55 protein-coding genes and 1 tRNA gene (2 of these 56 only partly in view) are annotated in these 57,671 nt (G+C 37.2%); 34 read left to right on the top strand and 22 right to left on the bottom strand.

What is annotated here, in order from left to right:
* Window positions 1-1,375: the 3' portion of a translocation and assembly module lipoprotein TamL gene (tamL, locus tag ACST14_RS01570; protein WP_459459880.1), read on the top strand. Its footprint begins 893 nt before the window's first position; only the last 1,375 of its 2,268 coding nucleotides appear in the window; its start codon lies off the left edge, out of view; it ends in the stop codon at window positions 1,373-1,375.
* Between the two features lie 3 nt (window positions 1,376-1,378).
* Here the strand turns inward: tamL and ACST14_RS01565 are convergent, their stop codons facing one another.
* From ACST14_RS01565 to sucC, 5 genes are read right to left on the bottom strand one after another with little or no spacing between them, the layout of a single operon-like run.
* Window positions 1,379-2,332, bottom strand: coding sequence for a transketolase family protein (locus ACST14_RS01565; protein ID WP_459459878.1), 954 nt, complete (start codon window positions 2,330-2,332; stop codon window positions 1,379-1,381).
* A 10-nt stretch (window positions 2,333-2,342) separates the two neighbouring features.
* On the bottom strand, window positions 2,343-3,200 hold the full coding sequence (locus tag ACST14_RS01560) for a transketolase (protein ID WP_459459876.1): 858 nt from the start codon (window positions 3,198-3,200) through the stop codon (window positions 2,343-2,345).
* A 9-nt stretch (window positions 3,201-3,209) separates the two neighbouring features.
* Entirely contained in the window at window positions 3,210-3,650 is a 441-nt protein-coding gene (gene bcp / locus ACST14_RS01555; RefSeq protein WP_459459874.1) for a thioredoxin-dependent thiol peroxidase, read from the bottom strand.
* A gap of 1 nt (window position 3,651) precedes the next feature.
* Window positions 3,652-4,263: a fumarylacetoacetate hydrolase family protein gene (locus ACST14_RS01550; protein WP_459459872.1), complete on the bottom strand. Its 612-nt coding sequence runs from the start codon at window positions 4,261-4,263 to the stop codon at window positions 3,652-3,654.
* Between the two features lie 3 nt (window positions 4,264-4,266).
* Window positions 4,267-5,457 (bottom strand): ADP-forming succinate--CoA ligase subunit beta, encoded by a 1,191-nt coding sequence (gene sucC, locus ACST14_RS01545; RefSeq protein ID WP_459459870.1) that lies wholly within the window; start codon window positions 5,455-5,457, stop codon window positions 4,267-4,269.
* A gap of 95 nt (window positions 5,458-5,552) precedes the next feature.
* Here sucC and ACST14_RS01540 point away from each other — a divergent pair, with 95 nt between their 5' ends.
* From ACST14_RS01540 to ACST14_RS01480, 13 genes are all read left to right on the top strand, one after another.
* Window positions 5,553-6,206 carry an ABC transporter ATP-binding protein gene (locus ACST14_RS01540; protein ID WP_459459868.1) on the top strand — a complete coding sequence of 218 codons (654 nt, stop codon included), beginning with the start codon at window positions 5,553-5,555 and terminating at the stop codon, window positions 6,204-6,206.
* Window positions 6,207-6,258: 52 nt separating this feature from the next.
* Window positions 6,259-7,674, top strand: a complete 1,416-nt coding sequence (miaB, locus tag ACST14_RS01535; RefSeq protein WP_459459866.1) for a tRNA (N6-isopentenyl adenosine(37)-C2)-methylthiotransferase MiaB — start codon at window positions 6,259-6,261, stop codon at window positions 7,672-7,674.
* Window positions 7,668-8,954, top strand: a complete 1,287-nt coding sequence (locus tag ACST14_RS01530; protein ID WP_459459864.1) for a sigma-54 interaction domain-containing protein — start codon at window positions 7,668-7,670, stop codon at window positions 8,952-8,954. Before miaB ends, ACST14_RS01530 begins: the two co-directional genes overlap by 7 nt.
* Complete coding sequence (gene lptE, locus ACST14_RS01525) at window positions 8,932-9,438, top strand: LPS assembly lipoprotein LptE (protein WP_459459862.1); 507 nt, start codon at window positions 8,932-8,934, stop codon at window positions 9,436-9,438. Before ACST14_RS01530 ends, lptE begins: the two co-directional genes overlap by 23 nt.
* A gap of 1 nt (window position 9,439) precedes the next feature.
* Complete coding sequence (locus tag ACST14_RS01520; RefSeq protein ID WP_459459860.1) at window positions 9,440-9,970, top strand: hypothetical protein; 531 nt, start codon at window positions 9,440-9,442, stop codon at window positions 9,968-9,970.
* A gap of 2 nt (window positions 9,971-9,972) precedes the next feature.
* Entirely contained in the window at window positions 9,973-10,290 is a 318-nt protein-coding gene (gene secG / locus ACST14_RS01515) for a preprotein translocase subunit SecG (RefSeq protein ID WP_459459858.1), read from the top strand.
* 131 nt (window positions 10,291-10,421) lie between these two features.
* The gene (locus ACST14_RS01510) at window positions 10,422-10,700 is read left to right on the top strand and encodes a co-chaperone GroES (RefSeq protein WP_459459856.1); all 279 of its coding nucleotides are present in this window, start codon (window positions 10,422-10,424) and stop codon (window positions 10,698-10,700) included.
* A gap of 29 nt (window positions 10,701-10,729) precedes the next feature.
* Window positions 10,730-12,361 (top strand): chaperonin GroEL, encoded by a 1,632-nt coding sequence (gene groL, locus ACST14_RS01505; RefSeq protein ID WP_459459854.1) that lies wholly within the window; start codon window positions 10,730-10,732, stop codon window positions 12,359-12,361.
* 64 nt (window positions 12,362-12,425) lie between these two features.
* Window positions 12,426-12,956 carry a 5' nucleotidase, NT5C type gene (locus ACST14_RS01500; RefSeq protein ID WP_459459852.1) on the top strand — a complete coding sequence of 177 codons (531 nt, stop codon included), beginning with the start codon at window positions 12,426-12,428 and terminating at the stop codon, window positions 12,954-12,956.
* Window positions 12,956-14,089: an MFS transporter gene (locus tag ACST14_RS01495; RefSeq protein ID WP_459459850.1), complete on the top strand. Its 1,134-nt coding sequence runs from the start codon at window positions 12,956-12,958 to the stop codon at window positions 14,087-14,089. The genes ACST14_RS01500 and ACST14_RS01495 overlap by 1 nt, the downstream gene beginning before the upstream one ends.
* Window positions 14,086-14,934, top strand: a complete 849-nt coding sequence (locus ACST14_RS01490; protein WP_459459848.1) for a helix-turn-helix domain-containing protein — start codon at window positions 14,086-14,088, stop codon at window positions 14,932-14,934. Before ACST14_RS01495 ends, ACST14_RS01490 begins: the two co-directional genes overlap by 4 nt.
* Window positions 14,935-14,997: 63 nt before the next feature.
* Window positions 14,998-16,305, top strand: coding sequence for a sugar porter family MFS transporter (locus tag ACST14_RS01485; RefSeq protein WP_459459846.1), 1,308 nt, complete (start codon window positions 14,998-15,000; stop codon window positions 16,303-16,305).
* Window positions 16,306-16,315: 10 nt separating this feature from the next.
* Window positions 16,316-17,323, top strand: a complete 1,008-nt coding sequence (locus ACST14_RS01480; protein ID WP_459459844.1) for a GntR family transcriptional regulator — start codon at window positions 16,316-16,318, stop codon at window positions 17,321-17,323.
* Here ACST14_RS01480 and ACST14_RS01475 read toward each other — a convergent pair.
* On the bottom strand, window positions 17,318-17,770 hold the full coding sequence (locus ACST14_RS01475; RefSeq protein ID WP_459459842.1) for an N-acetyltransferase family protein: 453 nt from the start codon (window positions 17,768-17,770) through the stop codon (window positions 17,318-17,320). The two genes, ACST14_RS01480 and ACST14_RS01475, sit on opposite strands and share 6 nt — an antisense overlap.
* The gene (locus tag ACST14_RS01470) at window positions 17,763-18,794 is read right to left on the bottom strand and encodes an RluA family pseudouridine synthase (RefSeq protein ID WP_459459840.1); all 1,032 of its coding nucleotides are present in this window, start codon (window positions 18,792-18,794) and stop codon (window positions 17,763-17,765) included. The genes ACST14_RS01475 and ACST14_RS01470 overlap by 8 nt, the downstream gene beginning before the upstream one ends.
* Here ACST14_RS01470 and ACST14_RS01465 point away from each other — a divergent pair.
* Window positions 18,787-19,635 carry a 1-aminocyclopropane-1-carboxylate deaminase/D-cysteine desulfhydrase gene (locus ACST14_RS01465; protein WP_459459838.1) on the top strand — a complete coding sequence of 283 codons (849 nt, stop codon included), beginning with the start codon at window positions 18,787-18,789 and terminating at the stop codon, window positions 19,633-19,635. The two genes, ACST14_RS01470 and ACST14_RS01465, sit on opposite strands and share 8 nt — an antisense overlap.
* A 2-nt stretch (window positions 19,636-19,637) precedes the next feature.
* On the opposite strand, the gene sufB is transcribed toward ACST14_RS01465, so the two are convergent.
* Together sufB and ACST14_RS01455 are read right to left on the bottom strand one after the other, a co-directional pair.
* Window positions 19,638-21,086: a Fe-S cluster assembly protein SufB gene (sufB, locus tag ACST14_RS01460; RefSeq protein WP_459459836.1), complete on the bottom strand. Its 1,449-nt coding sequence runs from the start codon at window positions 21,084-21,086 to the stop codon at window positions 19,638-19,640.
* A 76-nt stretch (window positions 21,087-21,162) separates the two neighbouring features.
* Window positions 21,163-21,627 (bottom strand): Lrp/AsnC ligand binding domain-containing protein, encoded by a 465-nt coding sequence (locus tag ACST14_RS01455; protein ID WP_459459834.1) that lies wholly within the window; start codon window positions 21,625-21,627, stop codon window positions 21,163-21,165.
* Between the two features lie 417 nt (window positions 21,628-22,044).
* On the opposite strand from ACST14_RS01455, the gene ACST14_RS01450 reads away from it, so the two are divergent.
* Entirely contained in the window at window positions 22,045-22,680 is a 636-nt protein-coding gene (locus tag ACST14_RS01450; protein WP_459459832.1) for a peroxiredoxin, read from the top strand.
* 98 nt (window positions 22,681-22,778) lie between these two features.
* Window positions 22,779-24,425: a glucose-6-phosphate isomerase gene (gene pgi / locus ACST14_RS01445; protein WP_459459830.1), complete on the top strand. Its 1,647-nt coding sequence runs from the start codon at window positions 22,779-22,781 to the stop codon at window positions 24,423-24,425.
* Here the strand turns inward: pgi and hisS are convergent, their stop codons facing one another.
* Window positions 24,426-25,787 (bottom strand): histidine--tRNA ligase, encoded by a 1,362-nt coding sequence (gene hisS, locus ACST14_RS01440; RefSeq protein ID WP_459459828.1) that lies wholly within the window; start codon window positions 25,785-25,787, stop codon window positions 24,426-24,428.
* Window positions 25,788-25,878: 91 nt separating this feature from the next.
* Here hisS and ACST14_RS01435 point away from each other — a divergent pair, with 91 nt between their 5' ends.
* From ACST14_RS01435 to ACST14_RS01385, 11 genes are all read left to right on the top strand, one after another.
* Window positions 25,879-26,022, top strand: coding sequence for a hypothetical protein (locus ACST14_RS01435; protein WP_459459826.1), 144 nt, complete (start codon window positions 25,879-25,881; stop codon window positions 26,020-26,022).
* Between the two features lie 69 nt (window positions 26,023-26,091).
* Window positions 26,092-26,847, top strand: coding sequence for a 3-keto-disaccharide hydrolase (locus ACST14_RS01430; protein WP_459459824.1), 756 nt, complete (start codon window positions 26,092-26,094; stop codon window positions 26,845-26,847).
* 283 nt (window positions 26,848-27,130) lie between these two features.
* Window positions 27,131-27,673 carry a class I SAM-dependent methyltransferase gene (locus ACST14_RS01425; RefSeq protein ID WP_459459822.1) on the top strand — a complete coding sequence of 181 codons (543 nt, stop codon included), beginning with the start codon at window positions 27,131-27,133 and terminating at the stop codon, window positions 27,671-27,673.
* 1 nt (window position 27,674) lies between these two features.
* Window positions 27,675-28,964, top strand: coding sequence for an aminopeptidase P family protein (locus tag ACST14_RS01420; RefSeq protein WP_459459820.1), 1,290 nt, complete (start codon window positions 27,675-27,677; stop codon window positions 28,962-28,964).
* A gap of 76 nt (window positions 28,965-29,040) precedes the next feature.
* Entirely contained in the window at window positions 29,041-30,828 is a 1,788-nt protein-coding gene (gene lepA, locus ACST14_RS01415) for a translation elongation factor 4 (RefSeq protein ID WP_459459818.1), read from the top strand.
* A gap of 73 nt (window positions 30,829-30,901) precedes the next feature.
* On the top strand, window positions 30,902-32,536 hold the full coding sequence (locus ACST14_RS01410) for a 2-oxo acid dehydrogenase subunit E2 (RefSeq protein ID WP_459459816.1): 1,635 nt from the start codon (window positions 30,902-30,904) through the stop codon (window positions 32,534-32,536).
* Between the two features lie 58 nt (window positions 32,537-32,594).
* Complete coding sequence (gene hisG / locus ACST14_RS01405; protein ID WP_459459814.1) at window positions 32,595-33,458, top strand: ATP phosphoribosyltransferase; 864 nt, start codon at window positions 32,595-32,597, stop codon at window positions 33,456-33,458.
* Between the two features lie 2 nt (window positions 33,459-33,460).
* Window positions 33,461-34,729 (top strand): histidinol dehydrogenase, encoded by a 1,269-nt coding sequence (gene hisD / locus ACST14_RS01400; protein WP_459459812.1) that lies wholly within the window; start codon window positions 33,461-33,463, stop codon window positions 34,727-34,729.
* Complete coding sequence (gene hisC / locus ACST14_RS01395; RefSeq protein ID WP_459459810.1) at window positions 34,726-35,778, top strand: histidinol-phosphate transaminase; 1,053 nt, start codon at window positions 34,726-34,728, stop codon at window positions 35,776-35,778. The genes hisD and hisC overlap by 4 nt, the downstream gene beginning before the upstream one ends.
* Window position 35,779: 1 nt before the next feature.
* Entirely contained in the window at window positions 35,780-36,301 is a 522-nt protein-coding gene (locus ACST14_RS01390; RefSeq protein WP_459459808.1) for a hypothetical protein, read from the top strand.
* Window position 36,302: 1 nt separating this feature from the next.
* Window positions 36,303-36,376 (top strand) — tRNA-Ala (locus ACST14_RS01385).
* A 1-nt stretch (window position 36,377) separates the two neighbouring features.
* On the opposite strand, the gene nspC is transcribed toward ACST14_RS01385, so the two are convergent.
* The 4 genes from nspC to ACST14_RS01365 are packed head-to-tail and all read right to left on the bottom strand — an operon-like array spanning window position 36,378 to window position 42,580.
* Window positions 36,378-37,508, bottom strand: coding sequence for a carboxynorspermidine decarboxylase (gene nspC / locus ACST14_RS01380; protein WP_459459806.1), 1,131 nt, complete (start codon window positions 37,506-37,508; stop codon window positions 36,378-36,380).
* Window position 37,509: 1 nt separating this feature from the next.
* Complete coding sequence (locus ACST14_RS01375; RefSeq protein WP_459459804.1) at window positions 37,510-38,724, bottom strand: saccharopine dehydrogenase family protein; 1,215 nt, start codon at window positions 38,722-38,724, stop codon at window positions 37,510-37,512.
* 51 nt (window positions 38,725-38,775) lie between these two features.
* On the bottom strand, window positions 38,776-39,264 hold the full coding sequence (locus tag ACST14_RS01370) for a C40 family peptidase (RefSeq protein ID WP_459459802.1): 489 nt from the start codon (window positions 39,262-39,264) through the stop codon (window positions 38,776-38,778).
* Window positions 39,257-42,580 (bottom strand): UvrD-helicase domain-containing protein, encoded by a 3,324-nt coding sequence (locus ACST14_RS01365; protein ID WP_459459800.1) that lies wholly within the window; start codon window positions 42,578-42,580, stop codon window positions 39,257-39,259. Before ACST14_RS01365 ends, ACST14_RS01370 begins: the two co-directional genes overlap by 8 nt.
* A gap of 103 nt (window positions 42,581-42,683) precedes the next feature.
* Between ACST14_RS01365 and ACST14_RS01360 the strand changes: the two genes are divergently transcribed.
* The 4 genes from ACST14_RS01360 to ACST14_RS01345 are packed head-to-tail and all read left to right on the top strand — an operon-like array spanning window position 42,684 to window position 48,403.
* On the top strand, window positions 42,684-44,333 hold the full coding sequence (locus tag ACST14_RS01360; RefSeq protein ID WP_459461235.1) for a CTP synthase: 1,650 nt from the start codon (window positions 42,684-42,686) through the stop codon (window positions 44,331-44,333).
* A 6-nt stretch (window positions 44,334-44,339) separates the two neighbouring features.
* A complete protein-coding gene (gene yidC, locus ACST14_RS01355) occupies window positions 44,340-46,133 on the top strand; it encodes a membrane protein insertase YidC (RefSeq protein ID WP_459459798.1) in 1,794 nt (597 codons plus the stop codon).
* Window position 46,134: 1 nt separating this feature from the next.
* Entirely contained in the window at window positions 46,135-47,418 is a 1,284-nt protein-coding gene (gene hemL / locus ACST14_RS01350) for a glutamate-1-semialdehyde 2,1-aminomutase (protein WP_459459796.1), read from the top strand.
* A 1-nt stretch (window position 47,419) separates the two neighbouring features.
* Window positions 47,420-48,403: a glycosyltransferase family 2 protein gene (locus tag ACST14_RS01345; protein ID WP_459459794.1), complete on the top strand. Its 984-nt coding sequence runs from the start codon at window positions 47,420-47,422 to the stop codon at window positions 48,401-48,403.
* Here ACST14_RS01345 and rfaD read toward each other — a convergent pair.
* Window positions 48,384-49,349, bottom strand: a complete 966-nt coding sequence (gene rfaD, locus ACST14_RS01340; protein ID WP_459459792.1) for an ADP-glyceromanno-heptose 6-epimerase — start codon at window positions 49,347-49,349, stop codon at window positions 48,384-48,386. The two genes, ACST14_RS01345 and rfaD, sit on opposite strands and share 20 nt — an antisense overlap.
* A gap of 115 nt (window positions 49,350-49,464) precedes the next feature.
* Here rfaD and ACST14_RS01335 point away from each other — a divergent pair, with 115 nt between their 5' ends.
* A complete protein-coding gene (locus ACST14_RS01335) occupies window positions 49,465-49,887 on the top strand; it encodes a 6-pyruvoyl trahydropterin synthase family protein (RefSeq protein WP_459459790.1) in 423 nt (140 codons plus the stop codon).
* Complete coding sequence (lpxB, locus tag ACST14_RS01330; RefSeq protein WP_459459788.1) at window positions 49,887-50,969, top strand: lipid-A-disaccharide synthase; 1,083 nt, start codon at window positions 49,887-49,889, stop codon at window positions 50,967-50,969. Before ACST14_RS01335 ends, lpxB begins: the two co-directional genes overlap by 1 nt.
* Here lpxB and ACST14_RS01325 read toward each other — a convergent pair.
* The 7 genes from ACST14_RS01325 to ACST14_RS01295 form a co-directional block, all read right to left on the bottom strand.
* Window positions 50,945-51,517, bottom strand: coding sequence for a 1-acyl-sn-glycerol-3-phosphate acyltransferase (locus ACST14_RS01325; RefSeq protein WP_459459786.1), 573 nt, complete (start codon window positions 51,515-51,517; stop codon window positions 50,945-50,947). The two genes, lpxB and ACST14_RS01325, sit on opposite strands and share 25 nt — an antisense overlap.
* Window positions 51,507-52,133, bottom strand: coding sequence for an HAD-IA family hydrolase (locus tag ACST14_RS01320; RefSeq protein ID WP_459459784.1), 627 nt, complete (start codon window positions 52,131-52,133; stop codon window positions 51,507-51,509). Before ACST14_RS01320 ends, ACST14_RS01325 begins: the two co-directional genes overlap by 11 nt.
* A 1-nt stretch (window position 52,134) precedes the next feature.
* A complete protein-coding gene (locus ACST14_RS01315; RefSeq protein ID WP_459459782.1) occupies window positions 52,135-53,091 on the bottom strand; it encodes an acetyl-CoA carboxylase carboxyltransferase subunit alpha in 957 nt (318 codons plus the stop codon).
* Window positions 53,092-53,120: 29 nt separating this feature from the next.
* Complete coding sequence (locus ACST14_RS01310; RefSeq protein ID WP_459459780.1) at window positions 53,121-54,545, bottom strand: MBL fold metallo-hydrolase RNA specificity domain-containing protein; 1,425 nt, start codon at window positions 54,543-54,545, stop codon at window positions 53,121-53,123.
* Window positions 54,546-54,613: 68 nt separating this feature from the next.
* The gene (locus tag ACST14_RS01305; protein WP_459459778.1) at window positions 54,614-55,648 is read right to left on the bottom strand and encodes a DUF6807 domain-containing protein; all 1,035 of its coding nucleotides are present in this window, start codon (window positions 55,646-55,648) and stop codon (window positions 54,614-54,616) included.
* 69 nt (window positions 55,649-55,717) lie between these two features.
* Window positions 55,718-57,394 (bottom strand): RagB/SusD family nutrient uptake outer membrane protein, encoded by a 1,677-nt coding sequence (locus tag ACST14_RS01300; RefSeq protein ID WP_459459776.1) that lies wholly within the window; start codon window positions 57,392-57,394, stop codon window positions 55,718-55,720.
* A gap of 24 nt (window positions 57,395-57,418) precedes the next feature.
* Window positions 57,419-57,671: the 3' end of a SusC/RagA family TonB-linked outer membrane protein gene (locus ACST14_RS01295; RefSeq protein WP_459459774.1), read on the bottom strand. 2,774 nt of this gene lie beyond the right edge of the window; 253 of the gene's 3,027 nt are visible here — the last part of the coding sequence; its start codon lies off the right edge, out of view; its stop codon occupies window positions 57,419-57,421.

Raw genomic sequence — 57,671 nt, 5'->3', positions numbered from 1 at the left:
TCTAACCGATCAATTCAAAACAGTCTCTATTCGATTTGATACAACAAGAACACGCCTATTTCCTAAAATTGAACTATTCCAAAATGAGAAATATAATTTTAGTTCTGAATTAGGAGGAAGTGTATTTAGAGGTATTCCAGGTCCATTCTTAACAAATTCATTTAAAGTAAGACGACTGTTTTCTAGTCTTGATTACTTCGATTTTTCTACGCGTCTAGGGTATGAGGCGCAATCAGGATTTATTAATACGTCAGATACAAGGAACAATTTAGAGTTAAATGTTTCGGCATCCATCAACTTTCCTACCCTCAATTTACCTAAATCAATCATTGGTAAATTAGGGTCCTATTATGGGGCCAAAACTTCCGTAGGTGTCGGCTTCGATTTTATAAATAGGCCCGAATACCAGCGTACTAATTTGAATTTATTCCAGCGCTATACATGGCAGAAAAGTGAGTTTAGTTATTTCACCTTCTCCCTGATCAATTTAAACTTGTTAAATACAAATTATCCTGAAACAGCCACCTCAGATGCATTTAATGAATATTTACAAGAACTTAAATTAAAGGGAAATAATTTATACCGAAGTTTTAATCCCAGTTTTGTTAGTAGTTTTTCTTTTCAATATGTTTATCGGGACTTATTGCCAACAAATGAGTTGAAAAATGGCAAAATTTTTCAACTAGGTTTAGAATCAGGTGGATCAACATTGAATTTTTTGCCTAATTATAAATTTAACTTTGTAGCAGATTTACTAAATAGTGGCCAGGATATTCAATTTTATCGCTTTTTGCGATTAAACTTTGATTATCGCCGTTATAAAATGCTGGGTTCTAATCGTAAGTCCCAATTAGCCTTTAAATTAATAGGTGGAGTTGCCTACGCTTATGGTGGTGACAATGACTATCAATTACCCTATGAAAAAAACTTCTTTATTGGTGGTCCTTCTAGTGTTAGAGCTTGGAAACCTAGACGTTTAGGGCCAGGCTCCTACATATCCTCCTCTAATCTTGTAGAACAACCAGGTAGTATTTTACTCGAATCCTCCTTAGAATACAGATTTAAATTATTCCCCTTATTTGGCCAAATGAACGGAGCCTTCTTCGTCGATGCTGGAAATGTCTGGAATATGAGTCAAGGAAACACAGACCCTACTACTCAGTTTAATGTTAGTGATTTTTATAATCAAATAGCCGTAGGAACAGGTTTCGGACTACGTTGGGATTTTGACTTCTTCCTATTACGATTAGATTTAGCCACTAAAGTTGTTAATCCTGCAAATCCTGCAAATAAAAAATGGGTTTTGCCCGAGACTTCTTTCGAAGGTGGACAAAACCCAATTGAATTTAATATTGGTATTGGATATCCTTTCTAAGGATTATTTACGAGCCATTACTTGAATAGCCTTCTCCACAATTGCCTTTGCGTTTAAACCATATTTCTCCATTAATTCAGCCGGCTTTCCTGACTCACCGAACGAATCATTTACTCCTACGAATTCCATAGGAGTAGGATGGTTTAGTGCTAAATATTGTGCTACTGAATCGCCTAGACCACCATTATACTGATGCTCTTCTGCCGTTACGACACAACCCGTCTTTTTAACCGAAGCTAAAATAGCCTGTACATCTAAAGGCTTAATCGTATGAATATTGATTACCTCAGCATTGATTCCTTTTTCTAAAAGAGCTTCCGCAGCTTGAATAGCTTCCCATACCAAATGACCCGTAGCTATAATCGTTACATCTGATCCTTTGACTAAATGTACTGCTTTACCTATCTCAAATTTTTGATCTTCAGGCGTAAAAACAGGAACCACAGGACGACCGAAACGAAGATAAACAGGACCTTCGTAATCAGCAATGGCAATAGTAGCCGCTTTTGTCTGGTTATAATCACATGGATTAATTACTACCATTCCTGGGAGCATTTTCATTAATCCGATATCTTCTAAAATTTGGTGTGTTGCCCCATCCTCTCCTAACGTTAAACCTGCGTGTGAACAACAGATCTTAACATTCTTTCCAGAATAAGCGACTGACTGACGAATTTGATCGTATACACGACCCGTACCAAAGTTAGCGAACGTAGTTGCGAAAGGAATAAATCCCCCTAAAGTTAAACCTGCCGATATACCAATCATATTGGCTTCCGCAATACCAGTTTGGAAAAAACGCTCTGGGCTATTTTTAATAAAACCTTCTAATTTCAATGATCCTATTAAATCAGCGCACAATGCGACCACTTTAGGGTTATGTTGACTTAAATACTCCATACCCGCTCCAAAACCTGAGCGTGTATCTTTTTTTGTTTCGTAGGTAAATAATGCCATTTCTATCTGATTAATAATCGCCTAAAGTTTCTTCTAATTGCGCTAATGCGTCTTCTAATTGTTGATCATTAGGAGCTACACCGTGCCATTTATGTGAATACATCATAAAATCTACACCTGCTCCCATCTCTGTTTTCATGATAATCATAATGGGCGAGCCTTTACCTAATTCTGCTTTGGCCCTTATTAACGTATTTTGAATATCAACCGCATCATTTCCATCCATACGCATCACATTCCACCCAAAAGCTTCATATTTTGCTTGTAAATCACGGTTACTCATTACCTTTTCCGTAGGTCCATCGATCTGCTGACCATTTTCATCTATAAACGCAATCAAATTATCCACCTTATGATGAGGAGCATACATGGCTGCTTCCCATACCTGGCCTTCATTTTGCTCGCCATCCCCCATTAAACAATATACAGTGGATGAGTCGCCATTTAATTTTTTTGCTTGTGCAGCACCAATAGAAACACTTAGGCCTTGACCTAATGATCCAGATGCGATGCGAATACCTTCTAAATGTTCGTGTGGCGTAGGGTGACCCTGTAAACGGGTATTTATTTTTCTAAAGGAAGCTAATTCAACAGTAGAAAAATAACCACGACGAGCTAAAACGCTATAAATAAGGGGTGATATATGCCCATTAGATAAGAAGAATATATCTTCATTCTTACCATCCATATCGAATACAACCTTAGCGGCTGCATCCGTTTTAAGATTCATTGTACTAAAAAATAGATCTACTAAAAGATCTGTACAACCTAATGATCCACCCGGGTGTCCTGACTGACAAGCATGAACCATTCTTAAAATGTCTCTGCGTACTTGAGAACTGATTTTTTGTATTTCTTGTGTTTGCATGGTAGGTGATTAGTGGATTTGGGAACTGTGATTTTTCGTGTCCACTTTTTCAATAATATCTGTAATAATTCCTGTTGAGGAGATAATAAATGTAGTACGCGCCACTCCCATGTATTGCTTGCCATACATGGATTTCTCTACCCAAACCCCAAAAGATTCAGCTAGTTGATGTTCTGGATCAGACAATAAGGGGAATTGAAGATTATACTTAGATTTAAACTTCGTGTGCGAAGAATTGCTATCAATGCTTACGCCTATCACTTGAAAACCTTTAGCTTCAAGCGAGGATAAATTTTCATTTAAATTACACGCTTGTGCAGTGCATCCTGGTGTATTGTCTTTGGGATAAAAATACAAAACAATCTTTCTGCCGTTAGGTATAGAAAATGTATTTCCATCAGAATCAACCATTGTAACGGAGGGAGCCGTATCACCAATTTGTAATTTCATATTAAGATATTGCTAGTTCGAATAATTTTGACCCTTCTAAAGAGCCTTGTAGAACGTCTCCTATGACTACTGGACCCACACCTGCTGGAGTTCCAGTGAATATATAATCGCCTGTTTTTAAGGTAAAATAGGCAGATACGTCTTCAATTAATTCAGCTACATTCCAAATCATTAAACCAGAATTTCCATCCTGAACTAATTCCCCATTCTTATGCAAAGCAAAATGAATCGGTTTATCTAAAATGGAGGATTCAAATGGCAGAAGTGAACTGACAAAAGCAGAACCATTAAAGGCTTTAGCCTTTTCCCAAGGTAAACCCTTTTCTTTCAACTTGCTTTGTACATCTCTCGCAGTAAAGTCAATACCTAAACCATAAGAATCGATGTACTTATGAGCAAATTTTGCTTCAATATTTTTACCCACTTTACCTATCCTAAACACTAACTCCAATTCATAATGAACATCAGAGGAGAATTTAGGATAATAAAAGTGACTATTTGCATCCAATAAAGCCGTATCAGGCTTTAAAAAAACCACCGGTTCTGTGGGTCTCTCATTCGATAATTCAGCGATATGATCTACGTAATTACGACCGATGCAAATAATTTTCATGGCTTATTTCAATACTTCTGATACTAAACGAGCTGCGTCTTTTAATAAAACGGCCGAGAATACTTTCAGGCCTGAATTATTAATTATAGCTGCACCTTCTTCTGCATTAGTCCCTTGTAGACGAACAATAATTGGAATTTTAATCTCTCCAATGTTTTTGTAGGCTTCAACAACCCCATTCGCTACACGATCACAACGTACAATACCACCAAAAATATTAATAAGGATGGCCTTAACATTAGGATCTTGAAGAATTATACGGAATCCAGCTTCTACCGTTTTAGCGTTAGCTCCACCCCCCACGTCAAGAAAGTTAGCGGGATCTCCACCAGATAATTTAATTATATCCATAGTAGCCATCGCTAAACCAGCTCCGTTTACCATGCAACCTACATTACCATCTAATTTCACGTAGTTTAAATCATTTTCAGACGCTTCCACCTCTAAAGGATCTTCCTCTTCAATATCACGTAAAACTGCTAAGTCTTTATGGCGAAATAAAGAATTATCATCGATGTCAACTTTAGCATCTACTGCTAAAATCTTATCATCAGACGTCTTCAACACCGGATTGATTTCAAACATGGATGAATCAGTCTCCACATAAGCACGATAAAGTGATTGAATGAACTTAACCATCTCTTTCAAAGCTGCTCCGCTTAAACCTAAAGCGAAGGCTACTTTACGCGCTTGAAAGTCTTGCAGACCTACGCGTGGATCAATCCATTCTTTTATAATTTTTTCTGGGCTATGCTCAGCCACTTCTTCGATATCCATTCCACCTTCCGTGCTTGCCATGATCACATTGCAAGCTTTAGCGCGGTCTAATAAGATCGATAAATAATATTCTTTAGGCTCAGAATCACCTGGATAATATACATCCTCAGAGATTAACACTTTATTCACTTTCTTTCCTTCGGGACCAGTCTGATGGGTAATTAATTGCATTCCCAAAATTTGAGAAACGCGTTCCTTTACTTCATCTAGGCTTTTAGCTAATTTAACTCCGCCACCTTTTCCTCGGCCACCTGCATGAATTTGAGCTTTAACGACAAACCATCCCGTTCCGGTCTGAGCTTTTAATTGCTCAGCCGCTGAAATAGCCTTATCAATAGAGTCAACTACAATCCCTTCTTGAATGCGCACTCCGTAACCTTTTAAGATTTCTTTTGCTTGATATTCGTGAATATTCATTTAGTAAAATTTTAATTTCGTGAAATTACTATTTATTTGCGTAAATATTAAATTAGAAGTCATTCATTCCCATTTTCTAAAAAAAAGACAAAAAAATGTTAGAATTAAAAAATATTTCCAAAAGTTATGGAACTCAATTAATTCTAGACAACATCTCTTTTCAGGTAAAAGAGTCTGAAATGGTAAGCATTTTAGGTCCATCAGGTTCTGGCAAAAGTACGTTGCTTCAACTCATAGGATTATTAATGAAACCAGATGCGGGAACGATTAATTTAGATGGGCTCTCTTATTCTTCTTTAACAGATAAAGACCAGGCTATTTTCAGAAACCAAAAACTAGGGTTTGTATTTCAATTCCACAATTTATTAGGTGAATTCTCCTGTGAGGAGAATATTAAGTTCCCTTTATTCATCAAAGGCGAAAAATTAACTGAATCGGATGAAGCTTTGTTTGAAAAAATTGTTCAAACCCTCGGCATTACTGATATCTTAAAAAAATTACCCTCACAGATCTCCGGAGGGGAACAACAACGTGTAGCAGTCGCACGAGCCCTCATTAATAAGCCTACCCTACTATTAGCTGACGAGCCTACCGGGAATCTTGATAATAAAAACGCCGAAACCTTGTATGCCTTATTTGTTGAATTGAAGGCTGTTTGGCAACAAAGGATCATTATGGTTACACATAATGAGAAATTAACCTCTCATTCAGATCAGGTTATTTATCTAAATTCTGGAAGAATCGAATAGAATTACTGCCAAAATGTCATAAATTTGCAATCTAAATTTCATTGATTGTAAAATGCAGGATTTAAAAGTTTTGACAAAGGAAGAAAAAGAAGGCTTAGATGTTCCAAGAATTTCGGAAGATCAGGTGGTGGGTAATTCTTTTGGAAAAAAAGTCTATATCGAAAGTTATGGCTGTCAAATGAATTTTGCAGATTCAGAGGTTGTGACTTCCATCCTGCAGGAAAATGGCTATTCGACGACATCAAATGTAAAAGAAGCGCATACTATTTTATTAAATACCTGCGCCATTCGGGAGAATGCAGAACATAAAATAAAACATCGATTACAGGTATTTACGCATTTAAAGGCTAAAAATCCGGCATTAACTATTGGTATTTTAGGCTGTATGGCTGAGCGACTGAAAACAAAGCTACTAGATGAAGAGAAAATTGTTGATTTAGTAGCTGGTCCGGATGCCTATCGTGATTTACCTTCTTTGTTAGAAGAGGTTTCTACAGGCCAAAAAGCAATCAATGTCTTTCTATCTCGAGAAGAAACCTATGGAAACATAGAACCTGTCCGATTAAATTCAAATGGGGTAACTGCCATGGTTAGCATTATGCGCGGTTGTGATAATATGTGTACGTTTTGTGTAGTACCGTATACCAGAGGCCGTGAAAGATCTCGAGATTTACCCTCCATTTTAGCCGAATGCGAAAAGCTATTTGCGCAAGGATACCGGGAAGTAACCTTATTAGGCCAAAACGTAGATTCCTATAAATGGACATCAGATACAGGAAACAAGGTAAACTTTGCCCATTTATTAGAGGCTGTAGCCTTAATTAATCCACTTCTACGTATTCGTTTCTCCACATCTCATCCTAAAGACATAACAGATGAGGTATTATATACGATGAAAAAATACGATAACATCTGTAAAAATATTCACCTTCCTGCTCAAAGTGGAAGCAACAGAATACTAGAATTGATGAATCGTTCTTATACGCGGGAATGGTATTTAGATCGAATTAAATCTATTCGTAGCATTTTAGGAGATGATTGTGGAATTTCACAAGACATGATTGCTGGATTTTGTTCTGAAACAGAGGACGATCACCAGGAAACTTTATCCCTACTAGCTGAAGTTGAATATGATTTCGGTTATATGTTTGCTTATTCAGAACGGCCAGGGACGCCTGCTGAAAAGAAATTAAACGATGATGTTCCGGAAGATGTTAAAATGAGACGTCTACAAGAAATTATAGATGTTCAACGTATACATTCAGCTAAGCGCAATGAAATGTGGGTAGGAAAGAAAGTTCAAGTATTAATCGAAGGGGATTCGAAAAAATCTAAACTACATCATTTTGGAAAAATTGATTCGAATAAAGTCGTTGTTTTTCCTAAAAGAAATGAAGTGAAAGGGGATTATGTTTTTGTTCATATAACGCATTGTACATCAGGAACTTTATTAGGTGAATTATGTTAGATAACAATCATCTTGCTAGTATAAAAGCGCGATTTGGGATTATCGGAAACGCTCCTGCCCTATTGCGCGCTATATCTGTTGCGGAACAAGTGGCAGCCACAGATATGACCGTATTAATCACGGGAGAAAGTGGATCAGGAAAAGAATCATTTTCCAAAATCATTCATTCCCTTTCCAAGCGAAAGCATGGTTCTTTTATTGCCGTAAACTGTGGTGCTATTCCTGAAGGTACTATTGATTCCGAGTTATTTGGCCATGAAAAAGGATCCTTTACGGGTGCTATTGAGGCTAGAAAAGGATATTTTGAAGTAACCGATGGTGGAACCATTTTCTTAGATGAAATTGCTGAAATGCCTTTAGGTACACAAGCGCGTTTATTACGTGTGCTAGAAAATGGGGAATTTTATCGCGTAGGATCATCTAAAGTTCAGAGAACTAATGCGCGTGTTGTTGCGGCTACGAACCTTAATCTGCAACAAGCTATCGAAAAAGGGAAGTTTAGGGAAGACTTGTATTATCGTTTAAGTACAGTACCTATTTACGTTCCACCGCTTCGTGAGCGTGGTGATGATATTGAATTGTTATTTAGAAAATTTACGACCGATTTCTCTGAATCGCATCGAGTAAAGCCGATCATGCTAACTAAGGAAGCTAAAGATTTGCTTCAAAAACAGCGCTTTCCAGGTAATATTAGACAACTTAAAAATCTTGCTGAACAGATTTCTGTTTTAGAATTGGGGGATCGGATCATTGATGAGATTCAATTACAATACTATTTAGAATTCAATGAACCTAAATTAGGAAGCTCTGTCGTTAAATCTGATGCTTTCACGGGTCCAGAAGGAATGAATGAACGAGAGATTTTGTATAAGATCTTATTCGATTTAAAACGGGATGTAACAGAATTAAAGAAGATTCTTTTAAAAGTAGTGGAGTCTGATCAGTCCAAAGGCTATGAAATACTTCATGACAATAGGGCTATTTTTGAAGATGTTCGAACGAATACGGAGTCTTCTAATCCATCTACTGGTTTAAGTCTACCCATGCACGAGCATGAGGAAACTAAATTTGAGGAAGAACTCATTGATTCTACCTTTGAAGAGGTTATATTGCCTGCTAATGATGTAACCTTATCCTTAGAAAAGCAAGAAAAAGAGATCATCATACGTGCCTTAAAGAAAAATAAGAATAAGCGTAAATACGCGGCAAAAGATCTAGGTATATCAGAACGAACGTTGTATCGTAAAATCAAACAATATGATTTGGAAGAATTGGATTAATATATTTGTTTTTGCAAGTCTTACTTTAGGCCTATCCTCTTGCTATAGCTTTAAAGGGGCTAGTTTAGATCCTAATTTACAGACTATTCAGGTTAACAATATTCGGATGGAAACCGCTGGGGGGCCTGCTAACTTAAGTTTGGAGATCAACGAAAAATTAAAAGAGTATTTCCAACGAAATACATCACTTAAAATCAATAACAAGAATCCTGACTTAACCATTGAAGGAAGCGTTACAGGATATGAGTTAACGCCACAGGCGCCTACAGGAGATGATAAAGCAGGTTTAAACCGTATCACGCTTCGAATTCAGTTTCGTTTAACGAACCGACTAGATGAGGACAAAAACTTTGAGCAAGAATTCTCTTTCTACCAGGATTTTCCCCAAAGCCAAACCTTAACACAAGTAGAAAAGACTTTAATACCTAAACTAGTTGATCAAATTATTTTAGATTTATTTAATAAAATAGCGGGGGATTGGTAATATGAATTCGTCAAAAGCACAAAAACTTTGGTTCTTATTGAATAAAATTGATCGAACAGATCAACAGGAATTAGCTTTGGACAAATCAGCTTACCCTTTTTTCTATTTATTAAACTGGAATGAGCGCTTTTCACTATTAAAGCAGCAAAAAATAGCCTTGCAATCAGCTCAGCGAAAGCATTATTTCCAATCAATTTATGATATTTCAGAAGAATCATCTGGACAAGTACTGGAAGTAGTTCCTGCTGAGGAGATAAAAGCGTTACAAGAATCAATTATTGATCAATTCATCCTAAATCAGCCCACTTTATCTAAGCCTAAGCGATCTAATGAGGAGGATGAACCAGTTGAAGATTTAGCAGCGATTGAATTTACCTTGCCCATTTCTGAAACGATTGCTATTCTATTGACTAAACAAGGCAAATATTTACAAGCGATTGAATTATATGAGAAGTTAAGTTTGATTAAACCTGAAAAAAGGCTTTACTTTGCATCTCGAATTTCTGAATTACAAAATATACTAACAGAATAAATATGTTTACTTTACTTATTTCATTGATAATTATATTCTCTGCCCTATTAGTTGTACTTATTTTAGTGCAAAATCCTAAGGGTGGCGGTATTAGTGGAGAGTTTTCGTCTTCAGGTGCTACACAAATGTTTGGTGTTCAAAAAACAGGGGACATTGTAGAGCAATTAACTTGGGGATTCTCTATTGCTATTCTAGTTTTAGTATTAGTGACGAATTTCACTCTATCTGAAACAAAAGAAACAAGTACTTCGGTGAATGTAGAAAAAGCAGCTACTAAAACTGTTCCTGTTGCTCCTGCTCCAGTAGCTCCGAAGCAATAGTTGTAAACAGTTTCTTGTCTATTTATACTGCCAAAATTTCAGCAATGAGTTTTGGCATTATTATTGTTTGACCTATTATGCCATGTTCGCATGGAAGTATAATCTCTAATTTTAAATTAAATTTATAACACATGTCAAATTTAAGTATTAAGCCCTTAGCGGATCGGGTTATTGTGGAGCCAGCTCAAGCTGAAGAGAAAACAGCATTTGGTATTATTATTCCTGACACAGCGAAAGAGAAACCACAAAAAGGATTGATCGTAGCGGTAGGAAATGGGAAAAAAGATGAGCCTATTACAGTTAAAGTAGGGGATTCTGTTTTGTATGGTAAATACTCTGGTACAGAAATCACGATTGACGGTAAAGATTATTTAATCATGCGTGAGTCTGACATTTTTGCAGTTTTATAATTTTAACAATTCATTAATTACAAAATCATATGGCAAAGGAATTATTTTTCGATAGCGAAGCGCGCGAAAAGATGAAAAGAGGGGTTGATACCCTTGCAAATGCAGTTAAAGTAACTTTAGGGCCTAAGGGTCGTAACGTTATCATTGATAAGAAATTCGGATCCCCTTCTATTACTAAAGATGGTGTATCAGTAGCTAAAGAAATCGAATTAGAGGATCCTGTAGAAAACATGGGAGCTCAACTTGTTAAAGAAGTTGCTTCTAAAACAGCTGATCAAGCTGGTGATGGAACAACAACGGCGACAGTTTTAGCACAATCAATTTATACGATTGGTTCTAAAAACGTAGCGGCTGGTGCTAACCCAATGGATCTTAAAAGAGGTATTGAGAAAGCTGTAGAGGCAATTGTAGGTGATTTAAAGAAACAATCTCGTGCCATTACTACTTCAAAAGAAATCGCTCAGGTTGCAACTATTTCTGCCAACAACGATTCAGAAATCGGAAAGATGATTTCTTCAGCAATGGAGAAAGTAGGCCGTGAAGGTGTTATCACAGTGGAAGAAGCTCGTGGTACAGAGACTGAAGTGAAGACAGTGGAAGGTATGCAATTCGATCGCGGATATTTATCTGCCTATTTTGTAACGAATACAGACAAAATGGAGGTTGAATTAGAGAAACCATTCATCTTAATTTCTGAGAAAAAGGTTTCTTCTATGAAAGAATTACTTCCTGTACTAGAGGCAGTAGCTCAAACAGGACGTCCGCTATTAATAATCTCCGAAGATGTAGATGGTGAGGCATTAGCAACACTTGTAGTAAATAAGATGCGCGGAGCATTAAAAGTGGCAGCTGTTAAAGCTCCAGGTTTTGGTGATCGTCGTAAAGCTATGTTAGAAGATATCGCTATTTTAACTGGTGGTACAGTAATCGCAGAAGAAAGAGGATTCAAATTAGAAAATGCTACAATCGAATATTTAGGTCAGGCTGAGAAAATCATTATTGATAAAGACAATACTACTATCGTAAATGGCGCTGGTACGAAAGACAATATCGATAATCGCGTTAATCAGATTAAGGCTCAAATCGAGAATACAACGTCTGATTATGACCGCGAAAAATTACAAGAGCGTTTAGCTAAATTATCAGGTGGTGTGGCTATTCTTTACATTGGTGCTGCTACGGAAGTGGAAATGAAAGAGAAGAAGGACCGTGTTGATGATGCTTTACATGCTACTCGCGCTGCTGTGGAAGAAGGAATCGTAGCTGGTGGTGGTGTTGCTTTAATTCGTGCTATTTCAGCTTTAGATAAATTAAAGGGAGAGAACGAAGACCAATTAACAGGTATCAACATTATTCGTCTAGCAGTAGAATCTCCATTACGTACCATCGTTGCGAATGCAGGTGGTGAAGGTTCTGTCGTAATCAATGCAGTTAAAGCTGGAAAAGATGACTTTGGTTATAATGCACGCGAAGATAAATACGAAAATATGATCGCAGCGGGTATTATTGACCCTACTAAGGTTACCCGTTTAGCATTAGAAAATGCTGCTTCTATCGCAGGTATGTTGTTAACAACAGAATGCGTAATTGCTGATAAACCAGCAAATGAGCCAGCTCATGGACATGGCCAAGGTGGCGGTGGAATGGGTGGAATGATGTAATTTTAATTAGATTAATCCTTGAAAACTCCCCATATTTGGGGAGTTTTTTTTTGAATTATAGAAAATGAAAAGAATAGCCATAGACATGGATGATGTTTTAGCCAAAACTACCCATGTGATTATTGAAAAAATTAATAAAATAGTCTCCAAAGAATATACTTATGAAGAGCTATTAAACGGAAATGAAGCTAAAAAGCTAGAATTTTACGCTCACTATTTAGAACATAACTCCTTTTTATGGGAACCGGGTTTCTTTACCACTATTCCGGTCAATGAAGATGCTGTAGAAGTGGTAAAAAAATTACATAGTCAATATGAAATTTTCATCGTTTCTGCGGCTACTGAATTTCCTAATTCCTTAAAGGAAAAATTAGATTGGATGGAAATGCATTTTCCCTTCATTACGTGGCGACATATCGTATTCTGTGGTCACAAACACATGATTCAAGCTGATTATCTAATCGATGATCATGAAAAAAACCTGCACACCTTCACTGGAACTCCACTCCTATTTACAGCACCTCACAATATCCATATTCATGATTTCAAACGGGTGAATAATTGGAAAGAAATTGAAACACTATTACTAGATTAATGAAAAAAACACGCTTTAGTATTGGTATTTTATTTTTTATCTGTGGTTTGAATTTTGCCACTTGGGCTACCCGAATTCCTGATTTTAAATCTTATCTAAATTTATCCGATGCACAATTAGGGACAGTTTTAATGGGTCTCCCGGTGGGATCTTTAGTTTCCTTACCTATAGCTGGATGGTTACTGACTAAATACGCCTCTAAATGGATCTGTATCATGGCTGTAGGCATGTATGTACTAGTCATTCCGGGTTTAAGTTTTATGAACTCTGCTGTTAGTCTTTTTATAGGCTTATTTTTCTTTGGGATGGTAGGTGATATTATGAATATAGCCATGAATACACAGGTGGTGAGTTTAGAGGCCAAAATGAATAAAATCATCATGTCCTCTTTTCATGCCGTATTTTCAATTGGACTAATGTCTGGCGCCTTTTTAGGTGGTATTTTGGAAAAGGCTAATTTTAGTACACTGGAACATTTTAGTCTTGTGGCCTTTTCTAATATTTTACTTATTCCCTTCAGCATAAGGAATTTATTAACAGACAAACCTGTTCAAGATGAAAACAATCCTACCTCTTCCATATTGAATTTAAGTCCCTATTTAATAATTTTATCCTGCATAGCCTTTTGTGGTATGTTGTGTGAAGGAGCCATGGCAGATTGGATCTCGCTCTATTTTAAAGAATATATTCCTGATTCACCCTATCCTATCACCATCGGCTTTTCATCATTTGCATTAGCTATGGTCATCGGAAGGTTTTTAGGAGATAAAATATCCCTAAAATATGGCGTATCAAATATCCTTATTATCAATGGAATACTTACTGGAGTAGGAATGATGTTAACGTTAGGAATGGAATCTATCTATTTAAAAGTGATCGGTTGTTTTATAACCGGTATTGGAATTTCGACAGTTGTCCCATTAATTTATTCTCAGGCTGGAAATCAAAAAGAAATTATGCCATCCATGGCCATTGCTGGCGTTTCTACTATTGCCTACATCGGTTTCTTATTAGGACCTGTCTTAATCGGATATTTATCTAATTTTGTCGGATTAGACAAAGCATTATTTTTAATTGTTATACTAGGCTTTTTAGCTGCATTTATCTCTAAAACTTGGGCAAGTAAAACATGATCATTGAATACCGAAAACCATCCGAGGCATTAGCCCCATTTGTTGACCATTTCTGGGAAAAACAGGTGGAGGAATCAGGTATTATCCCTTATGATATTGAAACGATTTTTCCTGAAGACCAAACAGTACTGACTTATTCTTTTGGAAAAGACTATTACCGTTCACATGCTAACACAGAGAACTTTAAGGCAATAAATGGAGTACAACTTGAAGGGCTACATCAAGCACCCAATTTTTATAAACATCAGCCCGGAATACATATTTTTGGTGTAAAATTTAGGGTTGGTGGTCTATATGCATTTTTAAATTCACCAGTATCCAATACAAATAACTTAAGTATCGATGCTGATACCCTTTTTTCTATACTACCTGAATTAGAGTCTGTAATGGGATTTGAATTACGAAGTCAATTAATGGAGACTTATTTAGTAGATATTCTCATTGATAAACAAGTAAAAAAGTATTTTAAACTTTTACAATTGATAGAAGAATTAGAATCTGATGTGCATACTATTTACAATTCGTATAAAACACTATCCCGACTTTTCCAGGAAGTGATCGGTATTAGTCCTAAAGAATACGTCCAAATTAAACGTATAAACAAATCTTTAGCACTTTTCGCTTCTACAAAAGATATTAAGAGCCAAGATTTGGCCGATCAATTGGGGTATTATGATTCTGCCCATTTCATAAATGAATTCAAAAAATATACTGGTAAAACACCAAGCAGCCTTAAAAACAGTCTTTTCAACAAGAAAGATTCTGAATTCATAGACGAATTCAAGCAATATATTTCCCCTGAGCATTTACTACACTATACCTCTATTTTTCGAAAGAATGTATAATTGTCTGTTTTTTACAATTTATATCAGGTAAAATTTATAAATTTTGTAGGATATAAATACGATATGAACAAACACGTTATATTTTGGTCGATTACAGTAGGATTAGGTGGTCTACTTTTTGGTATGGACGTCGCTGTTATATCTGGAGCAGAACTAGCCATTCAACAATTATGGCATCTGGATTCATTCACTCATGGTTTAGCCATTGCGGCTGCCTTGTATGGAACAGTGATTGGAGCAGCATTAGGTGGGTTTCCGGCGGATTTATTTGGTCGTAAAAAAACCTTATTTTGGATTGGTTTAAGCTTTTTTATCTCTTCCATAGGCGCTGCTATCGCTCCAGATGTAAATTCATTTATGCTATTTCGCTTTTTAGGTGGATTAGGAATTGGAGCCTCATCAGTAGTCGCTCCTATTTATATTTCCGAAATTGCTCCAGCTAAACACCGTGGAAAACTGGTTATCTCCTTTCAATTAAATATCGTTTTGGGTATTTTAATTGCCTACGTTTCTAATTACTTTATTCAAGGTATGGAAAATGATTGGCGTATCATGTTAGGTGTAGTTTCTCTTCCTTCTTTACTTTTCTCCGTTTTAATATTACTTACTCCAGAAACACCGCAATTTTTATTACTTAAGCGTAATGACCTAGAAGGGGCACGTAAAGTAGTAGAATTAGCCGACCCTAATCCAGAGGAGACGATTTTACGCATTCAAACTAATGCTAAAAATAGTACATCTAAAGAATCCTTATTTACTAAGAAATTTGTTTGGCCGTTAACCTTAGCCTTCTTATTTGCTTTCTTTAATCAGATGTCTGGTATTAATGCTATCATCTATTATGCCCCTAGAATCTATGAATTAACAGGATTAGGGAAGGAATCAGCACTCTTATCTACTGCCGGAATTGGTATTGCAAATTTACTTTTTACCTTATTAGGCTGGTATCTAATCGATCGAGTGGGACGCAGGATATTAATGTATATAGGTTCAATTGGGTATATTATAACGCTAAGTCTTATTGCCCATGCATTTTATACCGAATCGTATACCTTTGTCCCCATCTATATCTTTGCCTTTATTGCCTCGCACGCCATTGGACAAGGATCAGTCATTTGGGTCTTTATTTCAGAGATATTTCCTAATTCAGTTCGAGCTTCAGGGATGGCCTGGGGATCTTTAACTCACTGGGTATTTGCTGCCTTAGTGGCTAATTTCTTCCCCTTGTTTACGGAAAGTTATGGTGGAACTTTAATTTTTGGATTTTTCGCTGTAATGATGGTGGCACAATTAGTTTATGTGGCCCTTATGATGCCAGAGACTAAAGGAGCTAATTTAGAAGATATTGAAAAGTCGATAATCATGCATTAATCGTGTTCTTATGATACATTTTGATCCTACCAGTAGCAAACCTAAATACCAACAACTTATTGATGGAATAATAGATGGTATCAATTCAGGCTTATTAGAGCACGGGAAACAATTACCATCCATCAATAAGGTAGCTAGCGATTTTAATATGGCTAGAATGACTGTCACTAAAGCTTATGACGACTTGCGTGAGAAGGGATTGATAAGTTCGCATCATGGTAAAGGATTTTACGTAGCAAGTACTAATACGAAAAATGTATTACGCGTATTTATACTGATGGATGCTTTAACACCTTATAAAGAAACATTATATGAAAGTATTATCTCAAATTTAGGCGACGACGTAAGTCATAGCTTATTTTTTCACTACCATGATATCGAATTGTTTGAGGAGTTAATCACGAACAATTTGGGAAAATACAATCACTATATTATTCTACCTCATTTCAATAAAAATGTAGCTAGGATTATTTCCAAAATTCCTAAGGATAAATTATTAGTACTAGATATAAACGTGAAGGAGTTAAGTGATGATTACGCTATTTTATATCAAAACTTTGAGTCCAATATATATCAAGGACTGATTCAATCGTTAGAAAAGATAAAAAAATACCAACAAACAAATTTAGTATTAAGCTCTAAAAGCTTCCAATATACTCCTGATGGAATAATACAGGGTTTTACTAAGTTCTGCACTGAGAATGAACTTACATTTGATATTATCCCTGATTTAGATGATGATTATGATTTACAAGTGCACCAAGCATACATTGTCTTCCGCGAATATGATCTTATAAAAATGATCAATTGGACGACTAAAAATAGGTTTAAGGTGGGCAAGGACATAGGCATCATCTCCTACGATGACACTCCTTTGAAAGAAATAATCGCAGAAGGAATTTCTGTAATTTCAAATGATTTCAAAAAAATGGGTCAACGTGCAGCAGAAATGATTCTCCATCGAGATAAAGGTCGTGAGTCGAACGATTTCTATTTTATAGATAGAGGATCCTTATAGATCTAAATGCACATTCAACCAGCCTGAATCCATTTTTACACCTAAAGTTTCATAGAAATCAATCGCTGGTTTATTCCAATCCAATACCTGCCACATCATTCCCGTACATTTTGATTTCTTAGCCTCTTGAATAGCTTCTAAAATCAGCTGTTTGCCTAAGCCTTTGCCTCGGAAACTTTCTTTTATATAGAGATCCTCTAAATAGAAGCGTCTCCCCTTCCAGGTAGAAAAGCGATAATACCATAAAGAAAAACCTCCCAGCTCTCCATTATAATAAATCAAATTAGCAAAGAACAGCGGATTTTCAGAAAATCCTCCCGCTATATAGTCGTCGATTGTACTGCTAACTTCTTCTGGAGCTTTTTCAAAAATGGCTAATTCCATGACTAATTCTCTAACTAAGCCAATATCTTCTTTTGTAGCTCGTCTAATTTCTATCTTATCCATTAATCGCGCGTAGTTTTGTTAATAGTGCTAAAAAATCTTCAGGGAATTTTTGCTCAAATTGCATAAATTCATTCGTAATAGGATGTATAAATCCTAGTGAAAAAGCATGCAATGCCTGTCTAGGGCATATTTTAAATGCATTATCTATAAAAGACTTATAACTAGCCATTGAAGACATAAACCTGATTTTATCGCCTCCATAGGTGGAATCTGAAAACAAAGGATGACCAATGGATTGGAAATGAGCTCTAATTTGATGGGTGCGACCAGTTTCTAATTTAAATTTAACAAAGGATGAAAATCCATAAGATTCCACAACTTCATAATGGGTAATCGCTATTTTACCTAATTCATGTTCCTCCGGAAATATGGTCATTACCTTCCGATCCCTAGGACTTCTAGCAATTTTACCGCGTAAAGTTCCTTTAGCCTCTTTAGGGACTCCCCAACAAATGGCATAATATGTACGCTCAATGCTATGTTCATAAAATTGCTGACCTAAAAAGTTTAAAGCAAACTCCGTTTTACCAATAACTAAGATACCAGAAGTATCTTTATCTATCCGATGAACTAGACCTGGGCGTATATCCTTTTGTCCTGGGAGACTTTGGCAATGAAATAATAATCCATTCACTAAAGTACCTGACCAATTACCCTGAGCAGGATGCACAACCATTCCCGGGGATTTATTCACTAAAATAAGTTGATCATCTTCGTAAATAATATCGATAGGAATATCCTCTGGATAGACCTCTTTATCGCGCGGAGGAGTGGCAAATGAAACACTAATTGAATCGAGCGGTTTAACACGGTAATTCGACTTTATCAACCCACCATTTACTTTCACCGAACCTGCGTCAATTCCTACCTGAATCTTATTGCGACTAGATCCCGCAATTTTAATCATCAAATATTTGTCGATTCTGAGTAATTGCTGACCTTTGTCTACAGTAAAATTAAAATGCTCAAATAAATCGTCTTCTTCGTCGGATTCTAAAGCATTCATTTCTGGATCGATGGACATAGCAAATTTTGAATTTAACGCGTTACACTTACCGTCTCCAATAGAAGAAATTTTCGATGAATGCTGGAATTCAAAAGGAATTCAGGTTTTTGTCAAAAGAGACGACCTCATTCATCCCATCATTTCGGGAAATAAGTGGCGCAAATTAAAAAAATATCTCCAAACCTTCTCATTAAACGAACATTCTGGGCTATTAAGTTTTGGCGGAGCTTACTCTAATCACTTATATGCCCTTGCTTTTGTAGGTCACAGCCTAGGAATCCCGACTGTTGGATTTGTTCGTGGTGAAGAATTAAATCCATCCAGCAATAACTATTTAAACCAAATGAACAAATGGGGCATGCAATTGCACTTTATTACTCGAAGCGCTTATCGAGAAAAACAGATTCCAGGTGGTTATGAAGATTATGTGGTTTTAGCAGAAGGCGGTTTTGGCGAATTAGCGATTCAGGGAATGGAAGAATTAGCTCTAGATCTCTCTCCATGCGATCAGATCTATGTGGCTGTAGGAACAGGAGCCACAGGAATCGGACTCGCAAAATATGTTAAAGTACCAGTAAACGGTATTTTAACATTGAATAATAAGGCAGAAATAGAGGAACACCTACAAGATTACCCTAGCCCTAATTTAGTACTTGAAGATCGCTACATATTTGGAAAATATGCCCAAAAAACAGAAGAACTAGACCAATTTTGTCAGGAATTCCTAAAAAAACATAAGATAGCTATTGAGCCCATATATACTGGCAGAATGTTTTATGCGCTAGTCGATCACATAAAAAATGGCCACATAGCTCCTTTTTCGAAACTAGTGGCCATCCATACAGGCGGAGTTAAATAAAATTAACCTACTGACCCTTCTAGGGAAATCGCCAGCAATTTTTGCGCTTCTACAGCAAATTCCATTGGCAATTGTTTTAAAACCTCTTTAGCATATCCATTAACAATTAAAGCAATGGCAGTTTCTGTACTCAAACCACGCTGATTGCAATAAAAGATTTGATCTTCTCCTATTTTAGACGTCGTTGCTTCGTGTTCAACAGACGCTGTATTATTCTTCACTTCCAAATAAGGAAATGTATGTGCCCCGCATTTATCACCTAATAAAAGAGAATCACATTGTGAGAAATTCTTAGCTCCATCTGCTTTTCTAGCTACTTGAACTAAACCTCTGTAGGAGTTTTGCGAAAAACCAGCTGAAATACCCTTAGAAACAATGCGAGACTTAGAATGCTTACCTAGGTGTATCATTTTGGTCCCTGTATCAGCTTGCTGATAATTATTAGTAACAGCCACGGAATAAAACTCACCGATCGAATAATCCCCTTTTAAAATAACAGATGGATATTTCCAAGTTACGGCTGAACCAGTTTCTACTTGCGTCCATGATAGCTTCGAGTGAGCGCCATCACATATTCCACGCTTAGTCACAAAATTATAGATTCCACCCTTCCCTTCTTTATCTCCAGGATACCAATTTTGAACCGTCGAATACTTCACCTCGGCTCCAGCGTGCACATAAATCTCCACCACAGCTGCGTGCAATTGATTCTCATCACGCATAGGAGCAGTACAACCCTCTAAATAACTAACATAAGACTCATCTTCCGCCACGATTAAAGTACGCTCAAATTGACCTGTACCTGAAGCATTAATTCGGAAATAAGTAGACAATTCCATCGGGCAACGAACGCCTTTAGGTATATAACAAAATGAGCCATCTGAAAAAACAGCACTATTCAAGGCTGCAAAATAATTATCTTTAACGGGAACTACTGATCCTAAGTATTTTTTGATTAACTCAGGATATTCTCTTACGGCCTCTGAAATAGAGCAAAAAATCACCCCCTTCTCTAACAGGGTATCTTTAAAAGTGGTCGCGACAGAAACTGAGTCAATCACAGCATCAACTGCTACATTAGATAGACGTTTTTGCTCATCTAAAGAAATACCTAATTTTTCAAAAGTTCGGCGTAATTCTGGATCAATTTCATCTAAAGAATTTAACTGCTTCTTTTGAACTGGAGCAGAATAATACTTTAACTCATCGTATTTAGTGGGAGTATATAATAAATTAGCCCAATCAGGTTCCGCTAATGTTCTCCAATAACGATACGCTGATAAGCGCCACTCAAGCATCCAATCTGGTTCGTTCTTCTTTTCTGAAATAAAGTGAATAATGGATTCACTTAAACCAATAGGAGCTTCATCTGTCTCAAAATGAGATTCAAATCCGTATTTATAATCGGATGAAGTAACTTCTTGTAAAATATCGTCTACCTTCTCTGCCATGATTTTGCATTTAGATTACAAAATTACAAAAGGATTTTGGAGAAAAATAGACTTAGTTTAGAATTAGTCTAAACAATTATAATAAAGGTGTATTTCTTATTAAACTTTCTTCTAGAGAAATAAAAGTTTCTGTGCGTTGAATCCCAGTAACTCGCTGAATCTTATCGTGTAGTACTTCCCGCAAATGTTGGGTATCCCGACAAATTATTTTAACAAAAATAGAATAAATACCGGTCGTGTAGTGAATATTAACCACTTCTGGAATTTGTTCTAATTGCTTAGCTACATCTTCATATAAACTACTCTTATCTAAATAGATACCTAAAAAAGCCGTTATATCCCATCCTATTTTTGCATAATCAATCAATAACTGAGCTCCTTTTACTATACCCATCGATTCCATTTTTTTCATCCTTACATGAACCGTTCCACCAGATACATCTAATCTTGTTCCGATTTCGGTGTAGGGTAAATTAGCGTCTTTGACTAAAATTTCTAAAATTTTATAATCTAAAGGATCTAGCTCAAACTTCTTTTCCATTGAATTTTCGTAATTATATCAGGTACAAATTATAAATTATGCAAAAAAAGACATTTTTATTTGAAAAATTTTGAAAAATTAAAAATCTCCATCTATATTTGTCCTACTAATTATTGCAAAGGTAATAATTTTCACTGTAGGGTGATGAAATTGGCAGACGTGCCCTCCTGTCTCGGGGGTGGTGAGTTCAGGATAAACACGGCATAATGGGTTGACCACTAAATCAGTTCTGTGTCGAGGCTAACTGCACCTTGGAGGTTCGAATCCTTCTCCTACAGCTATTTAATTAAATTTGTTTTTAGTTTGTTGATGAAGTGTAATGTTAAAAGCAATCTTATTTTAAGATTGCTTTTTTATTAAATCATAAATCTATATATTTGATAGACAAACTAGTTTAAATCTATAGACCCCCATATCATGTCATTAAGATTAGGAGATATCGCACCAGACTTCAGTGCGGATACCACATTAGGACACATAAACTTCCATGAATTCATTGGAGATTCTTGGGTTTTAATATTTAGCCACCCAGCTGACTTTACGCCAGTATGTACAACTGAATTAGGGAAAACGGCTCTTTTAAATGGTGAATTTCAAAAACGCCAAGTGAAGCCTATCGCTATTTCAGTCGATAGCTTAGAATCCCATAATAAATGGGTGCCTGATATTGAAGAGGTTAATTCAGTGAAGATGAATTTCCCTATCATTGCTGATCCAGAGAAAACTGTTGCCTTGCTTTATGATATGATTCATCCGAATGCATCAGAAAAAGCCACTGTACGTTCAGTATTTGTAATAGGACCAGATAAGAAAATCAAATTAACACTTACCTACCCTGCTTCAACAGGTCGTAATTTTACAGAGATTTTACGTGTTATTGATTCCTTGCAATTGACAGCGAACTACCAGGTAGCTACGCCAGCTGATTGGGTTAACGGAGACGATGTAATCATTGTTCCGTCAGTTTCGAATGAGGATGCAGTGGCAAAATTCCCTAAAGGCTTTACTTCGGTTAAACCCTATTTACGCAAAACACCACAACCTAATTTGTAGAATTGCGTTATTTAATAAAATGCCAACATTCATGTAACGTGGATTTTGGCATTTTTTATTTTAAAAGGCTATTTTTGTAGCTCATTAATATAATCCGCATGTTATCAACAATAAATTTTACTTCTACCTCCGCTTATAAGGCACTTCAATCTGATCAAGAAAGATTAGCCTCTACTTCAATTGCCAATCTATTTGAAGGCGATTCTAAGAGACAAGCTATATACAGCCAAACATTTAATGATATCTTTTTTGATTTCTCGAAGAACTTAATTGATGAAAAAAGCTTTCAGTCATTAGTGGCTTTAGCAAAAGAATGTGGGTTAGAAGAGGCTATTAAAGCACAATTTAATGGGGATAAGATCAATCAAACAGAAGGACGTTCAGTTTTACATACAGCATTAAGAGCAAAATCTTCGGCATCGATTCTAGTAGATGGTGAAAATATTATTCCCAAAATTCAGGCTGTTAAAGCCCAAATGAAAGAATTTTCTGATAAAGTAATTTCAGGATCTTGGAAAGGGTATACAGGAAAAGAAATCACAGACGTAGTTAACATTGGCATAGGTGGTTCAGATTTAGGCCCAGTGATGGTCACTGAAGCTTTGAAACCCTATAAATCAAGATTAAATGTACACTTTGTCAGTAATGTGGACGGAACACACATCGCCGAAACATTAAAGAAAGTAAATCCGGAAACGACCTTGTTTTTAATTGCATCTAAAACATTTACTACGCAAGAAACAATGGCAAATGCTTTCTCTGCAAGAGATTGGTTTTTAGCCTCAGCAAAAGATAACGCAGCAGTTGCTAAGCATTTTGTAGCCTTATCTACTAATACAAAAGCGGTGGCGGAATTTGGAATAGATACCGCCAATATGTTTGTATTCTGGGATTGGGTAGGTGGTCGTTACTCTTTATGGTCCGCAATAGGTCTATCTATTTGTCTTGCAGCGGGATACGAGCATTTTGAAGCCCTATTAGCGGGTGCTGAAGCGATGGATTCGCATTTTGCCTCGGCTTCTTTTGAAAGTAATATTCCTGTTATTTTAGGCTTGCTAGGTATTTGGTACGTAAATTTCTTTAATGCACCTACTCATGCCATTTTACCTTATGATCAATATATGCACCGTTTTGCAGCTTATTTCCAACAAGGAGATATGGAATCGAATGGTAAAACAATTGATCGCACCGGAAAACGTGTTAACTATGCAACCGGTCCCGTTATTTGGGGTGAGCCAGGTACTAATGGACAACATGCCTTCTATCAATTAATTCACCAAGGAACACAAATGATTCCGGCTGATTTTATTGCCCCCGCTGTTACTCATAATAAAATCACAAATCACCATACCCTTTTAATGTCTAATTTCTTTGCTCAAACAGAAGCATTGATGAACGGGAAATCAAAAGAGGTAGTAGTTGCTGAATTACAAAAAGCAGGATTGAACGATGAAGAAGTGGAAAAATTAGCTCCTTTCAAGGTTTTTGAAGGAAATAAACCGACAAACTCATTCCTAATAAAACAACTAGATCCAGCGACATTAGGTTCGTTAATCGCGATGTATGAGCACAAGATATTTGTTCAAGGGGTGATTTGGAATATCTTCAGCTACGATCAATGGGGAGTAGAATTAGGAAAGCAATTAGCTAATTCCATTTTACCTGAATTAGAAAATAACGATAAAATCACTTCACATGACTCATCTACGAACGGATTGATTAATCAATTTAAAGCTTGGAGATAATTATTGCTTTAATAAAGTAATCATTTCAGCAATGGAGAGCAGATTCTGTTCTCCATTTTTCATATTTTTGATATTTGCTTTTCCTACCTTTAGTTCCTCTTCACCAATAACAGCTACAAAAGCTATCTTCTTTTTGTCAGCAAATTCAAAAGATTTCTTAATCTTCGCTACATCAGGATATACTTCCGTAGGAACACCAGCTTTACGCAATTCATTTGCCATCGATAAGCAGGCGTTTCGCCCAGCTGCATCAAAATAGGTAAACAAAATAGCACTTGCACTAGTAGCTATTTCAGGGAAAAGCTTTAACTCTTCCATTACATCTAAAATACGTTCAATTCCAAACGAAATACCTACCCCAGACATATTGGGTAAGCCAAAAGCAGAAGTTAAATCATCATAGCGACCTCCTCCTACAATCGATCCAAAAGGTAGATCAACTGCTTTACCTTCATATATTAATCCCGTATAATAACTTAAACCACGAGCTAATTTATAATCAAAAACCAAATTATCAGAGGAGAAGCCATTCGTTTCAGATAAACTTAAAACCTCTTTGATTTCGGTTAAACCCTGCAAACCAAGCACATTAGCATCAAAAAATTGACTTAGTTTTTCAATTTTAGCCTCATTAGAACCTTCAAATAAAACCAAATCCTTTATAGCCTCTACTTTCTGCTCTGTAAATCCGGTAGAAACCAATTCATCTGCCACTTTCTCCCAACCAATTTTATCTAATTTATCCAAAGCGACCGCAAAGGATGAAAAACGTGCACTTTCATCTAAGCGATCCACAATTCCAGCAAGAATCTTGCGTGAATTTAGAAAAAGATTTACCCGCAGTTTTAACGAGAAAAAAATAGATTGAAATAAAGCTATTAATTCAGCCTCATTTACTAAGGAATCGGAACCGATAATATCCGCATCGCATTGATAGAATTCCCGGTAACGGCCTCTTTGCGGACGATCTGCTCTCCATACAGGTTGAATTTGATAGCGTCGAAAAGGAAAGGCTAATTCATTACGATTCATCGCGACAAAACGAGCAAAAGGTACCGTAAGATCATAGCGAAGTCCTTTTTCGGAAATCTTATACGTTAAAGATTTAGAACCAGCATCTATGTCAGTAGGCTCTACTTTGGACAAATAATCTCCGCTATTTAATATTTTAAATAATAGCTGATCACCTTCTTCACCATACTTTCCAGTCAAGGTAGATAAGTTTTCAATAGCTGGTGTTTCAATTGTTTGAAACCCAAATCCTTGAAAATGAGTCTTAATAATGTCAAAAACGTAATTACGTTTTGCCATTTCGGTAGGACCAAAATCCCTAGTACCTCGAGCGTTTGCTGGTTTCTGCATGGTTGTAAAAAAACAAATTTAATTAATTATGCTATAATATTTTTGATAATAGTCGATTTTAGCTATTTTTGCAAACCAAATTATCAAAGACATGGCAGTAACTAGACTAAAACGTAAAGACAGAAGAAATAAAGCAGTAGCTAACAACAAGGTTGCAGCTATCAAAATCTTAAAGCAAAGACCAACCATCAAATTAGTTGATGTAGAAGCAATTAAAGCTAGCTTCGCTAAATAAGAATAATATTCTTTATATTTAAACCGGTTTATGCCGGTTTTTTTATGCACCATTAAATCCAATTCAACAATGAAAAAGACCTTATTTATCGTTTCTACCCTATTATTAGCCACTACAACGTCTATTTTAGCGCAAGATCACAGACACGTAAAAGTTAATCCTACTAACCCAAACGATACCGAATATTGGGAACCAAGTATCCCTGTTGTAACTCCAGGAACCATACCTTCGGATGCCGTCGTTTTATTTGATGGAAAAAATTTAGATAACTGGGAATCCGCAAAGGATGGTTCTCCAGCGCTTTGGAAAGTAGCAGAGGGAAAAATGACCGTAGTAGGTAAAACAGGTAATATTTCTACAAAAGAAAAATTCACAAACTACCAATTGCACATTGAATGGCAATCCCCTATCGAGCCAGAAACCTTAAAAAGTCAAGGAAAAGGAAATAGTGGTGTATTTATGCAGGGTATGTATGAGGTTCAAGTAATGAACTCCTACCAAAACCCAACCTATCGTAATGGTCAGGCTGGTGCCATTTACAAGCAATCACCTCCCCTAGTGAATGCTTCATCTAAAATGGGGGATTGGAATACGTATGATATTATTTATACGGCTCCCCTATTTACCACTAATGGAGGAATCGAAACACCTGCTTATATAACAGTTATTCACAATGGAATTGTCGTTCAAAATCATACAAAGATTCAAGGAACAACGGAATATATCGGACAACCTTTGAATCCAGTTCATGGACCCGGACCTATCAGTTTACAAGACCACGGAAATGCGGTTAGCTATCGCAATATTTGGTTAAGAAAAATGTAATTAATTTCTTAATTTTGGAGGGAAGGTTTTCAACAGAGAAGCCTTCCCTTTTTTTGTTTCTATGAAATACCTTATCAGCTGGGTTTTACGATTTATCCCGAGAAAATTCATTCAATTATTCGCACATCGACTGATTAAAATTTACAGCATTTTCTTACAAGGAAATAAAGTTTATTGCCCCGTTTGTGATCATTCATTTCGTCATTTCTTGCCTTACGGGCGTCTAACACCACGGGAAAACGCTCTTTGCCCCTCCTGCCTAAGCCTAGAACGTCATCGATTGATGTTCTTATATTTAAAAAACGAAACAGCCTTTTTTACAGAGAAGCCCCATTTATTGCATATTGCTCCTGAGTATTGCTTTATTGAACGTTTTGAAAATAATCTAGGGGACCAATATATAACAGCGGATATTGAAAGTCCTTTGGCAAAAGTAAAAATGGACTTGCATGATATTCCTTTCGAGGATAATACCTTCGATGTGGTATTTTGTAATCATGTTTTAGAGCACGTAAAGGATGATGTTCGTTGTATGCAAGAAATCAGACGTGTATTAAAGCCATCGGGTTTTGCATTATGCCAAAGTCCACAACGTTACGATCTTGCAACTACGTATGAAGACGCTAGCATTACCGACCCAAGAGAACGAGAAATTCATTTTTTACAAGATGATCACTTGCGTATTTATGGCCGAGATTATGGAACGCAATTAGAGAAATCAGGCTTTAAAGTAGAGCCCGTAAATCTAATCGAGAAATTAGGTCTAAGTGAAAGTACAAGAATGGCTTTACCTTTAGAAGAAATTATATACGTTTGTCGAAAATAAGATGAGATATACCCCATTTTCAGCTGAATTATTCAAAAAGAATCGCGCGAAATTGTACGCACAATTACCGCCTAAATCTATTGTAGTCATCAGTTCAAATGACATTATGCCTACTAATGCGGATGGCACAATGGGATTCAGACAGAATAGTGATCTATTTTATTTATCGGGATTAGATCAAGACGAGACCTTATTAATCTTATATCCTGATGCACCCGAACCACAATGGAGAGAAATAGCCTTTGTCAGAGAAACATCAGAACTCATTGAGATTTGGGAAGGACATAAATACACCAAGGAGGAAGCCACCTCTATTTCTGGAATTAAAAATATCCAGTGGGTTTCTAACTTTGACACCCTACTAAAAACCTTAATTTATTCTGCAACTAACTTGTATCTAACAGATAATGAGCATTTGCGTAACGCATCGTCTGTTCAAACACAAAATGCTAGACTAGGGATAACATTAAAAAATACCTATCCCTCGCATACGATTAGTCGCCTAGCTCCTATCTTGAGCGATTTACGTATGCAAAAAGAGCCTGAGGAATTAACGGCTTTGCAGGAGGCTTGTGATATCACCGAAAAAGGATTTAGGCGAGTTTTAAACTTTACTAAACCAGGAGTAACAGAATACGAAATCGAAGCTGAATTTATTCATGAATTTACTCGGAATCGTTCTGAAGGTTTTGCCTATACTCCGATCATTGCGTCAGGTTCGAATGCCTGTGTGCTACATTATATTGACAATGCACTGCCATGTAGAGACGGAGATGTGCTCCTATTAGACGTGGGGGCATCCTATGCTAATTATAACGCGGACATGACTCGGACTATTCCCGTAAATGGTCGATTTAACCCGCGTCAAAAACAAGTTTATCAAGCCGTTCATTCTGTTCTTGACTTTGCAACTAGAATCATGCAGCCAGGTATTTTTTGGGTAGATTACCAAAAAGAAGTCGAACGTTTCATGGAGGGTCAACTAATAGATTTAGGCTTATTTTCAAGGGTGGATGTCGGGAATCAAAACCCAGCGAATCCTTTGTTCAAAAAATACTTCATGCACGGGGTAGCGCATCATCTAGGGTTAGATGTACATGATGTTTGGGATAAATACAAACCTTTTCAGGAAGGCATGGTTTTAACGTGTGAACCTGGTATTTATATCCAAGAAGAGGGATTAGGTATCCGTTTAGAAAATAACCTAGTGATAAAAAAGGGAGAGAATATTAATTTGATGAAAAATATTCCATTGAATTGGGAGGAAATTGAAGATTTAATGAATCAATAAAACGGGTTAACTGCCTTGTTTTGGCTATATTTGTAGCTTAGTTAACGGGGTCCGCCCTGAGGAGAAATAATTCTATATGAAACACCTGCGTAATTTTTGCATCATTGCCCATATTGATCACGGTAAAAGTACGTTAGCCGATCGATTAATTGAATTCACGAATACCGTTCAAAAGCGAGATATGATGAATCAATTGCTCGATGATATGGACTTAGAACGCGAACGTGGAATCACCATAAAATCACATGCTATTCAAATGCAATACCCAAAAGACGGAGTATTGTATACGTTCAACTTAATAGATACGCCCGGTCACGTCGATTTCTCCTATGAGGTTTCTCGTTCAATCGCTGCTTGCGAAGGTGCTTTATTAATTGTGGATGCGTCTCAAGGTATTGAAGCACAAACCATTTCTAATCTCTATTTAGCTATCAGCCATGATTTAGAAATCATTCCTGTTTTAAACAAGATTGATTTACCTGGGGCTATGCCGGATGAAGTTTCTGACCAAATCATTGACTTAATTGGCTGTAAAAAAGAAGACATTATTCATGCCTCTGGTAAAGAAGGAATAGGTATACAAGACATTTTAGATGCGGTAGTAGCACGCATTCCGGCCCCTAAAGGTAATCCTGAAGGCTCATTACAAGCTTTAATTTTTGATTCTACTTTTAATTCATACCGAGGTATCGAAGTAATTTTCCGCGTATATAATGGAGAAATTCGCAAAGGGGATAAAGTAAAGTTTATCAATACAGGTAAAGAATACTATGCGGATGAAATAGGCACCTTAGGTTTAGAGCAAGAGCCCAAACAAATTATTAAAACGGGTGACGTAGGCTACTTAATATCGGGTATTAAAGAGGCTAAAGAAGTAAAAGTCGGTGATACCATTACCCAAGTAGTTAATCCTTGCTTAACGGCTATTCAAGGTTTTGAAGAAGTAAAACCAATGGTTTTTGCGGGTATTTATCCAGTAGAGACGTCTGAATTTGAAGATCTTCGCGATGCGATGGAAAAACTGCAGCTAAATGATGCGTCCCTTGTTTGGGAACCAGAAACATCGGCAGCCCTGGGTTTTGGCTTTCGTTGTGGTTTCCTTGGCATGTTGCACATGGAAATTGTGCAAGAACGTTTAGAACGCGAATTTGATATGACTGTCATTACGACAGTACCCTCAGTAAAATTTAAGGTAATTACGACTGCAAAGGAAGAATTGTGGGTCTCTGCTCCTGCAGAATTGCCAGAACCTAATTTAATCGACATCATTGAAGAACCGTACATTAAAGCACAAATCATCACAAAGTCTGAATATACGGGCGTGATTATGAGTCTTTGTATGGACAAGCGCGGGATTTTAGTCAATCAAATTTACTTGACAACGGATCGCGTTGAGTTAACGTTTGACATGCCATTATCTGAAGTTGTTTTTGACTTCTTTGATCGCTTAAAGACGATTTCTAGAGGGTATGCTTCACTCGATTACGAATACAAAGATTACGAACCAGGTGACATGGTTAAGTTAGATATCATGTTAAACGGGGACAAAGTAGATGCCTTATCTGCCATTGTCCACCGGGATAAGGCCTATGATTGGGGAAAGCGTTTGTGTGAGAAATTACGTGAATTGATCCCGAGACAACAATTTGAGATTGCGATTCAAGCGGCAATTGGTCTGAAGATCATCGCTAGAGAAACGGTGAAGGCATTGCGTAAGGATGTTTTGGCCAAATGTTATGGTGGAGATATCTCGCGTAAACGTAAATTATTAGAGAAGCAGAAGAAAGGTAAAAAACGCATGCGACAAGTAGGAAACGTCGAAATCCCACAAGAAGCATTTATGGCCGTTCTGAAACTTGATTAAAGAGAATAATTATCTCATAAAATTTTTAAAAACAGGGTTTAAGGCGTAATTTTAAACTTTCAAATAAAATAAGATGGCTGAAGTTATTAGAATGCCTAAGATGAGCGATACCATGCTAGAAGGTGTGATCGCAAACTGGCTAAAAAAGGAGGGCGACGTTATCAAATCTGGTGACATTATTGCTGAAGTTGAAACAGACAAAGCAACAATGGAATTAGAAAATTATGAAGACGGTACTTTGCTATACATTGGCGTAAAGGTGGGTGAAGCTGTTCCTGTGGATGGCATCATCGCTATTGTTGGTAAACCGGGTGAAGATTATTCATCCTTATTAGCTGCACCAGCATCCACTCCTGCTTCAGCTCCTGTAGCTTCAGAACCTGTTTCCTCATCAGTTGCACCAGTAGCAGAAGCAATTGCAGCAAGTGTTGATTTAAGCGGAGTAAAAGCTGCCGCGGTTCGTATGCCTAAAATGAGCGATACGATGATTGAAGGCGTGATTGCTAAATGGCTAAAAGCCGTAGGTGATGTCGTTAAAAGCGGAGATATTATCGCTGAAGTAGAGACAGATAAAGCCACCATGGAATTAGAAAACTATGAAGATGGCACTTTATTATATATTGGAGCAAAAGAAGGTCAAGGGGTTATCGTAGATGGCATTATTGCTATCGTAGGTGAGCCTGGTGCTAATTATCAGTTAATATTAGATGCAGAGGCAAATCCTAAGGCGTCTGCTCCTGCTCCAGCAGTGTCTGCGCCAGCTGCATCTGCACCGGCGGTAGCAACCGTGGCGGCTAGTGCACCTGCACCAGTAATAACTAAAGCACCAGTAGCAGAAGAAAAAACAGCAGCGAAACCAGGTGCTGATTCTAAAGCGAGTCCATTAGCTCGTGCTTTGGCAAAAGAAAAAGGATATAACTTAAACTGGATCACGGGAACGGGAGAAGGTGGCCGAATCACAAAAGCAGATATAGAAGAATACAATCCTAGTTCAGGAGGAGCAAACGCTAATTTTACGGGTGGTGTGGAGAGTTTCGAAGACATTCCGAACAGCCAAATGCGTAAAACGATTGCGCGTCGTCTATCTGAGTCTAAATTTAGTGCTCCAGAATTCTATCTAACGATGGAAATCAATATGGACAAGGCAATGGAAGCTCGTGTTAGCATGAACGATACATTCCCTATAAAAATATCCTTCAATGATATGGTGATAAAAGCAACTGCTTTATCATTAGCAAAACACCCGAAAGTTAATTCGTATTGGATGGAAGACCGTATTCGTGTGAACAAACATGTGCACATCGGTATGGCTGTGGCGGTTGAAGACGGATTGTTAGTACCTGTTATTCGTTTCGCGTCAGAGAAATCGATTGCGCAAATTTCAGCAGAGGCTAAAGATTTAGGCGCTAAGGCTAAGAATAAATTATTGCAACCTAAAGATTGGGAGGGTAATACATTTACCGTTTCTAATTTAGGTATGTTTGGCATTGATCAGTTTACATCAATCATTAACTCCCCTGAGTCTTGTATTTTAGCTGTAGGTGGAATTAAAGAGACCGTAGGTGTAAAGAATGGTCAATTCTATGCTACGAACATTATGAAACTAACTTTGACATGTGATCATCGCGTGGTAGACGGTGCAACAGGGGCTGCGTTCCTGTTAACCCTAAAACAATACCTGGAGGACCCAATCAAAATGTTTTTATAAAATTGATTCTGCAAGCCTCGAATAACATCGAGGCTTGCTTTTTTAGATATATACCCTAATGAGCACAACTACAATTCGAATTGCTGTACAAAAGTCTGGACGCTTAAGTGATGATTCTTTAAAGTTATTTAAAGAATGTGGAATAAAATTTGAATCAGGAGGATCTAAGCTTCGTTCGATATCTAGCAACTTCCCCGTTGAATTTTTATTCCTACGTGATGATGATATTCCAGGTTACGTGGAAGATGGCGTAGCTGATCTAGGAGTGATCGGTTTAAACGTATTAATGGAACACACCCGAAAAGTGGATATTGTTAAAGAATTAGGTTTCTCTAAGTGCCGACTTTCTTTAGCCGTACCAAGAAGTGAGAAGTATACGGATTTAAGCTTTTTTGAAGGTAAAAGTATCGCTACGTCTTATCCTAATTTAACGAGTCAATTTTTACAAGCGAATGGCGTAAAAGCTGAAACGCACGAGATCTCTGGTTCAGTAGAAATCGCTCCTAGCATAGGTTTAGCTGAAGCCATATGCGACATTGTTTCCACAGGTGGAACTTTATTAAGTAACGGATTAAAAGAGGTTGCCACAGTCTTCCAAAGTCAAGCTGTCATGATTTCTAACTCATCTTTGAGTCCTGAAAAGAAAGCACTTTTAGCTAAGCTTTTATTTAGAATTGACTCCGTGCAACGCGGCCAAAATGCTAAATATGTAGTATTAAATGTTCAAGAAGAGAATATACAGAAGGTTACCGCTTTATTGCCTGGGATGAAATCACCTTCTATCCTACCGCTAGCTGAAAAAGGTTGGTTTTCACTACATTCTGTAATAGAAGAGAATGATTTTTGGAACATCATAGAGAACCTACGTGATGCGGGTGCAGAAGGTATTTTAGTGTTACCAATTGAAAAAATGATTCTTTAATTATGTTTAAGCAAATTCAATATCCATCTCGATCAGAATACGCTAGCATTTGCGAAAGACCTTCTCTAGAGCAAGGAACCCTTGAGTCATTAATTGCCGATGTCTTTACTCAGGTAAAAAAGTCAGGGGATCAAGCCTTACGTGATTTAACGGCTACTTTCGAAAAGAGAGAAATTACAGATATCTTATATACCGCAGATGAAATTAGTCAAAAAGCGGCTCAAACAGATCTAACTTTACAAAAAGCAATTGATCAGGCTTATGCGAATATTTATACCTTTCATGAGGCCCAGAAATTAGTTTCCACTAAAATTGAGGTTAATCCAGGAGTTTTCTGTTGGCAAAAAGCAACGGGTATAGATAAAGTAGGTATTTATATTCCAGGAGGAACTGCTCCTCTATTTTCTACCGTTTTAATGTTAGCGATACCAGCTCGCATTGCGGGTTGTCTAGAGGTTGTACTTTGTACGCCAGGAGTTCACCCAGCTATTTTTTATGCCGCTAAACTTTGTGGTATTACGAAGATGGCCAAAGTCGGTGGATCTCAGGCTATCGCTGCTTTAAGTGTCGGAACAGAAAGTGTTCCTGCGGTATATAAAATTTTTGGTCCTGGAAATCAATATGTAACAGCTGCAAAAATGTATGCTAATAGGTTAGGAACAGCCATTGATATGCCAGCAGGTCCTTCCGAGGTGGCTGTATATGCTGATTCTACTGCTATTCCCTCTTATATCGCTTCCGATCTACTTTCACAGGCAGAACATGGAATAGATTCACAGGTCATTCTAGTAAGTACTTCCGCTGACATTATATCAGATACAATCTCAGAAATCGAATCACAGTGGATAGCTCTACCGAGAAAAGAATTAGCCGAAAAAGCTTTGGCCAATTCTAAATTCGTATTAGTAGCTAACGAAAAAGATGCCTTAGATTTATTAAACGAATATGCAGCGGAACACTTAATCTTAGCCTGCGATAAGGCGGAAGCATTCGCAGATGACATTCGAAATGCCGGCTCTATTTTCTTAGGTAATTATACACCAGAATCTGCGGGTGATTATGCTTCAGGAACAAACCACACACTTCCTACCAATGGATTTGCAAGAGCTTATTCTGGAGTTAATTTAGATTCATTTACTAAAAAAATTACTTTACAGTCCATCTCAAAAGAGGGTTTAACCCAATTAGGGGAAACCATTATTACCATGGCAGAAGCAGAATCGCTTCAGGCGCACGCTAATGCCGTTAAAGTTAGATTAAATCGCTTATGAATTTCAAAACATTCATATTAGAGCATATTTGGAACTTAAAACCTTATTCATCTGCAAGAGATGAATTTAAAGGGAAAGAGGGCGTATTTTTAGATGCGAATGAAAACCCAGTAGGATCAGGCCTTTCCGAAAAATGGAATCGTTACCCTGATCCCCTTCAATTAGCTATAAAAGAACAAATTGCAGCGATTAAGTCTTGTCACACAGATCAGATATTCTTGGGAAATGGATCTGATGAGGCTATCGATTTAATCATGCGAATGACTTGTCAGTCAGGAGTACACAATATTATTCTTTGCCCTCCTACGTATGGAATGTACGAAGTGAGTGCCTCCATTAATAACATCGAGCAGCGAAAAGTTAGTCTTACAAAGGATTATCAATTAGATGTAGCCGGTATTCTGCAATCCATAGACGAGAATACACGCTTATTATTCATCTGTTCACCTAATAATCCGACAGGCAATAAGCTGAAACGATCTGATATCTATTCCTTAACCGCATCTTTTAAAACAGGATTTATTATCATCGATGAGGCTTATATTGATTTTTCAGATGAACCTAGTTTCGTATTAGAATTAGCTCAATATCCTTCATTGATTGTTTTGCAAACACTTTCTAAAGCATACGGGCTCGCCTCCCTTCGCCTAGGAATGGCTTTTGCAGATTCGGCCATCATAGCATTACTTAATAAGATTAAACCACCCTATAATATAGGAGGTGCCACTCAGGAAATTGTAGTCAAGGCTTTAGCTAACCCTCATTTTAAGAAAGAATCTGTAGCCTTGATTTTGGCAGAAAGAACCCGATTAGTAGAGAGGTTATCATCAATTAAGGAAGTTGTCAAAATTTATCCCTCCGATGCTAATTTTATCTTAGTGCATTTTAAAAATGCCAATAAATTATTTGACTATTTAATTGAATCCAAACTAATCACCAGAAATCGAAGTTCTGTGGCATTATGTGAAGATTCTATTCGAATAACGGTTGGGATATCAGAAGAAAACGATAAATTAGTTTATCTAATCACAAAATTCTATTCAGCCTAAGATGTTGAAACGTATTTGCCTATTCGTATTTCTATTTTGTAGCCTTTCAGTAGCAAAGGCACAGATGAAAGATTGGGCAGCGGGTTTTAGAGTAGGAGAACCGGGCGGTTTTATGGTTAAACGTTATTTGCCTAGTGGAAAAAATGCGGTAGAATTTAATTTTGGATCATATGGTGGACTTTGGGGAACAAATCGTTCTTATCAAGGTGGCTCCTTTCAAAACATCGGCTTCTCCGTAAACGCGCTTTATTTATGGCATCGCCCTACCCTAGTCAACTCTGATTTACATTATTATTATGGAGCGGGTCCTCAGTTTGTTTCCAGAAATTTGTTCTTAGATAATTCCATATTCCCCGAAACAAAGCGTGGATTAGGAGCTGCCAGTATAGCAGGATTAGAGTATTTCCCTATTGATGCACCTAATTTATCCTTCTTTGCTGAATTAGGCCTATACACAGAACTATTGCCCAATCCATTTTTTCTACACATACAAGGCGGTGTAGGGGTAAAAGTAAATTTTTAATGGGGATGTAGCTCAGTTGGCTAGAGCGCTTGCATGGCATGCAAGAGGTCGTCGGTTCGAGCCCGATCTTCTCCACTTATAAACGATCTTTAAAAGATGCGTATCCAAAGGACTTAAGTAGTTGAAATTGACCAATTTTGTCAATTTTACCTATACTGGGTAGATTAACGCCATTAAAAGTCGTCGTCTTCACCATCGTATAATGAATCATATCTTCTAAGATGATTTCATCCCCGATAAGTAGTGGTTTTTCAAAAGAATAATCTCCATAAAAATCCCCCGCTAGACAGGTCATTCCTCCAAAACGATAAGTAGGCTTTCCTTTTTCAGGCACAGAATTAGCACCCCGAATTCGTGGCTTATAGGGCATTTCCAATGTATCTGGCATATGTGCAGCAAAGGAAACATCTAAAATGGCCACCGTAATACCAGCTGATTCCACTATGTCTAAAACTGTCGATTTCAAAAAACCAGTTTGCCAGCCCACAGCTGAACCTGGTTCTAGAATGATCTGCAGGTTAGGATATTTTTCGCGGTATCTTTTTAATAGAGTGATTAAATGCGCCACATCGTAATCATCTTTGGTAATTAAATGACCACCCCCTAGATTCAACCATTTGAGAGATGGCAATAAATCACCGAATTTCTCCTCAATTACCGCTAATGTGCGTTCCAAAACGAAAGAGTCATTCTCGCAAAGTGTGTGTGAATGCAATCCTTCAATCCCAGCAGGTAATTCACCTAAATCTGAACGGCGGATACCTAGACGAGAACCAGCCACGCAAGGATTATACATCTCAGTTTCCACCTCAGCATATTCTGGATTTATGCGAAGACCACAGGAGATACCATCTTTATGGGCACGATCTTTAAATTGATGGTATTGATTCAGCGAATTAAAGGTGATATGGCCCGCGTAACGGGCAAGTTCGTCCCATTCTGATTCTAAATACGCAGGAGAATAGATATGAGGTCTAACACCCATTTCTTCATTAGCTAAGCGAGCTTCATTCAAAGAGCTGGCTGTAGCTCCCGCTAAATATTGTTTGACTAAGGGAAATTCGTGGTAAAAAGAGAAACCTTTTAAAGCACAAATAATTTCAATACCTGCCTCCTGTTGAACTTTATGTAAAAGTTCCAGATTATTAATCAATAAATTTTCCTCCAATACATAACAAGGAGATGGAATTGAAGGATAATAAGACATATTAATATTCGTGAGGTAAGGTGATATTATGCAGTTCATCCCAAGGTAAACCGTGGATATTTAATAATTCCATAAAAGGATCTGGATTAAATTCCTCGACGTTAAATACACCAGGGGTAAACCAAGTGCCATCTACCATTAAGGACGCTCCTATCATAGCAGGCACTCCAGTTGTATAACTAACTCCCTGAGCTTGAACTTCTTTATAACAATCCGCATGATGGCAATTATTCCAAACATAGTAAGTCACATCCTTGCCGTCTTTTATACCTTTGATTTGGCAACCTATAGAAGTTTGGCCTGAATAATTCTCCCCTAATGAACCAGGTTCTGGTAAGACAGCCTTAAGAAACTCTAAAGGAACAATATCCATTCCTTTAAATTTAATAGGAGCAATCGAAGTCATACCTACGTTTTGTAAAACCTCTAAATGCGTTAAATACGCTTGACCAAAAGTCATCCAAAAACGCGCTCTCTTTAACGTGGAAAAGTTCTTTGTTAAAGATTCTAGTTCTTCGTGAAATAATAAATAAGATTCCTTAGGCCCTATATTAGGGTAATCAATCGCTTTGTGAATGGACATAGGCTCAATTTCAATCCATTGTCCGTTTTCCCAATATTTACCTTTTTGAGTTATCTCACGGATATTTATTTCCGGATTAAAATTCGTTGCAAAAGCCTTTCCATGATCACCTGCATTGCAATCGATGATATCCAGGTAATGCATCTCATCGAAGTAATGCTTGTTAGCATAAGAGGTATAGACTCCAGTTACACCCGGATCAAAACCACAGCCTAATAAAGCCATTAGTCCGGCCTTCTTGAATTTATCTTGATAAGCCCATTGCCAGGAGTACTCAAACTTAGCTTCCTCTTTAGGCTCGTAATTAGCTGTATCTAAATAATGAACGCCTGCTTCAAGGCAAGCATCCATGATAGTTAAATCTTGGTAGGGTAAAGCAACATTTATCACCATAAATGGCTTTTCTTCTTGAAATAGAGCCACTAACTCCGGTACATTATCCGCATCTACTTTCCTTGTTTTAATCACTGTGGGTAAACCAATAGCGGCGCATTCAGCTGCTATTGCATCACATTTAGATAAAGTACGGGAAGCTAAAACGATTTCAGAAAAAGAGGCTGGATTCATCGCACATTTTTTTACGACTACATTACCTACACCACCTGCACCAATAATTACAATTTTTTTAGACATATCATTTTAAAAAGAAATGCAAAAATAGTACATCAAAGGCTAAAAACCATATTAATTTTTAAATGGACGTATTATTTTGACAATCTTATCGAGCCAAAATTTTTGCATTAGTCGGTCCTCTCTTACACCATAGGTAGTGCTAGCATGGATAAATGTTATATCGGGCTTTTCTTTGGTAATTAATCCAACATGACTAATCAAACCTATTTTACCAGTCGCAAAAAATACCCAATCCCCTAATTCCACATCGTTAAGTAAAACTTCAGTGCCAAAATCAGCCTGATCTACTGATACACGAGGAATTTTAACATCATTTTTAAAATAAACAGTATATAGTAAACCAGAACAATCCATTCCTTTAGAGTCTATTCCTCCATATTTATAAGGAACCCCTTTGAACTTCTTAGCCTCCTTAATGATTCCTTTTATCTCAGCGGAACTGTAATAAGAGGCTCCAGAACGATGAAATATACGCTTCACAAACGAGCAAGAGTCTACAATTAATACGATGAAACTTAACAGAAGTATTCGCTTAAACATAGACTAATTCTTTAGATTCTACATAAATCAAAACCCCTTCTGTGACCTGATGGCCCATGGAAACCAAAGTTTGCTTATATCGGTTTATTTGATCGTGGTGTTCTAGTTTAGGCTTACCTGTTTTAAAATCAATAACTTGTAAAGCGCCATCTACCTTATTAACCCGATCCGGCCTAATTATTTTTCCGTCAGGGCACAATAAATCTACTTCCTTAAAGACTAACTGATCTTTATTAAAGAAAGATTGAACTTTAGGAATCGCTAATAAGGCGTCTAATAAAGATACATCTAAAGAAGATTTAGCACGTAATGCAGGCCAAGAATCCATATCAGGCAATTGCGCTAATAAATCGTGCAATTGATTTCCTATTTCTCTTTTTTTAGAAGCTGAAGTATATAAATCGGATTTTGCTGTATTTATCCGGAAGTGAATAGGTGGAATTGCTTCACCCATTTGAATTCGAACGCATTTTTCTATTGAATTTAATTGATCATGATTTAAGAAAGGAATAAGCGCTGAGTCTGAAAAAGAAAAATAAGACATGTTCCAGGGTGTCTCACCCATGAAATTAGGAATTAAAGTAGCTGGCCCCATTACTGATAGAGCGTAATCATACACTAATTTTCCTACCGAATTCTCATAGGTTGAAATAGTCTTACTGTGCATTTCTGGATCAGGGACTGTCAATAAAAGATGTAATGATTGCTTAGGACGTGTCGTGGCTACATAGAGCATATTTAAAGCATCTAAGAAAATAGCTTCTTTCTCCGCCTGTGTCTGATTTGCTAAAGCTGGAAAAGCTAAAACTTCCGGCGAATTTACTCGACCATACACCTGTTGTAAGCGTCTCTCATCCCCCATCCTTAAATCCGAAGATTCTTCCTCCCCTAGTTCATACCAAATCTTTTCTGAATCAGCTTGAAAAGTCCAATTAACAAAAGGGACAATTACAACTGGGTATTCTAAACCTTTCGATTTATGAATACTTGAAATCGTTACAGCATCATCCACATTAGAACTAGAAATGCAATACGAATTTCTATTTTGATTAAAATGTTGTAAAAAGCCAGCTATCAATTTGTCCTTTAAAAGAACATACTCATTTAATACATCTAAAAATTTCCAGAGGTATTCCTGACCACTAGCGTGATTTAGTAAGTCAAAAGCAGATACTAAATCATAAACCCAATGTAGTAGATCTGAAAAATCAGGGATTTTAATATTTTTTTGTTGGAAGTAAATTGTAGCATTAAATAAAGCGGAATCCCCTGGTAAAGAAGCTACATAATCTACCTCTTCCTGAGTGACTTGTTGTCCTTGTATTTCGGCATATTGATAGAGTAGCTCATATAAATAAAGTGATTCTTTCGGATTCTCATATAGGGCTAAGAATGACAATAAAAAACCAACAATAGGCGAATAATGAACTAATAAGGAATCAGATGAAATAACAGGAATACCCTTCTCCTTTAATCGCAAGGCTAAATAACGCGAATGTTTATTTTTCCTAGTTAATACAGCTAAGTCCTTGTATCTAAATCCTTTGTCACGATTTTGCTGAATCAAATTTAATACCTGCTCAAACATGAATTCATGCTCAGGCTCAGTAAATCCATAGGTCTCTTTCGATTTATGGTATACTAATAAATCCACTTTTCCATTAAATGTTGACGCAGCGACCTTCGCATTTTGCTTTAAATTAAGTCCGTACAAAGGAGTAATTAAAGGACATAAAGTAAGCACCTTATCATTCTCAGTTAAAGAATGATAGAACGCATTATTGAATTCAACCACCTCCCTAGAGCTACGGTAATTATCATTCAAAGCTTTGGGCCCTATTTGATTCAACAAATAATCAAAACGCTGTTCATCTAATGAATCCTCCATAAAATGACTAGAAACTAAAGAAGGATCTTGTGTGGCTAAAGAGGCAATAAGGCTTACTTCTCCACCTCTAAACTTATAAATAGATTGCTTCGCATCTCCCACTAATAAACTACGCTTTCCGATAGAAGTAGCATTTTCAATTAGCGGCATAAAATTCTTCCATTGCAAAATAGACGTATCCTGAAACTCATCGATGAAAATATGAAAATAACGATCCCCCAGTTTCTCATAAATAAATGGAATCGGGTCATTTGAAATCACCTCATATACTCTTTTCGAAAATTCTGATATCGGAATAGCTGCATTTTCTTGCTGATACAAACGCATTTCTCGCTGAATCAAATTAAGTAAGGCGATTTTTTTCAAATCCTTTAAAACCCAATGTAGAAAACGATAACGTTTACCATAGAGGTCTTGCAGATTCAAAAATTGGGTCCCTAGTCTAGATAAATCGGCGGAATTGCTTTCAATCAAAAACTTGTCGGCAGTGGAAGCTTTAGAAGATGTCCACGTGTTATTTTCAATAGCGGAACGAAGGTAGGCATAAGGTTTATCCGCTACTTCTGGCTTCGCATAAATCGATTTCATAATTCCAATAGGGCCTTTAGCACCTTGGAAATACATCGAATCTTCTACACCTATGGATGAAATAGTTTCCAAAAACGAATGAGCTATTTCTTTTACCTCTATAACCATCTGCTCCATCGTTTGGCGCAATTGATTTTCTAATCGAAGAAAATCACTGGTTTGGAAAGGAGCTAATTGAGGTTCAATCGCCAGAAATTTTTCTTCTAACGTTATCTTCAAGAAGGAATGAAGGTTTTCGCGCATGTGATTCCAATTTCGACCTTCCGCAATCTCCTGATTTGCAAAAGATAATATCAATTCACTTAATTCTTGATCCCCTGTACTGTTAACTTGTTCTAAAAGTTGATTAATCAATTCATGAATAAGTCCATTCGAATCCAATAAAACCTCATATTGAGTGGGCAAATTTAATTCATCCACAAAAGACGCGCTTAGGCGCTGGACAAAAGAATCAATCGTCATTACAGAAAACAATCCGTAATCCTGTAAGATTTGCTGCAGGGTTGTCGCTGACCGTAAGGCTAATTCTTCATACGATAAATGAATACCGTCTTCGGCTAATTCCGATTGAACTTTTTCTAAAATAGCCACAACATTAGGCTGTTCGGTAATAGATGTATGTTCAAATTTGGGATAATCGGATAAACCTGCTAAAAAATGTAAAATTCTTTGGCGCATTTCCTCTGCCGCTTTTATGGTAAAAGTGACAGCTAAAATACGTCTGAAATATCCTTTCGTTTCTACCTCACAGAGCGCCATCTTGATATACTCAATGGTTAAGGTATAGGTTTTACCTGATCCCGCTGAAGCTGAAAAGAGCGTAATTTGTTGAGGTTTCATTCAAATATTATTAAGAATGCAAGATAAAATAAAAATAGGATTAATTCGGTATGCTTTTATTTCACTATCTTTGTTTCCCGTAACCAAATCAACAATTCTTTCAATGTCTGGTAAAGGGAATCCCAAGAAATCTAAGTTCATTTTTGTTACGGGTGGTGTAACAAGCTCGTTAGGAAAAGGCATCATTGCCTCGTCTCTAGCTAAGCTACTTCAAGCGCGAGGTCTAACCTGTACAATCCAAAAGTTTGACCCTTATATCAATATCGATCCAGGCACGCTGAATCCTTACGAACATGGCGAATGCTATGTGACGAATGATGGAGCAGAAACCGATCTTGACCTAGGCCACTATGAGCGTTTTTTAAATACGCCTACGAGTCAAGCTAACAATATCACAACAGGTCGTATTTACCACAATGTGATTACTAAAGAGCGTCGTGGTGATTATTTGGGGAAAACTGTTCAAGTGGTTCCTCACATTACAGATGAAATTAAACGCAATATTTTAATTTTAGGAGAATCAGGTAAATACGATATTGTCATCACAGAAATTGGTGGATGCGTAGGTGATATAGAATCTTTGCCATTTATCGAAGCAGCTCGCCAGTTAAAATGGGATTTGGGAGAGAAAAACACGCTATTTATACATTTGACCTTAATTCCCTATTTAGCTTCTGCAGGGGAATTAAAAACAAAACCTACCCAGCATAGTGTAAAACAATTATCCGAATCTGGAATTCAACCTGATATTTTAGTTTGCCGTACAGAGCATCCGATTCCTCAGGAAATGAAGAAAAAAATCGGGCTATTCTGTAACGTTTCTGAAGCAGATGTAATTGAAGCACGTGATGCCTCTACTATTTATGAGGTACCACTTTTAATGCAGAATGAGCGATTAGATAGTCGTGTTTTATATAAATTAGATATCTATAACGATAAGGAGGCTAATCTTAAAAACTGGACTAACTTCTTGACGAAATTACAGAATCCGAAGTTTGAAATAAATATAGGTCTGATTGGAAAATACGTAGAACTTAAAGATTCGTATAAATCTATTGCTGAATCCTTTATTCATGCCGGAGCAGCTAATGATATCAAAGTAAATTTGCAGTGGATATCCTCTGAAACCATGGACGCTGAAAACGTTTCGGACACTTTAGCGGGATTAGATGGAATATTGGTTGCGCCGGGTTTTGGCGAAAGAGGAATTCAAGGAAAAATTAATGCGGTGAAATATGCCCGTGAAAACAAAATACCTTTTTTAGGTATTTGCTTAGGTATGCAATGTGCTGTTATTGAATTTGCTCGTAATGTGATGGGAATGACAGAAGCTCATTCTTTTGAAATGAATCCTGATAGCCCTGATCCTGTTATTAATTTAATGTTAGAGCAAAAAGAAATCTCGGAAAAAGGCGGAACCATGCGTTTAGGCTCTTATCCTTGTAAGATTGAAAAAGGGACTTTGGCCTATAAAATCTATGGTAAGTCATTAATCCAAGAACGACATAGACATCGCTACGAATTTAATAATGAGTACCTCGAGCGTTTCCACAAAGCTGGCTTAATTACTTCCGGAATGAATCCAGATTCTAATCTAGTAGAAATAGTAGAGATCGAGAATCACCCCTTCTTTGTGGGAGTTCAATTTCACCCAGAATATAAATCAACGGTAGAAAGTCCAGCTCCCCTATTTGTGCAATTTGTTAAAGCAGCTCATCAACACGCTGTTCCATTCATCAAAAATTCAAAATAATAAATCATGGATAGAAATTCCATCACGGGTATTGTATTAATTATGGGTATGCTGTTAGGCTACCAATATTTCTTTGCCCCTAAAGAAGAACTTGTAGTTACGCCTAAAGTATCTGCTCTAAAAGCAGTAGTAGCCGTAAAAAAAGAAACTACGAAGGCTACTATCGACAGTTCTGCAAAACCAGAACAGGTATTTACGCTAGAAAACAAAGATATTGTTGTTAAAATATCTTCTAAAGGTGCTAAACTAGTTTCGGTTCAATTAAAAAACTACAAGAGCTTTGCTACTTTCGATGCGGGTAAAAAAGACGGATTGTATTTATATAATGCTGCGAGTGATGAATTCTCTATCGTTTTACCTACGAGTGCAGGAAAAATCAATGTATCTACTCTAGATTTCAGCGGTATTCAAACAGGAAATAAAGTAGAATTTTCTGGTACTTTAGCGAATGGCCAGGCTATAAAATCTAGCTATAACCTACCAGAAAGTGGTTTTTTAGTAGATTATCAATTAGATGCTAAATCTGTAAGCATTACTGGAGGAGATTATTTTATTCATTGGAAAGAACAAGTTCACCAAACAGAAAAGGACATCACGGAAGAACGCAAAGCAACGATTAATTATTTGCTAACGGAAGATGATGAATTTGATTATCTATCTGAGAACACTAGTTCTGTGACGAATGAAAATTTAGACAAGAGCACTAAATGGATCAGTTTTAAAAAGAAGTACTTCTTATCAGGTATCATTCCGCAAGGATTTACATTCAAATCTGCAGCATTGACTGCTACGCCTAATATGACAGATAGTGTTAATATTAAAACACTAGACGCACAATTAATCGCATCAGCTCAAGATCTATCTGCAGGTAAATCATCCTTTCAATTCTATTTTGGCCCTAATGATTATGAAATCGTTAATAAAGTAGAGGCACCTGAGTTTGGCAAAAATGTTAAATTGAGTTATGACTTTCTGTTGCCGATTACGAAATATATCTTTCTTCCCCTATTTGGTTTCTTAGAAAGCCTTTTCAATAATTATGGTTTATTAATTATCGTTTTAGTGCTAATTATCAAAACAGCTTTATTGCCATTGACATATAAATCATACGTTTCCATGGCTAAGACACGTATTTTAGCTCCAGAAATAGCAGCAATAAAAGAGAAAATTGGAGATGATGCAGCGCGTGTACAACAGGAAACGATGAAGTTATATGGCGAGGTAGGCGTTAACCCATTAAGTGGTTGTATTCCTGTTCTTGCTACCATGCCAGTTTTGATGGCCGTGTTTATGTTATTCCCTAATTTGATAAATCTACGTCAAGAATCGTTCTTATGGGCTAATGACTTATCCACTTACGATTCATTTATCACGTTACCCTTTGCGATTCCATTCTATGGATCCCACGTCAGTTTATACTGTTTATTGATGACCGTATCACAGTTAGCCTACGGTTATTATAATAATCAAATTACACCCGATCAACCAGGGCAACCTATCAATATGAAGATGATGGCCTATATTACACCGGTCATTTTTATGTTTGTTATGAACTCCTTCCCTGCGGGTCTTAGTTTCTATTATTTCGTTTCTAACTTAGTAACGATCGGACAACAATTAGCGATTCGTAAGTTTGTGAATGAAGATAAGATCAAATCTTTATTAGATGCTAATCGTTTAAAAATAGCAGCCGGCGGTGGTCCTAAAAAATCCAAGTTCTCTCAATACCTTCAAACACAATTGAAGACAATGGAAGAACAACAAAAAGCGGCACCTAAGAATCCTAAGAAGAAAAAATAAGATGAATACTTTAAGCTCAGCTTATTTCGAGAGAGCCAAAGAATTAATTCCAGGTGGGGTTAATTCACCTGTTCGTGCCTTTAAATCTGTAGGCGGTAATCCTGTATTTATTAAATCAGCTAAAGGCGCCTATTTACATGATGTGGATGGCAATTCCTACATAGACCTTATCGGTTCTTGGGGCCCCATGCTGTTAGGACATGCACATCCCGTAATCGAAGAGGCTGTACGTCAGGCTTTGGCTAATGGATTTTCTTTTGGCGCCCCTACCTATAATGAAGTATTGATCGCTGAAAAGATCACTTCCATGATTCCTTCCGTTCAGAAGGTTCGTTTAGTGAATTCAGGCACAGAAGCTACCATGGCTGCTATTCGATTAGCAAGAGCCTATACAAAGCGAGATAAGATTATCAAATTTGAAGGATGTTATCACGGACACGGGGATTCTTTCTTAATTGCTGCTGGTTCTGGAGTAGCTACCTTAGGAACTCCGGATAGTCCAGGTGTGACTGTTTCCACTGCGCGCGATACCTTAACGGCTGTTTATAATAACCTAGAAAGCTTAGAGAATCTATTTAAGGCTAATTCCTCTGAGGTGTCTGCCGTAATTATAGAACCGGTGGTAGGTAATATGGGTTTAGTTATTCCCAAAGAAGGCTTTTTAGCCGGCGTTCAAAAATTATGTCAACATTACGGTGCTCTACTTATATTTGACGAAGTGATGACGGGATTCCGTCTCTCTGCTAGCGGATACCAAGGATTAGCCGGCATTCAACCCGATTTAACCACCTTAGGTAAAATTATTGGTGGTGGACTTCCGGTAGGAGCCTATGGTGGAAGATCGGAAATAATGGACATGATTGCTCCTGCAGGCCCGGTGTATCAGGCGGGTACTTTATCAGGTAATCCCTTAGCAACCACTGCGGGGTTAGCCATGTTAAACTTGATAACAGACAATCCAGCCATCTACTCTACTTTAGCTGCCCGTGGTTCAGCTTTAAAAGAAGCTATGTCTTCAGACTTAAAATCTATAGGCCTAAATTATACCATCAATCAAATCGGATCGATGTTTACCCTATTCTTTACCGATCGAGAGGTATGTAATTTTGACGATGCTAAAACCTCTGATACAGCCCTATTTGGAAAGTATTTTAAAGGTATGTTGGCTAAAGGAATCTATCTTCCTCCATCACAGTATGAATCTTGGTTCTTATCAACCGCTTTAGGGGATTCGGAATACGATCAGATCATATCTGCAAGCAAAGAAACACTTCGTTCCTTATAACATGAAAACTCCGGCCTACAGCCTGATTATTCCCGTTTATAACCGACCAGCTGAGTTGGACGAACTGTTAGCTTGTATCCAAACACAAGAATTCAAAGATTTTGAAGTTATTGTCGTAGAAGACGGATCCACAGAGGATGCCGCTTCAATAGTAGAAAAGTATGCAAAATTATTTCCGCTCGCTTATCATGTAAAAGAAAACGGTGGACAAGGTTTTGCCCGTAATTATGCCTTCGAAAGAGCTAAAGGGGATTATTTTATCATCTTAGATTCAGATGCTCTACTAGAACCTAACTACTTAATTGAAGTAGATAAAGCCGTTAAAACGGAAAAATTAGATTTATTCGGAGGGCCGGATCAGGATCATCCTAGCTTTAGTCCTATTCAAAAGGCCATCAGCTATTCGATGACTTCTTTTTTTACTACAGGAGGTATCCGCGGAAAGGAAAAAAACATAGGTGGACAATTTCACCCACGAAGTTTTAATATGGGGATCGCTAGAAAGGTCTACGAAGCCACTGGTGGATTTAAAATAACCCGCATGGGCGAAGACATAGAATTCAGTATTCGGTGTATTTCAATGGGCTTTAAATCAGGTTTAATCTCGAAAGCATTTATCTATCACAAGAGGAGAACTGATTTTAAGCAATTTTACAATCAATTGCATTTCTTCGGACGCGCGCGCATTAACATTAGCCGATTCTTCCCTCAAGAATTAAAACCCGTACACTTCTTCCCTTTTCTATTTTTCTGTTATTATTTAATCACTGGATTAACACTGATAGCATTGCCCGATTATGGACTACTACTCTTAATGGGAATTTTCGCTTACAGCCTTCTCCTCTTTATAGCTGCGTTATTTAGCACGAAAAGCTTTAAGATTGCCATACTTTCCATCTTTGCTGCGAATATTCAACTATTTGCGTATGGAAAAGGATTTGCGGAAGAAGGTTGGAAGAAACTCCTTAATAATACAACTGCTTAGCTAAGTAGTTTTGAACGTAATCCTTTACTCCTGCTTCTAGGCTCGTAAATTCCTTATTGTATCCTATAGAACGCAATTTAGCCATATTAGCTTCGGTAAAATATTGGTATTTATCCCGAATATCTTCAGGTGTATCGATGTAATTTATAGAAGGAACTAATCCCAAAGCACTAAAAGTGGCCTTCCCTAAATCATTAAATGATCTTGCTTTACCCGTACCTAAATTATAAATACCGGAATTCTTCCGATGCTCCATAAAATAAACGCAAACATCAATTAGATCTTTCACATAAATAAAGTCACGCATCTGTTCGCCATCTGCATAATCATCCCGATGGGATTTAAAAAGTTTTAAAGAACCATTCGATTGAATTTGACGATAAGCATGCCAAATAACAGACGCCATACGACCTTTGTGAAATTCATTCGGGCCATAAACATTAAAGAATTTCAGGCCAGCAAAAAAGAAAGGCTTCTTTGCTTGAGCTAGAGCCCAAATATCAAATTCATTTTTAGAATCTCCATAAGGATTGAGGGGTTTCAATTGCGGGATGACTGATTCATCGTCATCGTAACCTAACTCACCTAATCCATACGTAGCAGCAGAACTTGCATAAACAAGCGGGATTTGATAATTCACACACACTTCCCAAACCTTCTTAGAATAATCTAAATTAAGTTCATCAAAAATACGCGTATCAAATTCCGTCGTATCCGTTCTAGCCCCAATATGAAAAAAGAATTCTACTTCCCTATTGTTCTTCTCTAACCAGGTAAATAAATCCGTCCGATCTACACGTTCCATTATGGCCTTATCAGCTAAATTCAAGTTCTTTTCATCAGAAGTGAAATCATCCACAGCTATGATATACCTGAATTTCAATTCATTTAATTTTTGAATTAAACAACTACCAATAAAGCCTGCGGCGCCCGTAACAATGATCATAGAAGAAGTATTAAAAAACAAATTTACACAGATTCCCGGAAGGTTTATTAACTTTGTACAATTATTGGAACTCTGCTATTGTTTTCCCAGGGTCCCTTCACAAAAACTGAAAACAATGGTATACGTCATCCGCAAGGAACATTTTAACGCGGCACATCGCCTATTCAATCCAGCTTGGACAGAAGAGAAAAATCAAGAGGTTTTTGGGCCTTGTGCTAATAATAACTGGCATGGTCATAATTTTGAATTAATTGTGACTGTTAAAGGCAAACCAGATCCAGATACTGGCTTTTCCTATGATTTAAAGCAATTAGGGGATTTAATAAAATCTGAAATCATTGATAAAGTCGATCATAAAAACCTAAATTTGGATGTGGACTTTATGGAAGGAAAATTAGCTAGCTGTGAGATTCTAGTGATGGAATTTTGGAAAATTTTAGCACCTAAAATTTTAGCTAGTTCTACATCTGCTACCTTACACAAAATTCATTTAATAGAAACCAACAAGAATTCTGTCGAATACTTCGGAGAAAACTAATGAAATACTTCATCCTAGCAGGAGAAAAATCGGGGGATCTTCATGGGTCTAATCTTATCTCAGAAATCAAACAACTGGATAAAGAGGCCGTTATTCAAGCCTGGGGAGGGGATTCCATGGCAGCTCGAGGAGCAGACATTTTAATACACCATAATCAATTAGCGATTATGGGAATACTGGGGGTAATTCAAAATCTCCAACGCCTTAAAGGTCTATTTAAAACCTTTACTCAACAAATTGACTCCTTTCAACCCGATGCCGTTATATTTATTGATTACGGTGGATTTAATTTAAAAGCGGCTAAAATCGCTAAGAAAAAAGGCTTTCAAACACATTTTTATATCGCTCCTAAAGTGTGGGCTTGGAATAAAGGTCGGGTAGATGAATTAAAGAAATGGATCGATCATTTATATGTCATTTTCCCCTTTGAATTAAAGATCTTCCGCGAGGCAGGAATACCCACGGAATATGTGGGAAATCCACTTCAAGATTCCATTCAAGCATTTAAACCAAATACTACCTTTTCCTTAAAGGGTAAAAAATATATCGCTTTACTAGCTGGAAGTCGTAAACAAGAAATCAAATCGGCTCTACCCCTATTTGAGTCTTTAGCAAAGGCTAATCCTGATCTTTCGTTTGTTATTGCGGGTTTATCAGATTGGAAGGAACTGTATCAAACCCATATTCCGGTTTTATTTGACCAGACCTATGATATCGTGCAACAAGCAGAAATAGCCATAGTTACATCGGGTACAGCCACTTTAGAAACAGCTTTATTAAATACGCCACAGATAGTGGTTTATAAGACAGATTGGGTGTTTTATTCTTTGGCCAAAATCGTTATTCAAATTAAATACATATCGCTGGTAAATATCATCTTAGATAAATTAGCGGTACCTGAATTAATTCAAGCCAAATTCTCGGTAGATCACATGACATCCTGGTTACGTGAACTTTTAACCAAAGGAATAAAGTACCAGCAACAAATAGCTGATTACAAACAACTACAAGAATTAGTCGGTGATGCTGGGGCCTCGAAGAAAACCGCACAATTAATTTATTCAGCGGCGTCTGCTAAATAATTCTTAATCCAAGATTTCTGAACACCGGGTATGGATTGATAATAACGCGCTATGTCGATTTTATCTTTTTGAAAATCCCCTGTGGTGTAAAAGGGTTCTCTAATTTTAATTTCTTTATTGACAAAATCAAAGCCAATCATAATGAGTGGCACCTTTGCCCCATCAGCGATATAATAAAAACCCGTTTTTAATTCTTGAACATCTTTTCGCGTGCCCTCCGGAGCTAAAACCGCATAGAAAGAATCTTTCGCATTATATATATCAACTATCGCATCAACTAAGTTCGATTTTGTACCCCTATTGACTGGATACCCCCCTAACCACCTAAAAATCCCCCCAAATGGTCCTTCAAACAATTCCTTCTTACCCCAGAATAAAATAGGTATTTTTAATAAAGATCTAGCTCCCAAGCCAATCGGAAAATCTGCCCAGGTAGCATGTGGACACACAATAACCAACGCTTTCTTTAAATCACGAGGAACTGCACCTGCTAATTTCCAACCAGCTAGCTTAAATAAAACATCGAAAATGGGGCTACTAATTAACATATCTATCTAAAATTTGTTGAATTTGGGTAAAATCTCTACTTGGATCAATCAAGTAAGCATCTATTCCAATGGCCTTAGCTGAATTAATATTAGCTAGATTATCATCAAAAAACAATACGTCCTCCGCTACCAAGCTATTAACCTGTAAGACTTGGTAATAAATCAATGGATCAGGCTTTACTAAGCCCATTTCAAATGAATAATTGACTTGATCAAATAAACTGAATAAATTTTGACCTTCAGATCCCAGCTGAACCTGAGTAAAACTTTCGGCATGAATGGAACTAGTATTACTTAATAAAATAAGTCTATATTTTACCTTTAAAGAGCGAATCCAATCATAAACTCCTACATGAAAATCTAGTAAAAGAGCTGAAAACGCCTCATCAAATTCGGAATCAGAAATAGTGAGGTCTAAATGCAAGCGAAGAAAATCACGAAATTCGTCGTCACTTTGAAGTCCTGATTCATAAGGAACCCACAACTGATTATCTAGAATTTTCTGAGCAATATCTGTGGAATTATAGCTTGAATAGGAGGCAAAAGCCTCATAGCTTAAATTCAAATCAATGGGCAACAAGACATTGCCTAAATCAAAAATAATAGCCTTCGCCATCTTATTCGATCACCTCTCCCATAGCCCCAAACTTATCAATACGTTGACTAATTCGCGTGGCAGGATCCAATGCACTTAAAATAGCTAATTCCTTCTTAATTACTGCTTTTAAAGTCGCAGCAGCTTCTTCAGGACAAAGATGCGCCCCACCTAAAGGCTCAGGAATAATACCATCTATCAATTTATTAGCTAACATATCATTAGCCGTTAATTTCAATGCTTCCGCAGCTTGCTCCTTATAATTCCAACTTCTCCACAAAATAGAGGAACAGGATTCAGGAGAGATAACAGAATACCACGTATTCTCCATCATCAACACACGATCACCTACAGCTATTCCTAAAGCGCCACCCGAAGCCCCTTCACCTATAATCACGCAGATAACAGGAACTTTTAACATAAACATATCGCGTATGTTGCGAGCAATTGCCTCGCCTTGACCTCTTTCCTCTGCTTCTAAACCAGGAAAAGCACCCGGTGTATCAATTAAACATACGATAGGCTTATTGAATTTCTCCGCTATCTTCATCAAGCGAAGTGCTTTACGATACCCTTCGGGATTAGGCATACCAAAATTACGGTATTGACGATCCTTCGTATTACGACCTTTTTGTTGTCCTATAAACATGACTGATAATTCCCCATCAATACTTCCAAAACCACCTACCATCGCTTTATCATCCTTTACAGAACGATCACCGTGAAGTTCAATAAACTCATCACACAAGTGCTCAATATAATCAAAGGTATAAGGACGATCTGGGTGTCTTGATAATTGAACACGTTGCCAACGCGTCAAATTAGAGAATGTTTCCTTTTTCAATTCTAAAATCTTTTCTGTCAAAGAGGCAACAGTAGCCGTCACATCGACATTATTATCTAATGCAAGCTTACGCATCTCAATCAATTTATCTTCCAACTCAGCGATAGGCTTCTCAAATTCCAATAATGTTTTCATAAGGGGTAAATTTTAATACAAAAATAAAATTAAAGCTCGAAAGTCTCCTCTTTGTGAGGCAAAATAACATCATTAAATCCTAATCCATTCAAGATGGAAGAAAACTCAAGCATACTTTCCTCTTCCCCATGCGATAGAAACACTTTCTTTAGCTTCTTAGGACTTTGTTGCTTAACGAAATCCAAAAGACCCGTCTGATCAGCATGACCAGAGAAAACGTCTATTTTACGAATTTGGGCATTCACCTTATATTCCCGATCTTTTACTACAATCACATCCGCACCAGCTAATAACTGACGACCTAAAGTCCCTTCAGCGGAATAACCAATTAACAAAATCGTAGCATAAGAATTAGAAATATTATCGGCAATATGTTGCTCTACTCGACCCCCAGAAATCATTCCAGATGAAGAGATGATAATACACGGCTCGCGGTAATCACGAATAGCCTTACTTTCCTTTTCCGTTTGGAGGAAAATTAAATTATCAACATCGAATAACTCATCGTTTTCCTTATGGAATTCACGAGCCTCAGGATTTAAATAAGATAAATATTTAGAATAAATCTTAGTAGAGCTTCGTCCCATCGGGCTATCCGTAAATACACGAACAGCTGGAAAATTACGCTCTTCGATTAATTTATTCAACGTATATAAAACAGCCTGTGTTCTGCCCACAGAGAAAGCTGGAATAATTAATCTACCTGGACGATCGATACAGGTCTCTTTTATCACTTTTCCCAAAGCATCCATCGGACTATCCTTATCCGCATGAATACGATTCCCATAGGTGGTTTCACAGATTAAGTAATCCACTTCTGGAAAAGGCTGAGGATCAATATGCAAAGGATAATTTGCACGACCAATATCGCCACTAAAGCCGATTTTTTTAGTTTCCCCATTTTCAGTAACCGCGATAAGCACGTGCGCAGCTCCTAATAAGTGACCAGCAGGTACAAACGTTATTTCTAAGCCGGGAAATACAATAAATCTTCGATTAAATTGGAGAGTTACAAAATTCTCCATGGCATTCTCTACGTCTTTTTGTAGATACAAATCGCCTTTTCGCAATAAGCGATCCATTTGCTTATGCTTCTTGCGACTCTCCCCTTGTGCGGCCCTAAGTCTTCGTAGATGAAGACTAGCTGAATCCATTAACAATAACTCTGATAAATCGGCTGTAGGAGGCGTACATACTATTTGACCTTCATAACCTTCCCTAAATAACATGGGAATATTGCCTGAGTGATCAATGTGAGCATGCGTAAGAATGACTAAATTAATTAAGGAGGCATCAAAAGGGAAAAAGGATTTTTGCTCCACTGGCTCATCGAAGTCGATTTTACGCTCCATGTCCGTTCCACAATCGATTAATATTTGATAGCCGTCATCTAATTTTAACAGAAACATACTTCCTGTTACTTGACGAGCGGCTCCTAAAAAGGATAATTGCATAGAAAAAAGAAAATAGGGGCTGCATGAGCCCCTTTTACCTTACAAAAATAAGAGTATTTTTTTAGAAATTACTTCGAAGCAGAGAATTCCGCTTGAATTTTGTCCAATTCCTCTTTTGAATTTAAGCGATCTGAAATTAAAGTACGGTATCTAAAAGTAACAGACTCCCCTTTCTTCAAAGTCAAATTACGCACGTCTTTACCATTACTAAATACCTTAGCCCCTAAAGGATTCACCGCAAACAAACCATACCCGCGTGCATGCCAATAGCTAGGATAAGACACATTCGAAGGATGATCAAAAATAGTTACCGAAATTGAATGATTATCCATCTCACCGTGCAAATTCATCCATTTAGCGCGCGTGCTCCACACTGCTTCGCCTTTCACTCCTTCCGAGCTTAAATAGTCCCCAGAAACACCCGTATTATCCATAACAGGAACCTTAGTCTCCACTCCATGAGCATCTGTAAATACATCCGGCTTATTAGAAGGTATTTCTAATTGACGTGCTAGACGGATAGCGAACATTCCATCTTTCACATCTTTGAATAAAACTTGATCCGCAACAGCTGTTAAGGTCGTAATGCGATCTACTGTTCTTGAATCTGCCGTTCCAGAGAAAACATAGGTAGTCTTCTCTTGAAGAACCTTTTGACCTTTACCGTCATTGTCGATCCAATCAGCTGAAACAACAAGTAAACCTTTTTTTGCATCTTGCTTTACAATCGAAGAGTGAACAATCGTTCCCATCTTATGATTTTGTAAAGAGGCTACGATGTTCGTTGAATTGTTCCAATAATCAAAACCATTCACATCCTCGTAATTCAACCACATACCCACGTGATGTGGATGATCTACTCGCTCTCCAGCGCGTGGAGCCATCGGATAACCACGTGTAATAGTCGTACCTTGGGCAGAAATCAACGGAAATAATACGGCCTTTTTCAACACATTTTCACCTGGAAAGAAATAGGAGGTAAATGGCTTTCCTCCAATCGAAACATCGACAGACGTATTACCGTTTTTAAATGAAACTGGAAGATTTTGAGCTATCGAGCTAAATCCAACAAGTCCTAAACATAAGGTTAATATCTTTTTCATAGTGCTTAGTAAATAAAATTCCGAAGGCCAAATGACCTTCGGAATTAAAATTAGGAAATCAAATTCAAACTAGTAACCTGGATTTTGAGGAAAACTGCTAGAAGTACCTTCAGCTCTGTCAATCTGTATTTGAGGAATAGGTCTCAAGATATGATGTGCCTTAATAGATCCTGCAGCTTGTGGATTGTGAAGCTTAACACGCTCAATTAAGTTACCCCAACGGGCTAGATCGAACCAGCGAGATTGCTCACCTAACATTTCACGCTCACGCTCATCCATCACAAAATTCACATTCAAGTCACTAGCCGTAATTAGCATAGCAGACTCTTTTCCTGGCCATGCCGCACGTTTACGAATTACGTTATAGCTAGTAGCCGCGTCAGCAGTTGCGCCAGAGAAAAATTGCGCCTCTGCTAACATCAAATAGGTGTCAGCTAAACGAAACGCAATGAAATCACGTCCACCTTCAAACTGAGTACGGTCTACACGACCACCATCAAAATGCTTATTGATAGCTAAGAAAATACGCTCATCATAACGTGATGGAATAAGTACTTGGTATTTCTTTTTAGCTCTATCCGCTAAAGACATATCAAAACCTGGCAAATAAATAGCCGTATCTCCTAGCGCATACGTAACTGTACTCTTTGATGGGTCAAAACTTGTATTGTAAGTACCTGGCTTATTAGACAAATAAGTGTCCTTAAACGTTTTTTTGTAACGACTATCATTCTCTCTGTCTTTGAATAAGACATCCAAGGTATACTTCGTAGGCATATAACGCTTAAATGGACGACCATTTTCTGTATCACGCTGCATCCCAGGCAATACATCATACTCCATACCAAAAAATACGTGAGCATTATTACCGCCAGCATTTGTTAAAGGATCACGTGTGTATTGAACAGACCAAATAACTTCTCCATTAGATTCATTTCCTTGTTTATGTACGTCAGCAAAGTTTGGTAACAATGAGATTCCATAATTTGAAATTACATTCTTAAAGCTCGCAATTGCCTTAGCATAATCATCCCCTGCTTTAGCAGCTGAAGTAGCCTTAGTTAAATAAACACGACCTAATAAGTGCTCTGCACCCGCACGTGTGATACGTCCATAATCAACCGATCTTGCCTTATTCTCCAAATCAGGTAAGGCTTCAGTTAAATCTTTAATGATTTGAGCATATTGCTCAGCAACAGTGCTACGCTTAACAACTTTAGTAGGAGCTAAAGTCTCCGTTAAACGCAAATCAACACCACCAAATAATTGGGTAAATATAAAATAGTGATGTGCGCGAATAAACTTAGCCTCAGCAATTCGCTGCTTCTTAGTTATTTCTGCCAAACCTACTACTTTAGGAGCACGTTCAATAATTGCATTACAAGTATTGATTCCTTGATAAAAATCTGTCCATACCTCAGAAACAAGGCCATTTCTAGTATCAAAATCAGTCGTATACGTATTCATGAATTTCCAGCTTCCATCAGCACCATTCTGATAAGAATCCGTACCAAAAACGGTTAAATTCATTCCACGTTCTGTTCCGTACCAAGAACGCATAGTTGAATATGCAGCACTGGTCGCATCATTTAAGCCTTTCGCTGTATTGATATAATCATTACCAATCCTCGAAACGACATTCTCTGTTAACAAATCATTACATGATTGAGTACTCAAAGTAACTACTCCAATCAAACCAATATTTGCTAAAACTCTTAATTTTCTAAAAATTTTAAAGCTTTTCATATCTATACTATTTAATTAATTTGATTAAAATTTAAGGTTTATTCCAAACGTAGTCACACTTGTTGCCGGTGATACGTTCGCATTAACCTCTCCACCACCTACACCTTGCTCACCATCAACAAAAGTCTCCGGGTCGATACCTTTGTATTTTTGACGATACTCAGCCAAGATCAATGGTTGTTGAATACTAGCAAAAACCCGAACACTTTGCATCTTCAGTTTTTTAGCAATATTATCAGGTAAATTATAACCAATATTGATGTTACGAATTTTAAAG

The sequence above is a fragment of the Aquirufa sp. A-Brett2-15D genome, assembly GCF_054558735.1.
The sequence above is the reverse complement of the archived record's forward strand: the minus strand, read 5'-3'. Positions and strand labels throughout refer to the sequence as shown.

Bases quoted from the DNA above. Each gene is read 5' to 3' on its own strand.
- ACST14_RS01565 (WP_459459878.1), bottom strand. From the start codon at position 2,332: ATGGCATTATTTACCTACGAAACAAAAAAAGATACACGCTCAGGTTTT.
- ACST14_RS01560 (WP_459459876.1), bottom strand. From the start codon at position 3,200: ATGCAAACACAAGAAATACAAAAAATCAGTTCTCAAGTACGCAGAGAC.
- bcp (WP_459459874.1), bottom strand. From the start codon at position 3,650: ATGAAATTACAAATTGGTGATACGGCTCCCTCCGTTACAATGGTTGAT.
- ACST14_RS01550 (WP_459459872.1), bottom strand. From the start codon at position 4,263: ATGAAAATTATTTGCATCGGTCGTAATTACGTAGATCATATCGCTGAA.
- sucC (WP_459459870.1), bottom strand. From the start codon at position 5,457: ATGAATATTCACGAATATCAAGCAAAAGAAATCTTAAAAGGTTACGGA.
- ACST14_RS01540 (WP_459459868.1), top strand. From the start codon at position 5,553: ATGTTAGAATTAAAAAATATTTCCAAAAGTTATGGAACTCAATTAATT.
- miaB (WP_459459866.1), top strand. From the start codon at position 6,259: ATGCAGGATTTAAAAGTTTTGACAAAGGAAGAAAAAGAAGGCTTAGAT.
- ACST14_RS01530 (WP_459459864.1), top strand. From the start codon at position 7,668: ATGTTAGATAACAATCATCTTGCTAGTATAAAAGCGCGATTTGGGATT.
- lptE (WP_459459862.1), top strand. From the start codon at position 8,932: ATGATTTGGAAGAATTGGATTAATATATTTGTTTTTGCAAGTCTTACT.
- ACST14_RS01520 (WP_459459860.1), top strand. From the start codon at position 9,440: ATGAATTCGTCAAAAGCACAAAAACTTTGGTTCTTATTGAATAAAATT.
- secG (WP_459459858.1), top strand. From the start codon at position 9,973: ATGTTTACTTTACTTATTTCATTGATAATTATATTCTCTGCCCTATTA.
- ACST14_RS01510 (WP_459459856.1), top strand. From the start codon at position 10,422: ATGTCAAATTTAAGTATTAAGCCCTTAGCGGATCGGGTTATTGTGGAG.
- groL (WP_459459854.1), top strand. From the start codon at position 10,730: ATGGCAAAGGAATTATTTTTCGATAGCGAAGCGCGCGAAAAGATGAAA.
- ACST14_RS01500 (WP_459459852.1), top strand. From the start codon at position 12,426: ATGAAAAGAATAGCCATAGACATGGATGATGTTTTAGCCAAAACTACC.
- ACST14_RS01495 (WP_459459850.1), top strand. From the start codon at position 12,956: ATGAAAAAAACACGCTTTAGTATTGGTATTTTATTTTTTATCTGTGGT.
- ACST14_RS01490 (WP_459459848.1), top strand. From the start codon at position 14,086: ATGATCATTGAATACCGAAAACCATCCGAGGCATTAGCCCCATTTGTT.
- ACST14_RS01485 (WP_459459846.1), top strand. From the start codon at position 14,998: ATGAACAAACACGTTATATTTTGGTCGATTACAGTAGGATTAGGTGGT.
- ACST14_RS01480 (WP_459459844.1), top strand. From the start codon at position 16,316: ATGATACATTTTGATCCTACCAGTAGCAAACCTAAATACCAACAACTT.
- ACST14_RS01475 (WP_459459842.1), bottom strand. From the start codon at position 17,770: ATGGATAAGATAGAAATTAGACGAGCTACAAAAGAAGATATTGGCTTA.
- ACST14_RS01465 (WP_459459838.1), top strand. From the start codon at position 18,787: ATGGACATAGCAAATTTTGAATTTAACGCGTTACACTTACCGTCTCCA.
- ACST14_RS01470 (WP_459459840.1), bottom strand. From the start codon at position 18,794: ATGTCCATCGATCCAGAAATGAATGCTTTAGAATCCGACGAAGAAGAC.
- sufB (WP_459459836.1), bottom strand. From the start codon at position 21,086: ATGGCAGAGAAGGTAGACGATATTTTACAAGAAGTTACTTCATCCGAT.
- ACST14_RS01455 (WP_459459834.1), bottom strand. From the start codon at position 21,627: ATGGAAAAGAAGTTTGAGCTAGATCCTTTAGATTATAAAATTTTAGAA.
- ACST14_RS01450 (WP_459459832.1), top strand. From the start codon at position 22,045: ATGTCATTAAGATTAGGAGATATCGCACCAGACTTCAGTGCGGATACC.
- pgi (WP_459459830.1), top strand. From the start codon at position 22,779: ATGTTATCAACAATAAATTTTACTTCTACCTCCGCTTATAAGGCACTT.
- hisS (WP_459459828.1), bottom strand. From the start codon at position 25,787: ATGCAGAAACCAGCAAACGCTCGAGGTACTAGGGATTTTGGTCCTACC.
- ACST14_RS01435 (WP_459459826.1), top strand. From the start codon at position 25,879: ATGGCAGTAACTAGACTAAAACGTAAAGACAGAAGAAATAAAGCAGTA.
- ACST14_RS01430 (WP_459459824.1), top strand. From the start codon at position 26,092: ATGAAAAAGACCTTATTTATCGTTTCTACCCTATTATTAGCCACTACA.
- ACST14_RS01425 (WP_459459822.1), top strand. From the start codon at position 27,131: ATGTTCTTATATTTAAAAAACGAAACAGCCTTTTTTACAGAGAAGCCC.
- ACST14_RS01420 (WP_459459820.1), top strand. From the start codon at position 27,675: ATGAGATATACCCCATTTTCAGCTGAATTATTCAAAAAGAATCGCGCG.
- lepA (WP_459459818.1), top strand. From the start codon at position 29,041: ATGAAACACCTGCGTAATTTTTGCATCATTGCCCATATTGATCACGGT.
- ACST14_RS01410 (WP_459459816.1), top strand. From the start codon at position 30,902: ATGGCTGAAGTTATTAGAATGCCTAAGATGAGCGATACCATGCTAGAA.
- hisG (WP_459459814.1), top strand. From the start codon at position 32,595: ATGAGCACAACTACAATTCGAATTGCTGTACAAAAGTCTGGACGCTTA.
- hisD (WP_459459812.1), top strand. From the start codon at position 33,461: ATGTTTAAGCAAATTCAATATCCATCTCGATCAGAATACGCTAGCATT.
- hisC (WP_459459810.1), top strand. From the start codon at position 34,726: ATGAATTTCAAAACATTCATATTAGAGCATATTTGGAACTTAAAACCT.
- ACST14_RS01390 (WP_459459808.1), top strand. From the start codon at position 35,780: ATGTTGAAACGTATTTGCCTATTCGTATTTCTATTTTGTAGCCTTTCA.
- nspC (WP_459459806.1), bottom strand. From the start codon at position 37,508: ATGTCTTATTATCCTTCAATTCCATCTCCTTGTTATGTATTGGAGGAA.
- ACST14_RS01375 (WP_459459804.1), bottom strand. From the start codon at position 38,724: ATGTCTAAAAAAATTGTAATTATTGGTGCAGGTGGTGTAGGTAATGTA.
- ACST14_RS01370 (WP_459459802.1), bottom strand. From the start codon at position 39,264: ATGTTTAAGCGAATACTTCTGTTAAGTTTCATCGTATTAATTGTAGAC.
- ACST14_RS01365 (WP_459459800.1), bottom strand. From the start codon at position 42,580: ATGAAACCTCAACAAATTACGCTCTTTTCAGCTTCAGCGGGATCAGGT.
- ACST14_RS01360 (WP_459461235.1), top strand. From the start codon at position 42,684: ATGTCTGGTAAAGGGAATCCCAAGAAATCTAAGTTCATTTTTGTTACG.
- yidC (WP_459459798.1), top strand. From the start codon at position 44,340: ATGGATAGAAATTCCATCACGGGTATTGTATTAATTATGGGTATGCTG.
- hemL (WP_459459796.1), top strand. From the start codon at position 46,135: ATGAATACTTTAAGCTCAGCTTATTTCGAGAGAGCCAAAGAATTAATT.
- ACST14_RS01345 (WP_459459794.1), top strand. From the start codon at position 47,420: ATGAAAACTCCGGCCTACAGCCTGATTATTCCCGTTTATAACCGACCA.
- rfaD (WP_459459792.1), bottom strand. From the start codon at position 49,349: ATGATCATTGTTACGGGCGCCGCAGGCTTTATTGGTAGTTGTTTAATT.
- ACST14_RS01335 (WP_459459790.1), top strand. From the start codon at position 49,465: ATGGTATACGTCATCCGCAAGGAACATTTTAACGCGGCACATCGCCTA.
- lpxB (WP_459459788.1), top strand. From the start codon at position 49,887: ATGAAATACTTCATCCTAGCAGGAGAAAAATCGGGGGATCTTCATGGG.
- ACST14_RS01325 (WP_459459786.1), bottom strand. From the start codon at position 51,517: ATGTTAATTAGTAGCCCCATTTTCGATGTTTTATTTAAGCTAGCTGGT.
- ACST14_RS01320 (WP_459459784.1), bottom strand. From the start codon at position 52,133: ATGGCGAAGGCTATTATTTTTGATTTAGGCAATGTCTTGTTGCCCATT.
- ACST14_RS01315 (WP_459459782.1), bottom strand. From the start codon at position 53,091: ATGAAAACATTATTGGAATTTGAGAAGCCTATCGCTGAGTTGGAAGAT.
- ACST14_RS01310 (WP_459459780.1), bottom strand. From the start codon at position 54,545: ATGCAATTATCCTTTTTAGGAGCCGCTCGTCAAGTAACAGGAAGTATG.
- ACST14_RS01305 (WP_459459778.1), bottom strand. From the start codon at position 55,648: ATGAAAAAGATATTAACCTTATGTTTAGGACTTGTTGGATTTAGCTCG.
- ACST14_RS01300 (WP_459459776.1), bottom strand. From the start codon at position 57,394: ATGAAAAGCTTTAAAATTTTTAGAAAATTAAGAGTTTTAGCAAATATT.